The following is a 57,018-nucleotide window of genomic DNA, read 5'->3' on the forward strand; positions in this document are numbered from 1 at the left end:
TGCTCGGAAAGGCGCAGCGCTTCTTCGGTGTGCTTGGCTTCACTGATGTCGATCATCAATCCGCGCATCAACGGCTCGTGGCCATGCTCGATCAGGCTGACGATGTCCCGTACCCACAAGCAGCGACCGTCCGCGGTGATCACCCGGTAATCGATGCAATGGTCGCGACCGGCGAGCACTTCGTGATCGCAATAAGTCTGGGCGCGGATAAGATCGGCCGGGTGAATGATGTTGCGCCAGAAGCCCGGAATGAGCCAATGGGCGAGGGGATAGCCAAGCAGTTCTTCGGCATGGGGCGACACATAGCTGTAGGTAAAGTCGCTGACCCTGGCTTCCCAGGCAATAGCCGAAAGGCTCTCGACCAATCCGCGATAATGGTATTCGCTGCTGCGCAGCTCTTGTTCGAGATCGACGCGTCGGGCTATTTCCGAGCTAAGGCGGCGATTGATGCGAATCACCACGGCCAGAATACCGACCAGGAGCAGTAGTCCTGGCAGGCCGTAGACCAGCAGGTCCGACCAGAACCGCCGATAATCGCGGACGTTGCCGATCCATTTTTCCTGGATCTCAGCGATTTCGACCGGCGTCATATCCGCCATGACCTTGTCCAGGATGCCCGCCAGTATCTTGTTTTCCTGCGGGACGGCCATCGCCAGCTGATAACGATAAGGCGTTTCCCCGCTAACGTAGAGCCCGTCGAGCTTGAGCTGGCGCAGGCTCCAGACACTGGATGCCAAGTCGCCCACCACGGCATCCACTTCGTCGGTCGCCAACGCCTGCAAGGCCGAGCTGACGTTGGGCAGCGCGACGAGGTTCAGGTCGGGATGATGGTTACGCAACAGTTCGTGGGGCGCATAGTTTTCCACCACGGCGATTTTCAACCCGTAAAGATCTTCCAGTCTGCGCGGTTGGGCGCCGCCGTGATGGGCAAGGATGACAATCGGAAAATCAAGGTAAGGGCGCGTGAAGGCCAGGTAGTTCTGGCGTTCGGGGGTGGACATGATGCCCGGCAGAAGGTCGATCTTGCCCTGGGCGACCTGTTCCAGCACCACGGTCCAACTGACAGGTTCGATGGGCGTGAGGGTAACTGCCAGCCGCTCGCGAATGATGTCGACGTAATCGGCAGCCAAGCCTTGGTAGCGGCCCTGGTCATCACGAAACTCGAACGGCGGCCACGAAGCATCAACGCCCAGGCGTAGGTCGGGGTGGTCCCTGAGCCAGCGGCGCTCTTCATCGGTGAGCGTCAACGCGCCGGCCGTTGCGGTCCAGGTCATCAGTGACAGCAAAAGCACGGCCGTCAGTCTGGGCATCTACGGTCTCGTCATGGCTTGGGGAGGATGTTTCGAGTGTAGACGGGCAATAGGGAGGGGGTGGCAGCGAAGGACGTTTTATCTGCACATAACAAAACCCCCGGCAGGGCCGGGGGTTTGATGGTCACTCGTCGAGGAACGAACGCAAGTGTTCACTTCGCGTCGGGTGGCGCAGTTTGCGCAACGCCTTGGCTTCGATCTGACGAATCCGCTCACGCGTCACGTCGAACTGCTTACCGACTTCCTCAAGGGTGTGGTCGGTATTCATGTCGATGCCGAAGCGCATGCGCAGTACCTTGGCTTCACGTGCTGTGAGGCCGGAGAGTACCTCGCGAGTCGCTTCCTTGAGGCTCTCAACGGTGGCGACATCGATCGGCGATTGCATGGTGGAGTCTTCGATGAAGTCACCCAGATGGGAGTCTTCGTCATCACCAATCGGGGTTTCCATGGAGATCGGCTCTTTGGCGATCTTCAATACCTTGCGGATCTTGTCCTCAGGCATTTCCATGCGTTCGCCCAGCTCTTCCGGGGTCGGTTCGCGACCCATTTCCTGCAACATCTGCCGGGAAATGCGGTTGAGCTTGTTGATCGTCTCGATCATGTGCACCGGGATACGGATGGTGCGGGCCTGGTCGGCGATCGAGCGAGTGATCGCCTGACGGATCCACCAGGTGGCATAGGTCGAGAACTTGTAGCCGCGACGGTATTCGAACTTGTCCACCGCTTTCATCAGGCCGATGTTGCCTTCCTGGATCAGGTCGAGGAATTGCAGGCCGCGGTTGGTGTACTTCTTGGCGATGGAGATCACCAGACGCAAGTTCGCTTCGACCATCTCTTTCTTCGCGCGGCGGGCCTTGGCCTCGCCGATCGACATGCGACGGTTGATGTCCTTGATCTCGGCGATGCTCAGGCCGGTCTCGGCCTCCAGCGCGCTCAACTTCTGCTGGCAACGGATGATGTCCGGCTGCAGGCGAGCAATGGCTTCGGCGTATTTGCTCTTGCCTTTGGCCAGTGCGTCGGTCCAGCTTTCGTCGACTTCATGGCCTGGGAACTGGCGCAGGAAGTCGGCACGCGGCATACGGGCATCACGAACGCAAAGCTGCATGATCGCGCGCTCTTGCTGACGCAAGCGATCCAAGGCACTGCGAACGCGCTCGACCAGGCCTTCGAACTGCTTGGGCACCAGCTTGATCGGCATGAACAGCTCGGCCAACGCCAACAGCTCGGCGATCGCCTGCTTGTTGGAGCGGCCATGCTTTTTCAGCGCCTTGCGGGTGATTTCCATCTGGTCGGACACAGCGCCGAAACGCTGCGCAGCGATGACCGGATCCGGACCGCTTTCGGCTTCTTCTTCGTCGTCGCTGGCTTCGGCGTCGTCGTCATCGGTCTCGTCGTCGGCCTTGACGGCTTTCGGGTCGACCGGTGGCGGAACCTCGGCGGCAGGCGGCGCGATGCCGTCGTCCGGGTCGATATAGCCGCTCAGAACGTCGGACAGGCGCCCACCTTCGGTGGTGACGCGGGTGTACTCGGAGAGAATATGGTCGACCGTGCCAGGGAAGTGCGCGATTGCGCCCATCACTTCACGGATGCCTTCTTCAATACGCTTGGCGATTTCGATTTCGCCTTCACGCGTGAGGAGCTCTACCGTACCCATTTCGCGCATGTACATGCGCACGGGGTCCGTGGTGCGACCAATGTCGGTCTCGACCGCTGCCAACGCTGCGGCCGCTTCTTCAGCGGCCGCCTCGTCGGTATCGGCGTCGGCCAGCATAAGGGCATCCTTATCTGGAGCAACCTCGAATACGTTGATCCCCATGTCATTGATCATGCGGATGATGTCTTCCACCTGTTCCGGATCTGAAATATCTTCCGGCAGGTGGTCGTTGACCTCCGCGTAAGTCAGGTAGCCCTGCTCACGACCCAATAGGATCAACTCTTTGATACGAGACTGCTGTTGCGCTTTTCCGGACATAACACCCTATCCACTGAAGGTCTTGGCGGGCAAAAAACAAGCCGAGGATTATACCTGAGCTGTGACCTCACGCGCCAGTTGAGGTCGGGTTTGATGCGCAAACATTGCGGCTGAGTAAATCACGCAATTGATTTTTCTCTTCGCTGGTCAGCTCGCTTTGCCGAGCCTTGCGCAGAAGTTGTTCCAGGTTTCGCTCGCGTTGGCGGGCGGACAAGCTAGTAATGGTGTCGAAAAACTGTTGTTCAAGGTTCTCTCCGTCTATCAGCCATTCCTTCTCGGCCAGCGCCTTCAACAGGCGCCCCTGCTCGGTGCCATGCCACCGTGCGATCAACTGGAATGAGTTTAGCTTGGGGTTCTTCTGCACAGCTTCAAGGAGTGCGATCAGCAATTGTGTGTTGCTGTGGTCCTCGGCGGCGAAGTGCCCGGCGTCCTCGACTTTTTCAGCCAGTTGCGGGTGGTGGAGCAAAGTGCGCAGGGCGGCCAGTGTTGGTGGTTCGACGGCGGCCGGCACGCGCGGGGCACGTGGCTGGTCGCGATCGCCCCGCTTGCCGTTCTTGTCCCAGGGTTTCTTGTCCCATTTCTTGCCGCCGCTGCCGGGTTTCTTGGGTGTCCATTCCTGTGCAGGTGCGTAGTCCTGCTGAGGTTGATGATAGTCGGCGAAGTCTGGCATCGCGTCGTAATCGACGCCCGGATCGTAGGCAGGCGGCGCCTCTTGGGGGGCGTTGTGGACCAGCTGGTTCATCGCTTCGCTGTTGAGACCGGTGATTTCGGTCAGCCGCTGACGCATCAGCGTTCGAAGATTGGCGCCGGGGACTTTGTCGATCAGCGGCGCCGCCAGGGTGGCCATGTGGGCCTTGCCTTCTAGCGAGCGTGGGTCGGCTTCCTCGGTCAACTGCTGGAAAAAGTAATCGGCCAGCGGTTGCGCATGTTGGTTGATTCGCGCCCGGAACGCATCGGTGCCTTCGGAACGCACCAGGGTGTCCGGGTCTTCGCCCTCGGGCAGGAACAAGAAGCGCGCGCGTCGTCCGTCCTGCAGGCAAGGTAACGTCGCTTCCAGTGCGCGCCAGGCGGCATTGCGGCCGGCCTGGTCGCCGTCGAAGCAGAACAGCACGCTGGGCACGACCCGAAACAGGCGCTTCATGTGCTCTTCGCTGGTAGCCGTGCCGAGGGTCGCCACAGCGTTGCGCAAGCCTTGCTGCGCCAGGGCGATGACGTCCATGTAACCCTCGACGACGATGATCTCGTCGAGGTTGCGGTTGTTCTTGCGAGCCTCATAGAGGCCGTAGAGTTCTTGGCCTTTATGAAAAACCGGGGTTTCCGGGGAGTTCAGGTACTTGGGCTTGTCGTCGCCCAGCACCCGGCCACCAAAGGCGATGATTCGTCCACGTGAATCGCGGATCGGGAACATCACTCGGTCACGGAAGCGGTCGTAGCGCTTGCCGGTCTCGGCGTTTTCAATCAGCAGGCCGGCGTCGATCATGGCGCGCTGTTGCAAGGTGTCGCTGCTTAAATGCTTGTAGAGATTGTCCCAGCCGGGCGGGGCGAAGCCGAGGCCGAAGTCCCGGGCGATCTCGCCGGTCAGGCCGCGACCCTTGAGGTAATCCACTGCTGCCTTGCGGGCCGGATGGCTCTTGAGTGCCTGACGGTAAAAATCGGCTGCCGCCGTCAGCAGCGGGTAGAGCGGTGAATCGGTGGGCTGGCGCGGCTTGTGCTGTCGACCGCTTTCCTCGCGGGGAATCTCCATGCCGGCGGCTTTGGCCAGTTCTTCGACGGCCTGGGGAAAGTCCAGGTTGTCGTGGTCCATGATGAAGCCGAGGGCGTTGCCGCCAGCGCCGCAGCCAAAGCAGTAATAGAACTGTTTGTCCGGGCTGACGCTGAAGGACGGGGTTTTTTCTTTGTGAAACGGGCAGCAGGCTGTGTAGTTCTTGCCTGCTTTCTTCATTTGCACGCGAGAACTGACCACATCGACGATGTCGGTGCGGTTCAGGAGGTCGTCAATAAAGCTCTGGGGAATTAGCCCGGCCATGGCGTTCTCATCATCACTGCGCGAAATAGGGTCCGAAATCAGCAGGGCGTCATCGGTTCCTGGGTCTGAGGCACGGTAAAGTGTTGGCTCGACCGGGTCGTCTGCATCATTGCTGTCGGGAAGTGTATCTGCCGATTATCCACTGACGTTAATGGCTATCAGTATTCGACCATGTGAATGTGTTGCGCTGAGTCCGGTAACGGCCGGTCTGGCCTCGGATAGCTCATCAAGCGGGCACGCAAGCAGGTGCCTTGGGCTGATCGTCGTTAGAGGAATCAGGGTGTGCTCGTCAGTAGCCTTGGAAGGCTCGTCAGAAAAGACGTGCACCGCTGGCAAAAGAGCCAGGTCTGACGCGGTGAAGCGGGTTGTCTAGGTCGCGTCTGCGGCTTTGACGAGTAAAGCATCAAGCGGTTTGCGCAAATGCCATAAGCCCGGCTTGAGGGCCGGGCTAGGCAGAAGCTTGCTACGGACGTCTGTGTATTAGTACAGACGTACGGCGCGGCGCTGCTCGCGCTGAACTTTCTTGGCGTGACGCTTAACAGCGGCTGCTGCTTTGCGCTTACGCTCAGAAGTCGGCTTCTCGTAGAATTCGCGGCTACGAACTTCAGCCAGAACACCGGCTTTTTCGCAGGAGCGCTTGAAACGACGCAGAGCTACGTCGAAGGGTTCGTTCTCTTTTACTTTGACGGCTGGCATCCAGAGCTACCTTCATTCATTACCGGGGTCAACATCCTCGCGGCAAAAGAGCACTTGAAGACGTCGGTTTTTAAGGGTTGCGGATGTTAACCCCTCATCGCTCGGAATGCAAAGCCTCTGATCGAAAACCGCTGGTCGGGGCACAACGCGGCGACTATTATGCGCGCCTTCGAATTCAGCCTCTACAAGGCGCAAACCCATGCTAGTACTGGGATTAGAAACTTCCTGCGACGAAACCGGCGTCGCACTGTACGACAGTGAGCGCGGCCTGCTGGCCGATGCGCTGTTCAGCCAGATCGACTTGCATCGAGCCTACGGTGGCGTGGTGCCTGAGCTTGCCTCCCGCGACCACGTCAAGCGCATGCTGCCCTTGATCCGCCAGGTCTTGGCCGAGGCGGACTGCGTGCCGACGGAGATCGACGCCATCGCCTATACCGCCGGCCCCGGCCTGGTCGGTGCGCTGCTGGTTGGCGCGTCCTGCGCCCAGGCGCTGGCGTTTGCCTGGGGCATTCCGGCGCTGGGTGTACATCACATGGAAGGTCATTTGCTGGCGCCGATGCTGGAGCCTCAACCGCCGGAGTTTCCGTTCGTCGCTTTGTTGGTATCAGGCGGTCATACGCAGCTGGTCCGCGTGGATGGAATTGGCCAATACGCGCTCATGGGCGAATCGCTCGACGATGCCGCCGGTGAAGCTTTCGACAAGACTGCGAAGATGATGGGCCTCAATTATCCTGGTGGACCGGAGATCGCACGGCTGGCAACCCAAGGGCTAGAAGGACGTTTCGTATTTCCCCGTCCGATGTGTGATCGACCTGGCCTGGACCTCAGCTTCAGCGGCCTGAAAACCTTTGCGCTCAATACATGGCAGCAGTGCGTCAACGCCGGGGACGACAGTCAACAAGCCCGTTGCGACATCTCCCTGGCGTTCCAGCAGGCCGTGGTAGAGACTTTGACCATCAAGTGCAAGCGCGCCTTGAAACAGGCCGGGCTGAAGCGCCTGGTGATTGCCGGCGGCGTCAGTGCGAACAAGGCTTTGCGGATATCCCTGGAAAAAATGCTCGGTGACATGAAGGGCGACGTTTACTACGCCCGGCCGGAGTTCTGCACGGATAACGGCGCGATGATCGCCTTTGCCGGTTGCCAGCGGCTGCAGGCGGGCCAACATGAAAGCTTGGCGATCAGTGTGCAGGCACGTTGGCCCATGGAGCAGTTGTCACCGCTGTGAGGCACCGTTTAGAAATGCCGTTCGCGCCCGGCGAACAGGTCGCGTAGATTGCTCCGGTGACGCCAGACGATCAGCGCAACCAGCGCCGTCATCGGCAGCAAGGCCGCCGGTTCCTGCCAAGCCAGCAGCGGCAGGGTCAACGGCGTTGCGATCAGCGCGGCCAGGGAGCTGGTACGGGTCAGATAGAAGGTCAGCAGCCAGGTGAGAACGGCAAGCAGTGCGGCGGGGGGATACAGGCCCAGCAGCATGCCGGCAGCGGTGGCGACACCCTTGCCGCCGCGAAAGCGAAAGTACAGTGGAAACAGATGGCCAATGACCGCGCAGACGCCGACCCAAGCCTGCTGCTGCAACGAGAGTCCTGCAAGACTGGCGACCAGTACCGGGAACAAGCCTTTGCAGAGATCGCCCAGCAGGGTCAGGACGGCGAGTTTACGTCCGGCCAGGCGCAGCATGTTGGTGGCGCCGGCATTGCCTGAACCACTCATTCGCGGATCCGGACGACCGGTCAGGCGGCTGAGCAAAATGGCGAAGGACAGTGAGCCGAGCAGGTAGGCGAGGATCGCCAGTAACCAAAACATGCTAACCATTCCGGGCGAGGACGCCCTGATTCTAACGGGGCAATACGCCCTTGTCGTGCTGCGGAGAAAAGTGCTTGGACAGAGTGTTTATCGAAGGCCTGGAAGTCGACACCGTTATCGGTGCCTACGACTGGGAGCGAGGCATCCGACAGTGTTTGCGGCTTGACCTGAGCTTCGCCTGGGACAACCGCCCGGCTGCCGCAGGCGACGACCTGACCCTGGCGCTCGACTATGCCAGCGTGTCCTCGCGCATCCAGGCGTTTGCCGAGCAAGCGCAGTTCCAATTGGTCGAGACTTTTGCCGAACGACTGGCCCAGGCGCTCATGGAAGAGTTCAAGATCACCTGGCTGCGCCTGAAAGTGACCAAGCCAGGCGCCGTACCGGCCGCCAGCGGCGTTGGCGTGGAGATCGAGCGCGGATGTCGCTGACACAGGTTTTTCTCGGGCTCGGCAGCAACATCGAGCGCGAAACCCATTTGTGCGCGGGACTTGAAGCGCTGGCCGGTTTTCTGGTGGATATGCGCTGTTCGGCTGTATTCGAGAGCCAGCCCGTGGGTATCAAGAGCGGGCCGTTCTTTAATTTTGTCGTCTCGGCCTTCACGGATCTGCCGCTGATGGAGCTGGACCGTCGTCTCAAGTTCATCGAGGCCGACAATGGTCGCTACGCGCCGGACCGCAAGGGCCTGCCGCTGGATATCGACGTGTTGCTGTACGGTGAACAGGTTGGCAACTTCGATGGGCTGATTCTGCCTCGCGCCGAAATTCTCAAGAACGCTTTTGTCCTATGGCCTTTGTCGTTGATCGCACCGGATCGGATTCATCCTGGCGTAGGGAAAAGCTTTGCCACCCTGTGGGATGAATCGCAGATTGACCAAGTGCTTGCACCGGTGGCTTTCGAATGGCGAGGCCAACAGCTTACGCCAGGGCATCTGCTGTGAGGCGCCGGCTGTCATCGCGAGCGAGCTGACCCGAAAACCCCGTCAGCTCGCTGCTTCCTTGTAGACCTTCAACGCCCTCAGGCGCTCCCGCTTGATCGCCTCGCCCAACTGCGGCCCCTTGAAGCCTTTCTCCAGCAGTGGCTGCACTGCCACGCCTCGAGCCGCCGATGCTGCACCTCGCAAATAATCCGCTTGTGGGTAACTTCGATCCTCCAAGCCTTTGCGCCCACGAGCATCCATCTCGCAAGCCGCAATGAACTCCTCGAAGCGCTGAGGCCGGCGGTACACATCAAAACTTTGCAGCAGCTCAAGCAGCGTAGACGCCTTCAGCTCTAGCGCGCGATGGCCATGGGTGTGATATTGGCCCACCAGCAATGCCAGTTCCTGACAGTCGCGAGGCGCCTTGAAGCGCTCGTTGACGGCTTTGATCAACTTCAGGCCCTTGTGCTCATGAGCAATGTGGCGTGGCCATTCATGCTCCGGAGTCAAGCCTTTGCCCAGGTCGTGCAGCAGGCAAGCCCAGCGCACCGTCAGCGGCTGTTGATGCAAGGCTGATTGTTCCAGCACGCTCAGCGTGTGAGCGCCGGTATCGATTTCCGGATGGTGAGCTTCAGGTTGTGGCACGCCGAACAGTGCGTCGACCTCGGGCATCAAGATGCTGAGAGCGTTGCAGTCGCGCAAGACCTTAATGAACACTTGTGGTTGATTTTCCATCAGCGCGCGGGAAATTTCTTTCCAGCTACGTTCTGCCGTCAACGCCTCCAGTTCGCCGGAATCACAGAGCTGACGCATCAGTTCAAGTGTCTCGTCCGCCACCTTGAAACCCAGCGGGGCATAACGCGCAGCGAAGCGGGCAACGCGCAACACTCGGAGGGGATCCTCTGCGAACGCGGGGGAAACGTGGCGCAGTAGGCGTGCTTCGAGGTCGCGTTGGCCGTGGTAGGGATCGGTGAGATTGCCCTGATCGTCTTCGGCCATCGCGTTGATCGTCAGGTCCCTGCGGATCAGGTCTTCTTCAAGCGTCACTTCGGGGCTGGCATGGAACACGAAGCCACCGTAACCCCTGCCGCTCTTGCGCTCCGTGCGGGCGAGGGCATATTCGTCGCCAGTCTTCGGGTCGAGGAATACCGGGAAATCAGCCCCTACAGGGCGAAACCCCCTGGCAAGCATTTCCTCGGCGGTGGCGCCCACCACGACCCGGTCGATATCGGTGACGGGAATGCCCAGCAGGCGATCGCGAACAGCGCCGCCGACTTTGTAGATTTGCATAAAAAACCTCCATTGAGCCGACAGGATAAACCTTTACGTCGGCCGTTCGGAGGCGAAAGCGCAGTTCAAAGATGAATAACGGCCAAGTCCAGGCGCCCATAGTCTCCTTCGGCTTGTTCGTTTCGTGGGGGGACATGGTGGGTTTTCATCACTTGATCGCCCTGCAAGGTTTCCAGATGAATGTCGAATCCCCAAAGACGATGCAGGTGCTTGAGTACCTCGTCAGTCGATTCACCCAAGGGTTTACGGTCGTGCTGCTGATGACGCAGCGTGAGGGACCGATCCCCGCGACGGTCGATGCTATAGATCTGCACGTTGGGCTCGCGGTTGCCCAGGTTGTATTGCGCCGCCAAGGTCTCTCGGATGGTGCGATAACCGCCCTCATCATGGATGGCGGGCACCAGCAGGTCGTCCTTCTGGTCATCGTCCAGGATGCTGAACAGCTTGAGATCCCGGATTACCTTGGGTGAAAGATACTGCAGGATGAAACTCTCGTCCTTGAAGCTGCTCATGGCGAACTTGATGGTAGACAGCCAATCCGAGCCGGCGATTTCCGGGAACCAGTGGCGATCCTCGTCGGTTGGGTTTTCGCACATGCGTCGGATATCGCGGTACATGGCAAAGCCCAGCGCGTAAGGATTGATACCGCTGTAATACGGACTGTCAAAGCCTGGCTGGAACACTACGCTGGTATGGGACGTGAGGAACTCCATCATGAAACCATCAGTGACCAGGCCCTCGTCGTAGAGGTCGTTCATCAATGTGTAGTGCCAGAACGTCGCCCATCCCTCGTTCATGACCTGGGTTTGGCGTTGCGGATAGAAATACTGGGCGATCTTGCGCACGATTCGCACGATTTCCCGCTGCCAGGGCTCCAGCAGCGGCGCGTGTTTTTCAATGAAATACAGGATGTTTTCCTGGGGCTCGGCCGGGAAGCGTGCGTTGTCTTTCTCGCTGTACTTGTCGGCGCCTTTGGGAATGGTCCGCCACAGATCATTGATCTGCTTTTGCAGATGCTCCTCGCGGTCCTTCTGGCGGCGGCGTTCTTCCTCGGCGGAAATCGGATATGGCCGCTTGTAGCGATCCACCCCGTAATTCATCAGGGCATGGCAGGAATCCAGCAGGTCTTCCACCGCATCGATCCCGTGGCGCTCTTCGCATTGCATGATGTACTGCTTGGCGAACACCAGGTAGTCGATGATCGAGCTGGCATCGGTCCAGGTGCGGAACAGGTAGTTGCCCTTGAAGAAGCTGTTGTGGCCATAGCACGCGTGAGCCACTACCAGCGCCTGCATGCAGATGGTGTTTTCCTCCATCAGGTACGCGATGCAAGGGTCGGAATTGATCACGATTTCGTAGGCCAGCCCCATCTGGCCGCGACTGTAGGATTTCTCTGTGCTGAGAAAATGCTTGCCGTAGGACCAGTGGTGGTAACCCAGCGGCATCCCGACGGATGCATAGGCGTCCATCATTTGCTCGGCGGTGATCACTTCGATCTGGTTTGGGTAGGTGTCCAATGCATAGCGGTCCGCGATACGGCTGATTTCGCGGTCGTAGGCCTGGATCAGCTCGAATGTCCACTCGGAGCCAGTGGAAATAGGCTGGCGCTTCTGCTCTTTTTTGGCGGTCATGTCACTAACCTGCGCTGGAAGAGTTCACGGAAGACCGGGTAGATATCCCCGGCCGAGACCAGTTGCTGCTGGGCAAACGTATCGGAAAAAGCTTCGGCGATGCGTTCGTATTCGTACCACAGGGCCTGATGTTCGCGTGGGGTAATTTCCACGTAGGTGTAGTACTGGACGAACGGCATGATCTGGTTGATGAGAATGTCCCGGCAGATGGGCGAGTCATCGTTCCAGTTGTCACCGTCGGACGCCTGGGCCGCGTAGATGTTCCACTCGTTGGCCGGGTAGCGTTCAGCCATGATTTCCTGCATCAGCTTCAAGGCGCTGGAAACGATGGTGCCGCCGGTTTCCCTGGAATAGAAGAATTCTTCTTCGTCGACTTCCCGGGCGCTGGTGTGATGGCGGATGAACACCACGTCGATCTTGTCGTAGTTCCGTTTCAGGAACAGGTACAACAAGATGAAGAACCGCTTGGCGATGTCCTTGGTGGCCTGGGTCATGGAACCGGACACGTCCATCAGGCAGAACATTACCGCCTTGGAGCTGGGATTCGGTTGCTTTACCAGCAGGTTGTATTTGAGGTCGAAGGTATCGAGGAACGGTACGCGATGGATGCGGGCGCTGAGTTTCTCGATTTCCGCTTCCAAGTCCTGAATGTCGCCGAAGTTGTCAGGTTCTTCTCTTTTAAGGCGAGCCAATTCTTCCTTGGCCTCGCGCAGTTTTGCCCGGCTGCTGCCCGACAGCGCGATGCGTCGGGCATGGGCCGAGCGAAGGGTGCGGATTATATTGATACGCGATGGATTGCCTTCGTTGCTGATACCGGCACGCACCGTCTTGAAGGTGTCGGTGCCGGTCAGGTTGCGCTTGACCAGGTTCGGCAGTTCCAGGTCCTCGAACATGAACTCTAGGAATTCCTCCTGGGTGATCTGGAACACGAACTCGTCCATGCCTTCGCCAGAGTTGCCGGCCTTGCCGGGCCCCTTGCCACCGCCTCCACCGGGTGGCCGAGGGATGTGCTCGCCACTGGTGAATTCCTTGTTTCCAGGATGCACGACAGTCTGCTTGCCACCGCGACCATGGTGAAGCACCGGCTCGTCGATGTCGCGACCGGGAATGCTGATTTGTTCGCCGTGTTCCATGTCCGTGATGGAGCGCCGGCTGACCGCCTCTTCGACGGCTTTCTTGATGTGGTCACGGTAGCGCCGCAGAAACCGCTGGCGGTTTACCGTGCTCTTGTTCTTGCCATTCAGGCGTCGGTCGATCACATAGCTCATAGGCCCCTCCGGGGGAGCTTCAAGTCGTAAGCTCCAAGCTGCAAGCGAAGCACCGTCGAGCCCACGGCTCAGGCGCTGTTCCTTGCAGCTTGTGGCGAGAAGCTTGCCGCTGCTTATTGCGATTTGCGGACCCGCAGGTACCACTCGGAGAGCAGCCGTACCTGTTTGTCGGTGTAGCCACGTTCGACCATGCGTGTAACGAAGTCGTTGTGTTTTTGCTGGTCCTCCTTGCTGGCCTTGGCATTGAAACTGATTACAGGCAGCAGGTCTTCGGTGTTGGAGAACATTTTCTTCTCGATGACCACCCGCAATTTCTCGTAGCTGAGCCACGTCGGGTTCTTGCCGTTGTTGTTGGCCCGGGCACGCAGCACGAAGTTGACGATCTCGTTGCGGAAATCTTTCGGATTGCTGATGCCGGCCGGTTTCTCGATTTTTTCCAGCTCCTCGTTGAGGGCCACGCGGTTGAGGATCTCGCCGGTTTCCGGATCGCGGTATTCCTGGTCCTGGATCCAGAAGTCCGCGTACAGCACATAACGGTCGAAAATGTTCTGACCGTATTCGCTGTAGGACTCCAGGTAGGCAGTCTGGATTTCCTTGCCGATGAACTCGATGTAGCGGGGCGCCAGGTACTCCTTGAGGAAACGCAGGTAGCGCTCGCGGGTTTCCGCCTGGAACTGTTCCTGCTCGATCTGCTGTTCGAGCACGTACAACAGGTGGACCGGGTTGGCGGCGATTTCATGGGGATCGAAGTTGAAGACCTTGGACAGGATCTTGAACGCAAAACGCGTCGACAGGCCATTCATCCCTTCGTCCACCCCGGCGTTGTCGCGGTACTCCTGGATCGACTTGGCCTTTGGATCGGTGTCCTTGAGGTTCTCGCCGTCGTACACCCGCATTTTCGAATAGATGTTGGAGTTTTCCGGCTCCTTGAGGCGCGACAATACGGTGAACTGGGCAAGCATTTTCAGCGTGTCGGGCGCGCAATGGGCCTTGGACAGCGAGCTGTTGAACAGCAGCTTGTCGTAGATCTTCACCTCATCGGAAACCCGCAGGCAGTACGGCACCTTGACGATGTAGATCCGATCGATGAAGGCCTCGTTGTTCTTGTTGTTGCGGAAGGTGTGCCATTCCGACTCGTTGGAGTGAGCCAGCAGGATGCCGGTGAACGGGATAGCCCCCAGGCCCTCGGTACTGTTGTAGTTGCCTTCCTGTGTGGCGGTGAGCAGTGGGTGCAGCACCTTGATAGGCGCCTTGAACATTTCGACGAATTCCATCAGGCCCTGGTTGGCCCTGCACAGCGCGCCGGAATAGCTATAGGCGTCGGCGTCGTTCTGCGGGAATTCCTCGAGCTTGCGAATATCGACTTTACCCACCAGGGCCGAAATGTCCTGGTTGTTTTCATCCCCGGGTTCGGTCTTGGCCACCGCGATCTGATTGAGGATCGACGGATAGAGCTTGACCACGCGGAACTGGCTGATGTCACCGCCGAATTCGGCCAGGCGCTTGGTGGCCCATGGCGACATGATGGTATTGAGGTAACGGCGAGGAATGCCGAAGTCTTCTTCGAGAATCTCGCCGTCCTCGGTGGCGTTGAACAGCCCCAGTGGGGATTCAAAGACTGGCGAGCCCTTGATGGCGTAAAAGGGCACCTTCTCGATCAGTTGCTTGAGTTTTTCGGCCAGGGACGATTTGCCGCCGCCCACGGGGCCGAGCAGGTAGAGGATTTGTTTCTTCTCCTCCAGGCCTTGGGCGGCATGGCGGAAATAGGACACGATCTGTTCGATGCATTCTTCCATCCCGTGGAAGTCAGCAAAGGCCGGGTAGCGGCGGATCACTTTGTTGGAAAAGATCCGCGAGAGCCTCGAGTTGGCCGAGGTATCCAGCAGTTCCGGTTCTCCGATGGCCAGCAACAAACGCTCCGCGGCCGATGCGTAGGCACTGCGGTCCTGCTTGCAGAGTTCGAGGTATTCCTGCAGCGAGCACTCCTCCTGCCGCGTGGACTCGAAACGTTGCTGGAAGTGGCTAAAAATACTCATGACGTCACCTCGCTCGATACGTGGAGCCGGTGTCGGATCAATCAGTCGATGCTGGACAGCCGCTGGGAACCCAGCTGCCGTTTACCCCCCAGAATGCTTTCAAGAATGTACGCTCCTGAAAGCTGACTCCCGATGACCCGCGCGCCGGTGTACCGGCTCTCCCCTGTTTTGGATGGCCTGAGGCTAAGGATAGTTCGGAATCGGAGAGGTAAAGGTTGAATACGTAATTAGTTGTGGCAGACCGTTCGTCTGCCATCGCCCAAGCCCACGGTTCATGCGGGCTTGGCCGGCATAAAAAATTATTCGTCGGTGCCTTGCGCTGTTTCGCCAGGATAAGTCGCGCGCCACAGCTCAAAACCGCCGTCCAGGCTGTAGACATCGCTGAAGCCCTGGCTGACCAGGTAACCCGCTGCGCTCTGGCTGGAGTTGCCGTGGTAGCAGACTACAACGGTAGGCGCATCCAGGTCGGCGGCACGGATGAAATCGGCGATGGAATGGTTGTCCAGGTGTTTCGACCCCGGGATATGGTTTGCGGCATAGGTCTGTGGGTCGCGTACGTCGACGACGATTGCGCCTTGCTCACGCAGGGCTTGGGCCTGCTCGGGAGGAATACGTTTGAATTCGGTCATGAAAAAACTCCTGTGGCCTGAAGCGCGGCGCCGATCAAACGGCGGTGCCGGCCGGCAATGATGCAATGGTCGGTTGTTGAGGTTTGGCGTGGCCGTCTTCGGCGCAATCGCAGCGCAGCAACTCGCCGCTGTCGACATTCATCAGCGTCATCGCGCTGCCCCAGACGCAGCCGGTATCGAGGGCGAAGACGCCAGGCTCGTCGCTTTGACCCTCAAGCGCAGCCCAATGTCCAAAGATAATCTTCAGGTTCCGGGTCTTGCGTTCCTTGTGCTTGAACCACGGCGCGTAGCCGGGCGGCGCGGTTTCGATGCCTTCCTTGCCCTTGAGATCAAGCTTTCCGTCGCGGGTGCAGAAGCGCATGCGGGTGAAGTAATTGGTGATGACACGAAGGCGCGCCGCGCCGGTAAGATCATTGTCCCACTTGACTGGCTCATTGCCGTACATGCCGTCCAGATATGGGCCGAACAGGTTGTCGTCACGCAACGCCTGCTCGACCTCGCTGGCGCATTTCAATGCCTTGCGCAGTGACCACTGGGGCGGGATGCCGGCATGGACCAGCGCCAGATTGCGCGCCTCGTCATAGTGCATGAGCTTTTGCTGGCGCAACCATTCGAGCAACTCGATGCAGTCCGGGGCATCGAGGATTTCGCTCAATGTGTCGGACTTTTTCAAGCGCTCGATATTCCGCCAGACGGCCAGCAGGTGCAGGTCATGATTGCCCAGCACGCACACCAGCGACTGACGGATGCCATAGAGGAAACGAAGGGTTTCGAGCGACTGCGGGCCCCGATTGACCAAGTCGCCCACCAGCCAGAGCGTGTCTTTTTGGGGATCGAACGCGACCCGTTCGAGCAAGCACTTGAGCGGGTCGAGGCAGCCTTGCAGGTCACCGACCGCATACGTCGCCATCAGTGCAAGGCTCCGGGCACCGCCAGGCGAAAGGGCTTGATGATGGCGTCGAAGCGTTTACCGTCTTCGGCCAACATCTGGTAGGTGCCCTGCATCGTACCGACCTGGGTGGTCATCACGGTGCCGCTGCTGTAGCTGTGGCTCTGGCCCGCGTCGATCAGCGGCTGCTGGCCAACCACGCCGTCGCCACGGACCTCCTCGACATGGCCGTCGCCGTCGGTAATAACCCAATGGCGCGAGAGCAATCTGGCCGGTAGCGAGCCGTTGTTGCACACGGTGATGGTGTAGGCGAAGGCGAAACGGTTGTGCTCGGGTTGCGACTGTTCTGCCAGAAAGCGGGTGGCGACGCTGACGTCGACCTTATAACGAGGATCGGACATGCAAAAAGGCCTTAGAAGCGGGACGCGGGCGTAACTGAAGAGGTCAGTCTAGGCCAAGTATCGGGTAGTAGACCAGACCGGCGTACTGCCCGATAGCGTCTTGGCTCGTCAGCTGGCGTCGGCCTTGGGCGCCACCTGTTCACTGAGCGTGTCGGCCAGGCGTACGAACGCCGCCAGGTCCAGTTGCTCGGGGCGCAAGCTGCCGTCGACGCCGGAGGCTTCGATCTCGGCGCTGCTGAGCAACAGCTTCAAGGTGTTACGCAAGGTTTTGCGACGCTGATTGAAGGCTTCGCGCACAACGCGCTCCAGCAGGCGATGGTCCTTGGCTGGGTGCGGCAGGACTGCATGGGGCACCAGGCGGACGATGGCGGAGTCGACTTTCGGCGGTGGGTTGAACGCGCCGGGGCCTACGTTGAACAGATGATCGACCCGGCAATGGTACTGGACCATGATCGACAAACGACCCCAATCGCCCCCGCCAGGACCGGCGGCGAGTCGCTCGACCACTTCTTTTTGCAGCATGAAGTGCATGTCGCGAATCAGGCCGGCATTGTTCAGCAGGTGGAAAATCAGCGGTGTAGAGATGTTGTACGGCAGGTTGCCGACGACTCGAAGGCTGCCCGGCGCTGCATTCAGGCTGTTGAAGTCAAACTTCAGCGCGTCGCCCTGATGCAGGTTGAAATTGCTCTTGCCGGCGAATTGCTGGTTGAGGATCGGGACCAGGTCCTTGTCCAGTTCAACCACGTCCAGTTGCGCGCCGCTGTCGAGCAAGCCTTCGGTCAGTGCGCCCTGGCCCGGCCCGATCTCGAGCAAACGATCATCGGGCTTGGCGTTGATGGAGCGCAGGATCCGGTCGATCACACCCGCGTCATGCAGGAAGTTCTGGCCGAAGCGCTTGCGTGCGCGGTGTTGGTATTGCTCGGTCATAAATGGGTCTCGGCCATCTGGTAGGCGGTTTCCAGCGCGACTTGCAGGCTGCCGGTGTCGATCTTGCCGCTGCCGGCCAAGTCCAGGGCTGTGCCGTGATCTACGGATGTGCGGATGATCGGCAGGCCCAGGGTCACGTTGACCGCTGCGCCGAAGCCTTTGTACTTCAGCACGGGCAGGCCCTGGTCGTGGTACATCGCCAGCACTGCGTCGCAGTGCTCCAGGTATTTGGGAGTAAACAGAGTGTCGGCAGGCAGCGGGCCACGCAGGTCCATGCCCTCGCTGCGCAAGCGCTCCAATGTAGGTTCGATGATGTCGATTTCTTCACGGCCCAGGTGTCCGCCTTCGCCGGCATGGGGGTTCAGTCCGCACACCAGGATGCGAGGCCGGGCGATGCCGAATTTTTCCTTGAGGTCGGCGTGCAATATCCGCGTGACCCTTTCCAGGCGTTGCGGCGTGATTGCATCGGCGATGTCCCGAAGGGGCAGGTGAGTGGTGACCAGGGCCACGCGAAGGCCTCGGGTGGCAAGCATCATCACGACTTGCGAGGTGTGGGTCAGGTCGGCCAGGAACTCCGTGTGCCCGGAGAAGTGGATGCCCGACTCATTGATTACCCCTTTGTGCACCGGCGCGGTGATCATGCCGGCGAATGCCCCATCCAGGCAGCCTTGGCCGGCGCGGGTCAGGGTTTCGAGGACGAACGCCGCGTTGGCAATGTCCAGTTGTCCGGCGGTGACCGGGGCGCCCAAGGGCGTATCCCAGACATATAAGCTGCCGGCAGGCGCCGGGGCATCCGGCCAGGCGTCTGGCGCCACCGATAAAAGGTTTATGGCCACGCCCAGCTGCGCGGCCCGCTCAAGGAGCAGGTCGCGGCTGGTGATGGCGATCAGGGGGTGCGGCTGGGCTTGCGAGGCGAGCAGCAGGCACAGGTCGGGACCGATGCCGGCGGGCTCGCCGGGGGTCAGCGCGAAACGCTTGGGTTTCACTGCGCTGCCTGGTCTGCACCAGGGAGTTTGATCTCAACGTAGGCTTCGTCGCGAATCTGACGCAGCCAGGTTTGCAGCTCTTCGTCGTACTTGCGGTTACGCAATACCGTCATCGCCTGCTGCTCACGTGCCTGGGTGGTGCTGTCGGTGGCGCGGCGGCCAAGGACTTCCAGTACGTGCCAGCCATAAGGGCTCTTGAACGGCTTGGACAGCTGGCCCTGCGGTGTCTCGGCCATGACCTGGCGGAACTCGGGAACCAGCGCGTTCGGGTCGACCCAGTTCAGGTCGCCGCCGTTCAGGGCTGATCCGGGATCTTCCGAGAAACTCTTCGCCAGTTCCGCGAAGTCTTCGCCCGAGGTGATGCGCTCGTACAGCTTTTCAGCCAGACGTTGGGTCTCGGCTTCGCTGCGGATTTCGCTGGGTTTGATCAGGATATGGCGAACATGCACTTCGTCACGCACCTGGGTACCGCCACCGCGTTTTTCCAACAGTTTCAGAATGATGAAACCGCCAGGGGTGCGGGCCGGCTGGGTAATGTCGCCCACGGCCATGGTGCTGAGCTCACGGTCAAACGGAGGTGGCAACTGGGCGGCCTTGCGCCAGCCCATGTCGCCGCCTTCCAAGGCGTTCTCACTGGCCGAGCGGGCTACCGCCATCTGGCCAAAGTCAGCGCCTTGCTTGAGCTGCTGGTAAACGTCCATCGCCTGGCGGTAAGCACTCTGAATTGCTTCGGAGTTGGCGCTTTCCGGCGTAGGAATCAGGATATTTGCCAGGTGTAGTTCCTCGGACAGCTGCATCTTGCCGAGGTCGGAAGCCAGGAAGTTCTTCACTTCCTGCTCGGACACCTGGATGCGTTCTGCCACGCGGCGCTGACGTACCCGGCTGATGATCATCTCGCGACGGATCTGGTCGCGGGCATCGTCAAAAGACAGGCCGTCGCGGGCCAGGGCGGCGCGGAACTGGTCGATGGTCATATTGTTGCGCTGGGCAATGGTGCCAACGGCCTGGTTCAGTTCTTCATCGGTGATGCGGATGCCGGAGCGTTCGCCAATCTGCAGTTGCAGGTTTTCGACGATCAGACGCTCGAGCACCTGCTGGTCCAGCACGCCGGGTGGTGGCAAGCCGCCGCCACGTTTGGCGATGGTTTGCTGCACTTCATGGACCCGCTGGTCCAGCTGGCTCTGCATGACCACGTCGTTGTCGACGATGGCCACTACCTTGTCGATGGACTGTACCGCGGCGTTTGCCGCGGTACCCAGGAACAACGCGCCCAGCATCAGCGGGCGCAGACAATCAGAAAGCTTGATCTTCACGTTCACGATAACCTTGGATGCCTTTGTCGAGGAAGCTCTCTACCTTGGCGCCGGTCAGGCCGCCGAGTCCCTTCAGAACAATTTGTAGGAAGATGCCGTGGTCGCCTTTTTCGTTTTCCGGGGCGGCTTGACTGAACTCTTCATAGTCGACCCAGTAACGGTTGATCAGGCGCAGTTTCCAGCAGCAGTTGTCGTATTCGAAACCACCGAAGGCTTCCAGGGTACGGTTGCGGTTGTAGTCATACTGCCAGCGGCTGATTGCGTTCCACTGCGGCACGATCGGCCAGATGACCGAGAAATCGTGCTGCTTGATCTTGTAGTAGTCCTTCACGTAGCCAGGCGTGCCCGGCGTACCGTAGTCGCCGCCGCCCACTTGCCATTGACCCGTGGCCTCGTCGTAGCGGACCTGGTCGTTGCGATAGCGGTAACCGGCGTTGATGACCTTGTTCGGGTTGTCCTCAGGCTGGTAGTGGAACATCGCGCTGCCCGAGCGAGGGCTGTGGGTGTCCGGGTCCCAGTTGTAGGAAGCCGTGGTGCGCCAATCGCGGTTCCAGCGGAATTCGTATTCCAACGCGTACGGGGAAACGTCCGACTTGGCGTCTTCACGTGTCTTGAAGTCGATACCCGGCAGTTGGACTTCGCGGTCCTTGAAATAAAGGGCCTGGCCGACGCTGATGCGCTGGCGCTCGAAGCCGTTTTCTTCGATCCAGCGGCTGGTCACGCCCAGGGACAGCTTGTTCTCGTCGCCGACACGGTCGGAGCCGGTGAAGCGGTTGTCCCGGAACAGCGAGGAATAGCTGAAGGTCGATTCGCTGGTATCGAACACCGGAATATCGCTCTGGTCCTTCTCTGGTACGTAGAGGTAGAACAGGCGAGGTTCCAGGGTCTGGCGGTAGTTGCTGCCGAACCATTGGGTATCGCGGTCGAAATACAGGCCGCTGTCGATGCTGGCGATCGGAACACCACGGCTCTGGCTACTGCTGTAGGTGCCGCGCAGGCGGTCAGCTTCGGCGCTCTGCGAAGCAACCTGTGCTTGGCCTCTGCTATCCAAGTCCAGGTCATATTGGGTGTACTGGTACTTGAGCGACGGTTTGATATAGCCATAGCTTGCCGTCATCGGCAGGCTGACTACAGGTGCCAGGTTCAGGCGGTCGCCATTAGCCCTGGCCAAACCGCGGATGTTGTTGTCAAGGAACGGATCAGTATTACCGTCTTCGTCGGTGTAGTCACCGGTCCGCAAATCACGATCAAACCGCACCAGTTCAGTCTTGTAAGCGAAGTCCAGGCCATACGGGTGGTCGGGCAGCGAGCCGTTGAAGGTAATCTGAGGCAGGCGGTTATATGGCGTGATCTTCGAAATCGTCGCCATCTGGTAAGCCTGGGCATTCAGCCGCGCGGTGTAGTTGTCGCCGCGATAGCTGACCACACCCTGCTGATTCACATAGTCCTTGGACTCGACGCCAATCTGATCGGTCTGCAGATCCTGGAAGTAATACGGATCGCTGATCTTGGTGTAGTCGACTTCCGTCAGCACGCGCGAATCCAAGCCGCCCTTGTGCTGCCAGTTGTACATATAGCGGGTCTTGCTGTAGTCGGACTGCTTGGCGCGTTCGTCTTCTTCGTCGTTGAGGTACGCGGCGCCGAACTGACCTTCGCTGGTCGGAGTCAGGTAACGGAATTCGCCTTCCATCAACAGGCCGCGCTTGCTCATGTAGCGCGGGTACAACGTGGCGTCGTAGTTCGGTGCCAGGTTGAAGTAGTACGGAGTGACCAGCAGGAAGCCGGTATCGCTGCCGCTGCCGATGGTCGGCGGCAGGAAGCCGGACTGACGGCGGTCGTCGATCGGGAAGTAGATGTAAGGCGTATACAGGACCGGAATGTCCTTGACTCGCAGCGTCACGTTGGTCGCGGTGCCGAAACCGGTGGCCGGGTTCAAGGTGATGTTGTTGCCCTTGAGCGACCACGCGTTGCTGCCCGGTTCGCACGTGGTGTACGTACCGTCCTTGAGACGGATGATCGCGTTTTCGGCGCGGCGCGCATAAAGGGCGTTACCACGGATACGCGACTTGTGCATCACGTACTCGGCGTTGTCGACCTTGGCTTCGCCAGTGTCCAACTGCACATCGGCGTGATCGCCGACAATCAGCGCACCGTTGTCACGCACGCGCACGTTGCCGTTCAGCTCGCCGCGGTTCTCGGCCTGGTACAGGCTGGCCTCGTCGGCCTCGACCTGCATGCTGCCCTGGCGCATGACGACGTCACCGGCGAGGGTTGCCACCTGCTGTTCCTGCTCATAGCGCGAAGCCTTGGCGCCCAGGAACGTCGGGGCGTCGCTTTTGGCCGTCTTGTCGTTCATGCCGGGGCGCGTCGGTTCGATATACGCGCCGGCGCAGTAAGGGCCGGTTTCAGCCAGTTGCGCAGGCGTGAGGTTTTCGCGCGGAACCCAGTCCAGGTGACTGTAGTCTGCACTGCGCGACTTCAGGCCTCGGCCCTTGGCTTCGGTGACGAGCATCGGTTTTTCGCCGGCTTCTTCACTTGAACCGCTCTCGGCCGGGGCGCTGCCGCTGTCGGCGACCGCGCTGCCTTCATGCACGGGACGCGGCGGCAATGCGGCGGCCGGAGTCTTGGGTGAACAGTCCCAGGCACCCGAAGCGGAGACGGAGCAGTCATACTGCTGCGCCGCGACGACGAATGAAGAGGCCAGGGGTTGCAGGGCCAGCAGACTGCCGGTGACCAGCAACGGAAATTTTTTACGAAACGCGGGGGATTTCAATGCCATCTTATTAGTCCGGGCTTCCTGCGTGCCATCTGCCCGCGGTGTGGGCCGCACGCCTCTCGATGGTCTGAAAAAGATGCTGGATAATAAAGCATGACCCGCTTGACGGCTAGCGCCGTCGGAGACCCTTGTAATGCCCGACCAAGATGTACGCTTGCAACACCTGAAAGTTTGGCTCGATGAACAGCTGCCGATCCTTTTCAATCAACAGGGCTGGGGCGCCGTACCCCCGGCCACGTTGACCGCCGCCAGTAGTGACGCGAGTTTCCGGCGGTATTTCCGCTGGGAAGGCGAGGGGCGCAGTTTGATCGTCATGGATGCGCCACCGCCCCAGGAAAACTGCAAACCCTTCGTGGATATCGCTTTTTTGCTGGCAAAATCCGGCATCAACGTGCCAAAAATTTATGCCGAGGACTTTGAGCGCGGTTTTCTTTTGCTCAATGACTTGGGCAACCAGACCTATCTGGATGTAATCAGCGACGAAAATGCCGACGATTTATTCCGTGATGCCCTGCAAGCCTTGCTGGCTTTTCAGCAACTGCCGAAGGTGGCCCCGTTGCCCAGCTATGACGTTGCGTTGCTGCGTCGCGAGCTGGAACTGTTCCCTGAGTGGTACGTCAAGCGCGAGCTGGGCATCGAGTTCGATGGAGCCCAGCAACAGCTTTGGCAACAGGCCAGTGATCTGCTGATCGACAGCGCCCTGGCCCAGCCCAAAGTGCTGGTGCACCGCGACTACATGCCGCGCAACCTGATGCTCAGTGAACCGAATCCTGGCGTGCTGGATTTCCAGGATGCGGTCTATGGTCCGGTGACCTACGACGTGACCTGCCTGTTCAAGGACGCCTTCCTCAGTTGGCCCGAAGAGCGCGTGCGCGGCTGGCTGGAGGATTACTGGCAGCAGGCCGGCGCCCTCGGCATTCCCGTCCAGCCGGATCTCGAGGATTTCTTGCGAGCCAGCGATTTGATGGGTGTGCAGCGCCATCTGAAGGTTATCGGGATCTTCGCACGCATCTGTCATCGTGATGGCAAGCCGCGTTACCTGGGCGATGTGCCGCGCTTCTTTGCTTATATAGAAGCGGTCATCGTTCGTCGCCCGGAACTGGCGCCGCTCGATGAGTTGCTTTGCAGTCTGCGGCAATCGAATGGAGCGACCGCATGAAGGCGATGATCCTGGCGGCGGGCAAGGGCGAGCGCATGCGCCCCTTGACGCTGACCACGCCCAAGCCGCTGATCCGCGTCGCCGGCATCCCCTTGATTGAATATCACCTGCGGGCGCTGGCCGCCGCCGGGTTCAGCGAGATCGTGATCAATCACGCCTGGCTCGGCCAACAAATCCAAGACCATCTTGGGGATGGTTCGCGGTTTGGCCTGCGCATAACGTATTCCCCGGAAGGCGAGCCGTTGGAGACCGGTGGCGGAATTTTCCGTGCGCTTGGGTTGCTGGGCGATGAAGCGTTCCTGGTGGTCAATGGCGACATATGGACCGATTTCGATTTCAGCGCCTTGCGCCGGCCGCTCGACGGCTTGGCTCACCTGGTGTTGGTGGCCAATCCTGCGCATCACCCCGGTGGCGATTTCGTTCTGGCCGATGGAACGGTTCATGAAGGGGCGTCGGCTGCCGACAAACTGACCTATAGCGGCATCGCTGTGTTGCATCCACGGTTGTTCGACGGTTGCGTGGACGGCGCGTTCAAGCTGGCGCCGTTGCTGCGCAACGCCATCGCGCAAGGGCAGGTCAGTGGCGAGCGCCTGGAAGGGCATTGGATAGATGTCGGAACCCACGAACGTTTGACGCAGGTTGAAACATTGATAGAAGCGAGCCGTTGATATGTGGTGGCCAGGGACTCTGATCGGAGCGGGAGCGGGCTTTGCCATAGCCAGCATCCCGGGGGCCATGCTCGGCGCGTTGTTGGGCCAGGCGCTGGATCGGCGCTTGGACCTGCACAGCTGGGCGCAACTGCGTGAACGCCTGGGCGGGCGCCCGGCGTTGCGTAACGATGAATTGTTGTTTGTATTGTTGGGTCGTCTGGCGAAGAGCGACGGACGGGTTGTCGATGGGCACATCCAGCAGGCTCGCCAGGAAATGCGCGCGCTTGACCTGAGCGAGTCGGCGCAACGTCGCGCCATTGCGGCGTTCAACCGAGGCAAGTCGGAGAATGATCGTTTGCGCGGTTATCTGCGTCGCCTCGCCACTCAGCCCCACGCGGCAGAGGGCGTGCTAAGGGCTTGCTGGCGGATGGTCTGGGCCGATGGCCGAGCAGGCGCCGATGAGCGCGAGTTGCTTGCCCGGTGGGGCAAGTGGCTGGGCTGGACGCCGCAGCAGGTCCAGGCGCTGGCCATGGATTACGAACCGCAGAGATTGTCTCAGCCCAGCAGCGGCGTGACCTATCAGCAAGCGCTGCGGTTGCTCGGGGTTAGCGCCACCAGCGAACCCTCGCAAATCAAGCGGGCTTACCGTCGCCTGCTCAGTCGCCATCACCCGGACAAGATCGCCGGCAGCGGGGCGACTCCGTTGCAGGTGCGTGAAGCGACCGACAGGACCAGGGAATTGCACAATGCCTATCGGTTGATTCGCGAACGGCGGGATTTCCGTTAGCCTCTGCGGCGCGAGAATCAGCCCTTATTCCCCTGGACTTTGGGGATTCAACCAACCCCGAACCCGGCGAAACAGCTGCTCCTGCTCCGCCGATGGGTTCGGCAAGGCCTTGAGGGCGACCTGGCTGAAGTTTGCCCCCTTCAACCGCTTGCTCGCCTGCAAGCGTTCCAGCGCCGCGTTGCGGTCCAGCGGCTTGTCCATATAGAAGATATCGGCGGTCGCCAACTTCAGGGTTGGCGTCAGTTCAGCCAGGCCGGGTTTGGTGGCGACGGGTGTCTGGGCCGCAACCATCACGAAGCGTTCGATTTGCGCCGGCTGCTTTTCGCTAAGGTAGCGGGCTGCCCAATAGGCCCCGGTGCCGTGGCCCAGCAGCACAATACGGCGCGAGCTCTGTTGTTCGGCGTAGGCCAATGCCGCATCGATGCGCGCGAAAATACGCTCGGCGTCGGCGCCTGCATGTTCTTCACCGGTTTCGGCGACGGCCGGGTCTGCCGCGTCGGCTTCGCCTCCTGCAACTTGCTCGATTGGCGCTGCGGTGGTGGCGTCCGGCGCGGCGGCAACCACGTCGGCCGGCTTGGTCTGCGGCGAAGCTTCTACCGTGCGGGGGGCGATGACGTCGCTTTGCAGGTCCGGCAGCGTGATAGTCAGACTGCTCCACTCGGCGTCGGGCAGTTTTTTGCGCAACGGGCCGATTGCCTGAGGCCAGTCCGCGGTTTCGCCGGCGCCTGGGATGATGATGACGGCGCCCTTGGGGTCGCTGGTGTTGGCGGGTTTCCACAGGGCGAGAAAAGCATCGCTGCCGGTTTGTAGCTGCTGTTGTTCCTGCGGCGGGACTGTTCGTGCAAGCGCCAGCGCTTCTTCCTGGCTACGCTCGAGCAAGGGTTGGCGTTCGACCGGTTTCGCCTCGGTGGATTGTTCCGCCGCGGCGGGCGCTGGTTCGCCAGCCTGTACAGAAAATGCACTCGGCAGGATCAACGACAGGCACAATGCTGGCAATGCCAGGCGATAAACAGAGGGCATCGGATATTCCATGACCAGAAGTATTTCCGGCAGCCTAATGGGTTGGTCAGTATTTGTCAGTGCGTGAGACTTCGATGATGCGTTTTTGCTGCCTGTGGGTTATCGGCTGTTTATGGCTTCCCTTGATGGCGTGGGCTGCCCCCGCGCCGCAGACCCACGGCGTGCAATTGAGCGCTGAGCAGCGCCAATGGTTGACGCAGCATCCACAGCTGCGGGTCGGCCTGGTGTTGCAGGCGCCCTACGCGCAATACGACCGGCGCCTGCAGCGTCTATCCGGTACCAATGTCGAATTGATGCAGTGGTTGGGCAAGGCCCTGGATGTCGAACTGACCTGGCGCAATTTTCAAGACGTGACGCAACTGGAAGCCGCGGTGCGCGACGGCGAAGTGGATATCGCCCCAGGCCTGACCCAGACCCCGGTCGGGCTCAGGCTTTGGCAGTTCTCCGACCCTTATATGCGCGTGCCGCAATTGATCGTCGGTGCGCAGAAAGGCGCCGAGGGCGTGGAGCTGGAAAAGCTTGATCCTCAGGCCCGCGTTGCCGTGCGCATGCCCAGTGCCACGGCAGACTATCTGCGCAGCAACTTCCCGATGCTCAACCTCCAGGGCGTGCCGATGGAGCGGGAGGCCTTGCAATTGCTGCTGACCCAGCAGACTCGATACGCAGTGATCGATGAGGCGCAGCTGGGGCGGCTGATGGTCGAGCCCGAATTCGCCGAACTGGTGGTGGTGGGCGACATCGGCGTGCCGCAGTTGCTCCGTGTGGCCACGCGTCGAGACTGGCCGGAGCTGGCCGGGATTGTCGACGCTACCCTGCAGGCCATTCCGGCCAAGGATCTGGAGCAATTGCACAGCCGCTGGCTAAAACCGAAATACCCGCGCCTGACCGAGACCCCGGGCTTCTGGCAGAACCTGACCCTGTTGCTGCTGGCCCTGCTACTGAGCAGCGTGGCCATTGGGTTCTGGCAGCGCCGCCAGCAACGAGGCTTGGAACGCCGCCTGCGTGCCGCGCGGGAGGATATCGTCCAGCGCACCGCCAGCGAAGAGGCCTTGCGCCTGACGCAATTTTCCATCGATCAAAGCACCGTCGGCATTCTGTGGGTCAACTGGGACAGCCACGTGCGCTACGCCAACCGCGCAGCCGAAACCATGCTGGGCTATGCGCCGGGTGCGATCATCGACCGGCCGTTGATCGACTTCGAGCCGGGCCTGCACATGGACCGTTGGCTGAACCTGTGGAAGCGCGCTCGGGCCAGCGAAGACGGGCCGCCGAGTTTCGAGACCGAGTGCGTGCGCGCCGATGGCAGCATCCTGCCGGCCGACGTTTCCTTGAGTTTCCTGCGTTTTCGCGACGCCGAGTACTTGGTGGTCTACCTCAATGATGTGACCGAGCGCCGTCGCGCACTGGCGGCGCTGCGCGAAAGCGAGGCGCGGTTGCAGGGCATTGCCGCCAACGTCCCAGGCCTGGTCTTTCGCCTGGAGCGGGCGCCGGTTACCGGCCAGATCGACTTTGCCTACATCAGCGAAGGTAGCGAAAGCCTGGTGGGTTATTCCCCCGCCACCCTGGCCCGCAGCGACACCGGGTTGCGCAGCCTGGTGCACCCGCAGGACAAGGCCAATTATCACCGCACCCAGGACCTGGCGCTGGACAGTGACAGTGACTGGTCGTGGCAAGGTCGTATCCTGACCCGTGAAGGCCAGGAGCGTTGGGCCGAGATCAAGGCAATCACGCGTCGCCTGGAAGATGGCGCCTACGTCTGGGACGGCATCGTCTGGGACATCACTGAAAGCAAGCGCATCGAACTGGAGCTGGCCAGTTCCCGGGAACAATTGCGCGAGCTATCGGCACACCTGGAAAGCGTTCGGGAAGAGGAAAAGGCCCGCATAGCTCGCGAAGTCCATGACGAGCTGGGACAAATGCTGACGGTGCTGAAACTGGAAACCTCCATGTGCGAGCTGGCCTACGCCCAACTGGATCCTGGCCTGCAGGAACGGCTCAACAGCATGAAGCGCCTGATCGCCCAGTTGTTCCAATTGGTACGGGACGTGGCGACTGCGTTGCGCCCGCCGATTCTGGACGCCGGTATCGCCTCGGCCATCGAATGGCAGGCTCGGCGTTTCGAGGCGCGCACGCAGATTCCGTGCCTGGTGCAGGTGCCGGACAACCTGCCGCCCCTGAGCGACGCCAAGGCCATCGGCCTGTTCCGGATCCTCCAGGAGGCACTGACCAATGTCATGCGCCATGCCCAGGCGCATACCGTGGAGGTGACGCTGGAGCAGCAAGGCGACCAGTTGTGCCTGACGGTAAGCGATGACGGTGTAGGATTTATTGCTTGCGCAGACCGGCCGACGTCCTTTGGCCTGGTCGGCATGCGCGAGCGCGTATTGATCATGGGCGGACAGTTGTCGTTGGAAAGCGAGCCGGGGGAGGGGACGACCCTCGCGGTGCGGGTGCCATTGCATGGGGCCTGATGGGCTTGCCGAGCGTAAAGTAGCCATTGCGAACCCGTTCGCGACGAAATCCTGAATCTGGAGAACACTGTGATCCGTGTACTGGTAGCCGAAGACCACACCATCGTCCGTGAGGGCATCAAGCAGCTGATCGGCCTGGCCAAGGATCTGGTTGTCGTCGGGGAGGCCAGCAATGGCGAGCAATTACTTGAGACCCTGCGACACGTGCCCTGCGAAGTGGTGCTGCTGGATATTTCGATGCCCGGCGTCAACGGCCTGGAGGCGATCCCGCGGATTCGTGCGTTGAATAATCCGCCCGCGATTTTGGTGTTGTCGATGCATGACGAGGCGCAGATGGCCGCTCGCGCGCTTAAGGTCGGCGCCGCTGGCTACGCCACCAAGGACAGCGATCCGGCTTTGTTGTTGATGGCGATTCGCAAGGTCGCGGCCGGCGGTCGATATATCGATCCGGACCTGGCCGACCGTATGGTCTTCGAGGTGGGCCTGACTGACGCGCGGCCGTTGCACTCGCTGTTGTCGGAGCGCGAATTCTCGGTCTTCGAACGCTTGGCCCAAGGCGCCAACGTCAACGAAATTGCCCAGCAACTGGCCCTGAGCAGCAAGACCATCAGTACCCATAAGGCGCGGCTGATGCAAAAGCTCAACATCACTTCACTGGCCGAGTTGGTGAAATACGCGATGGAGCACAAGTTGCTTTAACGCTGGCGTTGATCCCAGAGGAAGATGTGCCGGCATATCCATTTACGACACGCCCCAACCGCGCGTTCGCCCCTGCTTGCAGCTTGGCGCTTGAAACTCGCCACTGCATTTATCCAATCCCGCCATCCGTGTAGGGCAATCCCTACCCCGACGCTTCCATCCGGCTGAGGCGATTCTCTCCTGCGGCCCGATTTGCGTAGGGGCTCGGCTCCACTAGGCTTGACTCACAAGCAGTCATCAATACAAAAGGTGCGGGTATGAGCCAGGTTGATTCAAGCGCGGGGGCCAGTGATGTGCTGGTCAGCTTTCGTGGTGTGCAGAAGAGCTACGATGGCGAGAACCTGATCGTCAAGGACCTCAACCTGGATATTCGCAAAGGTGAATTCCTGACCTTGCTCGGGCCATCCGGCTCCGGCAAGACCACCAGCCTGATGATGCTCGCCGGGTTCGAGACCCCGACTGCCGGGGAAATCCTGTTGGCCGGGCGCTCCATCAACAACGTGCCGCCGCACAAGCGCGACATCGGCATGGTGTTCCAGAACTACGCTTTGTTCCCGCACATGACGGTCTCCGAAAACCTGGCGTTCCCGCTGACCGTGCGCGGCCTGAACAAGAGCGACGTTGGTGATCGCGTAAAGCGCGTCCTGAGCATGGTCCAACTGGACACCTTCGCCCAGCGTTATCCCGCGCAGTTGTCCGGCGGCCAGCAACAGCGGGTGGCCCTGGCCCGGGCGCTGGTGTTCGAACCGCAGCTGGTGCTGATGGACGAACCCCTCGGCGCGTTGGATAAACAGTTGCGCGAACACATGCAAATGGAGATCAAGCACCTGCACCAGCGCCTTGGCGTGACCGTGGTCTACGTGACCCACGACCAGGGCGAAGCCCTCACCATGTCTGATCGCGTGGCCGTGTTCCACCAAGGAGAGATCCAGCAGATCGCCCCGCCACGCACGCTCTATGAAGAGCCGAAGAACACTTTCGTGGCCAACTTCATCGGTGAGAACAACCGCCTCAATGGGCGCCTGCACAGTCAAACCGGCGATCGTTGTCTGGTGGAGCTGGGACGCGGCGAGAAGGTTGAGGCCTTGGCGGTCAATGTCGGCAAGCCCGGCGAGCCGGTCACCCTGTCGATCCGTCCGGAACGGATAAGCCTCAACAGCGCAAGCGAACAATGCGTCAACCGCTTCTCAGGGAGGGTGGCGGAATTCATCTATCTGGGCGACCACGTCCGGGTTCGCCTGGAGGTCTGCGGCAAGCAGGACTTCTTCGTGAAACAACCGATCGCCGAGCTCGATCCCGGGCTCGCCGTCGGCGACGTGGTTCCGCTTGGCTGGCAGGTCGAGCACGTCCGCGCGCTCGATCCCCTTCTAGAGGCGAATTGATCGCCCCCTGCTGTACCAACACCAACCCTGCACGTGGAGAGAACAATAAATGTTGAGATCCCTGAAGTTCACAGCCCTGACACTGGGCATGATGGGTGCGGCAAGCGCGATGGCGGCGGGCCCGGACCTGACCGTGGTGTCTTTCGGCGGGGCGAACAAGGCGGCTCAGGTCAAAGCCTTCTACGCACCGTGGGAAGCGGCCGGCAATGGCAAGATCGTGGCGGGCGAGTACAACGGCGAAATGGCCAAGGTCAAGGCCATGGTCGATACCAAGAGCGTCTCCTGGGACCTGGTTGAAGTCGAATCGCCGGAATTGTCCCGTGGTTGCGACGAAGACATGTTCGAGCAACTCGATCCAGCCTTGTTCGGCAAGGCCGAAGACTACGTCAAAGGCGCGATCCAGCCTTGCGGCGTCGGTTTCTTCGTGTGGTCGACGGTATTGGCCTATAACGCCGACAAACTGAAAACCGCGCCAACCAGTTGGGCGGATTTCTGGGACACCAAGCAATTCCCAGGCAAGCGCGGCCTGCGCAAGGGCGCCAAATACACCCTCGAATTCGCCCTGATGGCCGACGGCGTGGCGCCGAAAGATGTCTACAAAGTGCTGGCCGGCAAGGATGGCCAGGATCGCGCCTTCAAGAAACTCGACGAACTCAAACCGAGCATTCAGTGGTGGGAAGCCGGCGCCCAGCCGCCGCAATATCTCGCTTCCGGTGACGTGGTCATGAGCTCGGCCTACAACGGCCGTATCGCTGCGGTACAAAAAGAAAGCAATCTGAAAGTGGTGTGGAACGGCGGCATCTACGACTTCGATGCCTGGGCCATCCCGCGTGGCCTGGACAAGACCCGCGCCGAAGCGGCGAAGAAATTCATCGCGTTCTCGGTGGCTCCGCAGCAGCAGAAGACCTACTCGGAAAACATCGCCTACGGCCCGGCCAACACCCAGGCAGTTCCGCTGCTGGCCAAGGATGTCTTGAAAGACATGCCGACCACCCCGGAAAACATCGCCAACCAGGTGCAGATCGACGTCAGCTTCTGGGCTGACAACGGCGAGCAACTGGAGCAGCGCTTCAATTCCTGGGCGGCGAAGTAACCGCTGGCAGAGATCGTTCCCACGCTCCGCGTGGTAATGCCGCCCAGGACGCTCCGCGTCCTTTGTGACGCAGAGCGTCATTGGATGCATTCCCACGCGGAGCGTGGGAACGATCGGCTCAAAGGCCAGCGTTTTAAAAGAACAGAGGCGGCTCGCCGCCGCTGTAACGATAAAAAAGATTTGCGGAGTTCGCCATGGCCATCGCCGTTCCACTGAACGAAGGCACCAGCCCCACCCTGAAACAGCGGCTCAAACGTGCCGAGCGGGTCAACCGCTGGAAGGCCCAGGCCTTGATCGCGCCGCTGGTTCTATTCCTGTTGCTGGTGTTCCTGGTGCCGATCGTCGCTCTGCTGTTCAAAAGCGTCAGCAACCCGGAAGTGGTCGGCGCCATGCCGCGCACCGTGGCTGCCGTTTCTGCATGGGACGGACGCGGATTGCCGGGCGAGCCGGTGTACAAGGCTGCCAGTGAAGACCTGGCCGAAGCCCGCAAGAATCAAACCTTGGGCGATTTGTCCAAGCGACTGAACATGGAACTGGCCGGCTATCGCAGCCTGCTGACCAAGACAGCCCGGGCGCTGCCATTCGCCACCGAGCCTGTCTCTTATAAAGAGGCGCTGGAAGGCCTCGACGAGCGCTGGGGCGATCCGGCGTATTGGCAAGTGATCCGCCGCAACACCAGCGAGGTGACCCCATATTACCTGCTGGCGGCTGTCGATCACCGTATCGACGACCTCGGCGAACTGGCCCCGGCCACTCCTGACCAGGCGATTTACCTGGATATTTTCACCCGCACCTTCTGGATGGGCCTGGTGATCACCGCGATCTGCCTGGTCCTGGCCTATCCATTGGCCTACCTGTTGGCGAATCTGCCGTCGCGCCAGAGCAACCTGCTGATGATCCTGGTGCTGTTGCCATTCTGGACCTCGATCCTGGTGCGCGTCGCAGCGTGGATCGTATTGCTGCAATCAGGCGGCTTGATCAACAGCGGCCTGATGGCCATGGGCATCATCGATAAACCCCTGGAGCTGGTATTCAATCGCGTCGGGGTCTACATCTCCATGGTCCACATTCTGTTGCCGTTCATGATCTTGCCGATCTACAGCGTGATGAAGGGCATCTCGCCCACCTATATGCGCGCGGCGATTTCCCTGGGCTGCCACCCGTTCGCGAGTTTCTGGCGGGTCTACTTCCCGCAGACGTATGCCGGCGTCGGCGCCGGGTGTCTGTTGGTCTTCATCCTTGCCATCGGCTACTACATCACGCCGGCATTGCTGGGTAGCCCGAACGATCAGATGGTCAGCTACTTCGTCGCGTTCTATACCAACACCAGCATCAACTGGGGCATGGCCACGGCGCTCGGCGGGCTGCTATTGCTCGCAACCATCGTGCTTTATCTGATTTACAGCTGGCTGGTGGGCGCCAGTCGCCTGCGCCTGAGCTAAGGGGAGATCGAAATGCTGAGTCCTTACATGTCCCCCGTCGAACGGGTGTGGTTCTACAGCTTGCGCATACTCTGCGGGCTGGTCCTGCTGTTCCTGATCCTGCCGGTGCTGGTGATCATTCCGTTGTCGTTCAACTCCGGCAGCTTTCTGGTCTACCCGCTCCAGGGCTTTTCGTTGCAGTGGTACCACGACTTCTTTGCCTCGGCCGAATGGATGCGCGCATTGAAGAACAGCATCATCGTTGCCCCGGCGGCGACCGTGCTGGCGATGATCTTCGGCACGCTGGCGGCCATCGGCCTGACCCGTGGCGATTTCCCAGGCAAGGCGCTGGTCATGGCCCTGGTGATTTCGCCCATGGTGGTACCGGTGGTCATCATCGGCGTGGCCAGCTATCTGTTTTTTGCACCGCTGGGGATGGGCAACAGCTTCTTCTCGCTGATCGTGGTGCATGCGGTGTTGGGCGTTCCCTTCGTCATCATCACCGTCTCGGCGACCTTGCAGGGGTTCAACCACAACCTGGTCCGGGCTGCTGCCAGCCTGGGGGCGTCGCCGTTGACCGCGTTCCGTCGGGTGACCTTGCCGTTGATCGCTCCGGGCGTGATCTCGGGAGCGCTGTTCGCCTTCGCCACGTCGTTCGATGAAGTGGTCGTGACCCTGTTCTTGGCCGGCCCCGAGCAGGCCACATTGCCACGGCAGATGTTCAGCGGCATCCGCGAGAACCTCAGCCCCACCATTGCCGCTGCGGCGACGCTGCTGATTGCATTTTCGGTGGTCCTGTTGCTCACGCTTGAGTGGTTGCGTGGGCGTAGCGAGAAGCTGCGCACGGCCCAGGTGTAACGTCACACGACTCCAGGAGTGAGCTCGCTCGCTCCTGGGCGTGAGTCAGCGCATTCACGAGCTGAATAGCAGACAACCCGCCAGACCGAGCTATCCTTGTGCCAGCCCATACTCGAACAAGAGGCCGCGCACATGAGTCTTTCCTCATTCAAGATCGCCCACAAACTGATCACCGGGGCCGCTGCCATCGAGCAACTGGCGGCGGAACTGACACGCCTGGATGTCGACAATCCGCTGATTGTCACGGACGCCGCCCTGGTCAAGTCCGGCACCGTGGAGTTGGCCCTGCAGCACTTGGGCGGGCGCGCCTATGAAATTTTCGACCGGGTCATGCCAGACCCGGAAATTGCCATCGTCGAAGACTGCATGCAGGCTTACCGCGACGGCGGCCATGATGGACTGATCGGCCTGGGGGGCGGCAGTGCCATCGACATCGCCAAGAGCGTGGCCGCCTACGCCGGTTATCACGGCGAGCTGCAAGACCTGTTCGGCGTCGATCAGGTGCCGCGCAAGGGCCCGCCATTGATTGCCATCCCTACCACGGCCGGCACCGGTTCGGAAGTCACCAACGTGGCGATCCTCTCCGACAAGGCCGCGCAGCTGAAAAAGGGCATCGTCAGCGATTTTCTGTTGCCGGACGTGGCGCTGGTCAGCCCGCAGATGACCCTCACTTGCCCGCGCAGCGTGACAGCCGCCAGTGGCGTCGACGCGCTGGTGCACGCCATCGAGTCCTATCTGTCGTTGAATGCCTCGCCGATCACCGATGCCCTGGCCATCGGCGCGATCAAACTGATCACCCGCGCGTTGCCCAAGGCCTACGCCAATCCTTCTCACCTGCAAGCCCGTGAAGACATGGCCACCGCCAGCCTGATGGCCGGCATGGCGTTCGGTAATGCCGGGGTCGGTGCCGTGCACGCGCTGGCCTATCCGCTGGGTGGGCGCTTTCATGTCTCCCACGGCGTCGCCAATGCGCTGCTGCTGCCTTATGTCATGGCGTGGAACAAAATGGCCTGCGTCGAACGCATGCGCGACATCGCCGAAGCCATGGGCATCAAGACTGCGCACCTGAGTGACCTCGAAGCCGCCGATGAAGCCGTGGAAGCCATGACGGCACTGTGCGCCGCTGTCGAGATACCTCGAGGCCTGAGCGGTTTCGGCGTGACCGAGGAGGTGATTCCCTCCATGGCGGCGGAAGCGGCGGGGATCGAGCGGTTGATGCGCAACAACCCACGCCAACTGAGCGTGGGCGATATCGAGAAGATCTACCGCGCGGCGTATTGATCGTGTGTCACGGTGGGCGCGCCAAATCTTGAGGTATACAATGCGCGCCATCGTGATTTCGCTCAAAACAGGTGCGTCATGCAGCCCTTCGCTATTGCTCCGTCGATTCTCTCCGCCGACTTCGCCCGCCTGGGTGAAGAAGTGGACAACGTTCTGGCCGCCGGCGCCGACATCGTGCATTTCGATGTCATGGACAATCACTACGTACCCAACCTGACCATCGGCCCGATGGTTTGCGCGGCGTTGCGCAAATACGGCGTCACCGCGCCGATCGACGCGCACCTGATGGTCAGCCCGGTGGATCGCATCGTCGGCGACTTCATCGAAGCGGGCGCCACCTACATCACCTTCCACCCGGAAGCCACCCTGCACGTCGACCGCTCCTTGCAGCTGATCCGCGAAGGCGGTTGCAAGGCGGGCCTGGTGTTCAACCCGGCAACGCCCTTGGACGTGCTCAAATACGTGATGGACAAGGTCGACATGGTCCTGCTGATGAGCGTCAACCCCGGCTTCGGCGGGCAGAAGTTCATCCCCGGCACGCTCGACAAGCTGCGCGAGGCGCGGGCGCTGATCGATGCCTCGGGCCGTGACATCCGCCTGGAAATCGATGGCGGCGTGAACGTGAGCAACATCCGCGAAATCGCTGCGGCCGGCGCCGATACCTTTGTCGCCGGTTCGGCCATCTTCAATGCACCGGATTACAAAGAGGTGATCGAGAAGATGCGCGCCGAACTGGCCCTGGCGCGCCCATGAGCGGCTTCGAGCAGCTGTTTCCCGGCAGCCTGCCACGCCTGGTGATGTTCGACCTCGACGGCACGCTGGTGGACTCGGTCCCGGACCTCGCGGCTGCCGTGGACGCCATGCTGCTCAAGCTCGGACGCCCGCCCGCCGGCATCGACGCGGTGCGCCAGTGGGTTGGCAATGGCGCGCCGATGCTGGTGCGCCGGGCCCTGGCCAATCACATTGATGCCCAGGGCGTCGATGATGCGCAGGCCGAGCGGGCGCTGGAGCTGTTCAACGAAGCCTATGAAGGCCATCACGAATTGACCGTGGTCTACCCCGGCGTGCGCTCCACGCTCAAGTGGCTGCACAAGCAAGGCGTGGAGATGGCGCTGATCACCAATAAGCCGGAGCGTTTCGTTGCGCCGCTGTTGGACCAGATGAAAATTGGGCGGTATTTCCGCTGGATCATCGGCGGAGACACCCTGCCGCAAAAAAAGCCCGATCCGGCCGCGCTGTTCTTCGTGATGAAAATGGCCAATATCCCGGCGTCCCAATCGTTGTTTGTCGGCGACTCGCGCAGTGACGTGCTGGCGGCGAAAGCGGCGGGGGTCAAGTGCGTGGCGCTGAGCTACGGCTATAACCATGGCCGGCCGATTGCCGAAGAGTTTCCGTCATTGGTGATCGATGATTTACGACTGTTAATTCCCGGTTGCCTGGACCCGGCGGCTGAGATAACGTTGCCCGACGCTGTTCAATCCTCTTCTGGAAACGCCATCGTGGTGGTCACTCGCAAACTCTGGATGAAAGTCATCAAGGCCCTGGCCCGCTGGCGTTGGCGCGCCTGACGTGATCCTGGCCGGTTATCCGGCGCGTTTGCATACCTGACTGTCAGCTCCTCTTGCCACGAGGCACCCCCATGATCCGCGAAGAATTCCTGCGTCTAGCCGCTGCCGGCTACAACCGCATCCCGCTCGCCTGCGAAACCCTGGCCGACTTCGACACGCCGCTGTCGATCTACCTCAAGCTGGCCGACCAGCCCAACTCCTACCTGCTCGAATCGGTACAGGGCGGCGAAAAGTGGGGCCGTTATTCCATCATCGGTTTGCCGTGCCGTACGGTACTGCGAGTCCATGACCATCGCATCAGCGTGACCTGCGACGGTGTCGAAATCGAAAGCCTCGAGGTCGACGACCCGCTGGCGTTCGTCGAATCCTTCAAGGCCCGCTACAACGTGCCGAGCATCGCCGGCCTGCCGCGCTTCAACGGTGGCCTGGTGGGGTATTTCGGCTACGACTGCGTGCGCTACGTGGAAAAACGCCTGGGCAGCTGTCCGAATCCCGATCCGCTGGGCGTGCCGGACATTCTGCTGATGGTCTCCGATGCGGTCGTGGTCTTCGATAACCTGGCTGGCAAGATGCACGCGATCGTCCTGGCCGATCCGTCCCAGGAAGATGCCTACGAGCAAGGTCAGAAAAGCCTGCAGGCACTCCTGGAAAAACTCCGTCAGCCGATCACGCCACGTCCCGGCCTGGACTTCAGCAAGCAGTCGGCGGCCGACCCGGTATTCCGTTCCAGTTTCACCCAGGACGATTACGAACGGGCCGTCGATACCATCAAGGAATACATCCTCGCCGGCGACTGCATGCAGGTTGTGCCGTCGCAACGGATGTCCATCGACTTCAAGGCCGCGCCGATCGATCTCTATCGCGCGCTGCGCTGTTTCAATCCAACGCCCTACATGTACTTCTTCAACTTCGGCGACTTCCATGTCGTGGGTAGTTCACCCGAGGTGCTGGTGCGGGTCGAAGACAACCTGATCACCGTGCGGCCGATTGCCGGCACGCGTCCTCGTGGCGCTACGGAAGAAGCCGATCGGGCATTGGAAGAAGACCTGCTCTCGGACGACAAGGAAATCGCCGAGCACCTGATGTTGATCGATCTGGGGCGCAACGACACCGGACGGGTTTCCGAAGTGGGATCGGTGAAGCTCACCGAGAAAATGGTCATCGAACGCTACTCCAACGTGATGCACATCGTCTCCAACGTCACCGGCCAGCTGAAGGCCGGGTTGACCGCGATGGACGCGCTGCGAGCGATCCTGCCGGCGGGCACCTTGTCCGGTGCGCCGAAAATCCGCGCGATGGAAATCATCGATGAACTGGAACCGGTCAAGCGTGGCGTGTACGGCGGTGCCGTGGGTTACTTTGCCTGGAATGGCAACATGGACACGGCCATTGCCATCCGTACCGCAGTGATCAAGAACGGTGAACTGCACGTTCAGGCCGGCGGTGGCATCGTTGCCGACTCGGTGCCGGCACTGGAGTGGGAAGAAACCCTGAACAAGCGTCGGGCTATGTTCCGCGCCGTGGCGTTGGCGGAGCAGACTTCAGGCGACTGAAGTCCTCCACAACAACCTGAGTGGCCAGGAGTCCTTTCGCTCCGAAGGCCGTATTTAAAGTCAGTGAATCCAAAGGTTGCTACGCCATGTTGCTGATGATCGATAACTACGACTCTTTTACCTACAACGTTGTGCAATACCTTGGCGAGCTCGGTGCCGAGGTCAAGGTGGTGCGCAACGACGAGCTGACCATCGCCGAAATCGAGGCCCTCAAGCCCGAGCGTATCGTGGTTTCGCCGGGCCCATGCACGCCGACAGAGGCGGGCATTTCCATCGAAGCGATCAAATATTTTGCCGGTAAGCTGCCGATTCTCGGCGTCTGCCTGGGCCATCAATCGATCGGCCAGGCCTTTGGTGGCGATGTCGTGCGCGCCCGGCAAGTGATGCATGGCAAGACCAGCCCGGTGTTCCATGAAGACAAGGGCGTGTTCGAAGGCCTGAATCACCCGCTTACCGTTACCCGCTACCACTCGCTGATCGTCAAGCGCGATACTCTGCCCGATTGTCTGGAGCCGACCGCCTGGACCCAGCTCGAAGATGGCTCGGTGGACGAGATCATGGGACTGCGACACAAGACGTTAAATATTGAAGGTGTGCAATTTCACCCTGAGTCTATCCTCACTGAACAGGGCCACGAGCTGTTCGCCAACTTCCTCAAACAAACCGGCGGCACGCGCTAAGGACTTTTCATGGATATCAAGGCAGCCCTTAACCGTATCGTCGGCCAGCTCGACCTGAGCACCGAAGAAATGCGCGACGTGATGCGTGAAATCATGACGGGCCAGTGCACGGATGCGCAGATAGGCGCGTTCATGATGGCCATGCGCATGAAGAGCGAGAGCATCGACGAAATCGTCGGTGCGGTCACGACCATGCGGGAGTTGGCGGACAAGGTCGAACTCAAGACCCTGGATGGCGTGGTGGATGTCGTGGGGACCGGCGGCGATGGCGCCAACATCTTCAACGTTTCCACAGCCTCGGCGTTTGTCGTCGCGGCGGCTGGCTGTACGGTCGCCAAGCATGGCAATCGTGCGGTTTCGGGCAAGAGCGGCAGTGCCGATCTGCTGGAGGCCGCCGGAGTCTACCTGAACCTGACACCGGTCCAGGTGGCGCGTTGTATCGACAATGTCGGCATCGGCTTCATGTTTGCCCAGACCCACCACAGCGCGATGAAACATGCCGCGGCACCCCGCCGTGACCTGGGCCTGCGCACGCTGTTCAACATGCTCGGTCCGCTTACGAATCCGGCCGGTGTGAAGCATCAAGTGGTCGGTGTGTTCAGCCAGGCATTGTGCCGGCCGTTGGCCGAGGTCCTGCAGCGCCTGGGCAGCAAGCATGTGCTGGTGGTTCATTCCAAGGACGGGTTGGATGAATTCAGCCTCGCGGCTCCCACCTTCGTGGCGGAGCTGAAAAATGATCAGATCACTGAATATTGGGTCGAACCCGAAGACCTGGGCATGAAGAGCCAGAGCCTGCATGGGCTCGCGGTTGACGGGCCGGCCCAGTCGCTGGAATTGATCCGCGATGCCCTGGGGCGTCGCAAAACCGAAAATGGCCAGAAGGCTGCGGAAATGATCGTGCTCAACGCGGGTGCCGCGTTATACGCCGCCGATCATGCCAGCAGTCTCAAGCAAGGTGTGGAGCTCGCTCATGACGCCCTGCACACCGGCCTGGCCAGAGAAAAACTGGAAGAATTAGGCGCGTTTACCGCCGTATTCAAAATGGAGAATGAAGGATGAGCGTGCCAACAGTTCTGGAAAAAATCCTGGCTCGAAAGGCCGAGGAAGTGGCCGAGCGCCGTGCGCGGCTCAGCCTGGCCGAGTTGGAAAATCTCGCGCGTTCAGCCGATGCGCCTCGTGGCTTTGCCCAGGCGTTGATTGACCAGGCGAAGAAAAAGCAGCCAGCAGTCATTGCCGAAATCAAGAAGGCCTCTCCCAGCAAAGGTGTGATTCGGGAGCACTTCGTCCCGGCCGACATCGCCAAGAGCTACGAGAAGGGCGGTGCGACCTGCCTTTCGGTGCTGACAGACGTCGATTTCTTCCAAGGCGCCGACGACTACCTCAAGCAGGCGCGGGCGGCGTGCAAACTGCCGGTGATCCGCAAGGATTTCATGGTCGATCCTTACCAGATCGTTGAAGCCCGAGCCCTGGGTGCCGACTGCGTGCTGTTGATCGTTTCCGCCCTGGACGATGTAAAAATGGCCGAGTTGGCGGCAGTCGCCAAGGACGTTGGCCTGGATGTGTTGGTGGAGGTCCACGACGGAGACGAATTGGAGCGGGCGCTGAAAGTCCTGGATACCAAGCTGGTCGGCGTGAACAACCGTAACCTGCACACGTTTGAAGTCAGCCTGGAAACTACCCTGGACTTGTTGCCACGGATTCCGCGGGATCGGTTGGTCATCACCGAGAGCGGCATTCTCAACCGGGCCGATGTCGAGCTGATGGAAGTCAGCGACGTATACGCCTTCCTGGTAGGTGAAGCGTTCATGCGGGCTGAAAGCCCGGGCATGGAGTTGCAGCGTTTGTTTTTCCCCGAGCGCGGCGTTCCGGTGAGCGGTTCGACGTTGGACTGATTCTTCATGCCTCCCGCCATATCCTTCACAGTCGAAAACGGCCTGCAAGCCGAGCAGGACTTGCTGGCCAGTGTGTGCGCTGGCGATGCTGAATCAGGCTTGCTGTTCTGGCAGCCCCGTGACCGTGCGTTGGTCATGCCGCGTCGCTTGAATCGCTTGCCGGGGTTCGAGCTTGCCTGCGAGGTATCCGCCGCCAATGGCTGGCCGGTGCTGTTGCGTGAGACCGGGGGCGAACCGGTGCCCCAGTCAGCCGCTACCGTCAACATCGCGCTCGTCTACGCACCGCCGCGAAGCGAGGGCGATCACGGTCGAATCGAAACCGCTTACCGCCGGCTGTGTGATCCCATCTGCCAGTTGCTCGATGAACTGGGCGGGGTGGCTTCGCTGGGTGAAGTGGAAGGCGCCTTCTGTGACGGGCGCTTCAACGTCAATCTCGACGGCCGGAAAATGGTCGGGACAGCGCAGCGCTGGCGGCAGAGCAAGGGCGGCCAGCGCCCGGTAGGGCTTGTGCACGGCGCACTGCTGCTGGACGACGAGCGCGAATCCATGGTCGCGGCGGTCAATCGTTTCAATGAGGCTTGTGGCCTGGAGCAGCGCGTGCGAGCCGAAAGCCACATCGCCCTCCATGAAAAATTCCCCGCCCCCCACGCCCTGGAGCGACTTGAGACCTTGTACCGGGAATTGCTGGATAGCCTCTAGCGGGTGCCGAATACCACCATCGTCTTGCCCTTGACGTTGACCAGATCGCGATCTTCCAAGTCCTTGAGCACACGGCCGACCATCTCCCGGGAGCAACCCACGATCCGGCCGATTTCCTGGCGGGTCACTTTGATCTGCATGCCGTCCGGGTGGGTCATGGCGTCTGGCTGCTTGCACAGATCCAGCAGGCAGCGGGCAACGCGACCTGTTACGTCAAAGAAGGCGAGGTCACCCACTTTGCGGGTGGTATTGCGCAGCCGCTGTGCGATTTGTCCGCTGAGGACGTAAAGAATGTCCGGATCCTGCTGGGACAGCTCTCGAAATTTGCTGTAACTGATCTCAGCGACATCACATTCGACTTTTGCCCGCACCCAGGCGCTGCGTTCCTGTTCCTTGCCCGCCTGTTCAAACAAACCCAGCTCACCAAAGAAGTCCCCCGAGTTCAGGTAGGCGATGATCATCTCCCGACCGTCATCGTCCTCGATCAGGATAGTGACCGAGCCCTTGATGATGAAAAACAGCGTGTCGGAACGATCGCCGGCACAAATAATGTTGTGCTTGGCGGGGTAGCGGCGACGCTGGCAATGCATCAAGAGTTTGTCGAGGTTCTTGATCTTGGACGTGGGAGTAATGGCAACCATGGTTGTATCCCGAAAACTGCGCGGTGTGGTGGTTTGGTTTTTATGGGGGGCGAATGGCTATCGCTAAAAGCTGGCCATACGCCAGCGGCTGGGTGCCAGCTTAACAGAGGCGTTACTAATTAATTCGAGAATTTACGTACGCGCAACGGCTCCAGGCGTCCTTACTCAGGGGCCGCCATCGCGGGGCGCTGTGCTAAGCTGGCGCCCCCTTTTTTAACAGTGGAGTCTTGGCGATGAAGGCACGCATCCAATGGGCTGGCGAAGCCATGTTCCTCGGTGAGTCAGGCAGCGGTCATGTGGTCGTCATGGATGGCCCGCCTGAGTCCGGAGGTCGGAACCTGGGCGTCCGGCCGATGGAAATGTTGCTGCTGGGCGTAGGTGGTTGCAGCAATTTCGATGTGGTCAGCATTCTGAAGAAGTCGCGCCAAGCCGTTGAGAGTTGCGAAGCCTTCCTGGCAGCCGAGCGCGCCACCGAGGATCCGAAGGTGTTTACCAAGATCCACATGCATTTCGTGGTGAAGGGCCGAGGCCTGAAGGAAGCCCAGGTCAAGCGCGCAATCGAGTTGTCGGCGGAGAAATACTGCTCGGCCTCGATCATGCTCGGTGCCGCCGGTGTTGAAATCACCCACGATTATGAAATCATCGAATTGGGTTGAATCGACATCCAACCATCACAAAAGCGGTGCAAGCTCTGGCGATCAGAAGCCGACGTCTGCATAATGCGCCACTTTTTTCAGGGCAGTGATCGGCTTGCGTCCGATCACTCGCCTGGACAGACAACCAAAATCGCCATCGCGAAGAGGTGTTAACCGTCCTACGCAGGTGCGTCTTCGCATCTGACGGGCATGCTTGATCACGCGGCCGGGCCGCAATACACAGAGAGTTTTTAAACGGTGAAAAGCAAACTCAAGCTCCATGGGTTCAATAACCTGACAAAGACCTTGAGCTTCAACATCTATGACATCTGCTATGCGGAAACCCCGCAAGACCAGCAGGCCTACGTCGAGTACATCAATAAAGAGTACAACGCCAAGCGCCTCACGCAGATCCTCACGGAAGTTGTCGATATCATTGGTGCCAACATCCTGAACATCGCCAGTCAGGACTATGAACCCCAGGGCGCCAGCGTGACCATTCTGATCTCGGAAGAGCCGGTGACACCGACCGACAGCCAGATCGAAGAGTCCCCAGGTCCGTTGCCTGAAATTATCCTGGCCCACCTCGACAAGAGCCACATCACGGTACACACCTATCCGGAAATCCATCCGGTGGACGGTATCGCGACGTTCCGTGTGGACATCGATGTGTCGACCTGTGGCGTCATTTCACCGCTCAAGGCGCTCAACTTCCTGATTCACCAGTTCGACTCCGACATCGTGACTGTGGATTACCGCGTGCGCGGTTTCACCCGGGACGTGGAAGGCCACAAGCACTTCATTGATCACGAGATCAATTCGATCCAGAACTATCTCTCCGAAGACACTCGCGACGCTTATCAGATGACCGACGTGAACGTGTACCAGGAAAACCTGTTCCACACCAAAATGCTCCTCAAAGACTTCGAACTGGATAACTACCTGTTCGGCGATGCCACCAGCAATCTGTCTATTGAACAGCGTGGCCAAGTTGAAGAGCGTGTGAAGCACGAAATGCTGGAAATCTTCTACGCGCGCAACATGCCGCGCTAAGGTTTCGGCGACAAAAAAAGGCGACTGCCCAGGGGGTAGTCGCCTTTTGTTTTGGAAGCCGCTGGCCCTATATGGGCCTGATGCCGATTTTGCTGTCAGATCCGGTAAGTACTCTTCGTCATGACTTTAGCCAGCAGGCTCATGCCGAATTTGACCGGGGCCGGAAACCGAAAACCACCTGCTTCAAGTGCGCTTTCGGCGTGGTGCTCTTCGTCCTTACGCATTTGTTCGAGAATTGCTCTGGATTTTTCATCCTCGGCCGGCAACTGCTGCAGATGCTCATTCAAATGCTTGCACACTTGATGTTCGGTCGCGGCGACAAAACCCAGGCTGACCTTATCACTGATCAGTCCGGCAACTGCACCGATGCCGAATGACATACCGTAGAACAGCGGGTTCAGCACGCTGGTGTGGCTGCCCAACTGGTGGATGCGCTGCTCGCACCAGACCAGATGGTCGATCTCTTCCTCGGCGGCGTGTTCCATTGCCTCGCGAACCTGAGGCAGTTTTGCTGTCAATGCCTGGCCTTGATAGAGCGCCTGGGCGCAGACTTCACCGGTATGGTTGATGCGCATCAATCCTGCGACATGGCGAGTCTCTTCATCGCTCATCTTGACGTCTGGTTGCACGATCGCCGGTGACGGGCGATACGGCTGGCCGCTGAAAGGCAGCAGTGTTCGCATTGCGGTATCGGCTTGCAGGAGCAGGCGGTCAATGGGCGAGTAGTGACGTTGGGTAGTCATGCTTACCTCCGGGGAAAATCACGGTGGCCAGTTTAACCCAATCGGCCGTTGAAGATTTGCGTTGGGTCAGCGGTATCGATCCGGTGGCCAATTCATCTGGCACTGTCCCAGCACATGCATATGAATGTGATAGACGGTCCGGCCACCAAGTTCACTGCAGTTCACGGCGCACTGGGCGGGCGTGGCTTTTCAAACAGAAAGATGTTCAACGCGGGCAGTAGGCCTTGTTGATCATGCCAGTGATGGTTCGCACCAACCATCGCGACCCAAGTCGCGGCAGCGCGGCCAGCCAGCGATTGCGACGCCCGGGAATGATGATCGCGCGGTTCCGGTCCAGTGCGCGTACGGCATACAGCGCCACTTCTTCCGGGCTCATCAACAGTCCTGTCGCGTTGAGTTTGTTTTCATCCATTTGCGCCTTGGCGTAAAAGCCGGTCCGGGTCGGGCCTGGGCAGAGCACTGATACCTTGATCGCGCATTTCTTCAGTTCGACCCGCAGAGCTTCGGAGAAGTGCAGCACATAGGCCTTGCTTGCGTGATAGGTGCTCATCCAAGGACCTGGCTGGAACGCGGCAATCGACGCGACGTTTAGAATCTGACCGCCCCCATGCAACGCCATGCTGTTGCCTACCGCGTGACACAGGCGTGTCAGGGCGAGGATGTTGATTTCGATCAGGTCCTGTTCGGTCATCCAGTCCTGGCCAAGAAAGGGGCCGCAGGTACCGATGCCGGCGCAGTTGACCAGCAGGTCGATCTGGCGCTCGCCTTCTTCCAGCTCCAGCAGAAAACCGGAAAGCCTCAGTGGCTCGCCCAGATCACAAGCCCGGAACAGCACTTCCACGCCAAATCGCTGCGTCAGTTCCATGGCAATACTTTCCAACCGGTCACGCTGCCGAGCCACCAATATCAAGTTGCGACCGCGCCGGGCCAGTGCTTCAGCCATGGCCAGGCCGATGCCACTGGAGGCGCCAGTTATGAGGGCGTAACGGGTCATGCAGTTCTCCATCGCAACAGCCCGCCGCTGGTGGACAGGGCTGTCACCGGCACGAAGCGCGCTTATTGTTCCTCTTCTTCATAGTCTACAGAAGGCGGAGCGGGCTCGGCTGCCTCGGCGGCGGGTTCTTCAGTGGTTTCGCCGCTGGATTCGCTGCTTTCATAGCTGCTTGAGGCACCGCTGCCATAGTCCTCTTGCAGAGCACCAAAGATGCCAGCAAACGTCGCCAGGAAAATCAGCACGATCATCACCAGCCAAAGCGACGCCAACAGCTTCACCGCCGTGGTGTTGCGCGGCGGTGGCGGCCCGTACTGGTTCGCACCGGTATTGCCCGGAGCGATGATGAGGATGAACGGGAAGATGCTGCCTACGAATGGGACGAGGTTGATCAGCCACAACCACCCCGACCAGCCGAGGTCATGCAGGCGCTGGACGTTGAACTGGATGCTGACGAAGGCAAAGGCAATCAGGACGACTGCACCGAGCAGGCCGCCGACGACCAGTCCAGTCACCGAGTCGGACGCCAATAGCCAGGTCGTGGCGAACCAGAAGCCCAGGCCGACCAGCGGCAGCACCGCGAGCATCAGCACCATGGTCCAGGCCAGGTAACGCAGGCGCCCGATGCGACCATCGAAGCTGAAGGGTTTGAGTGTGCTGTATTCGGCAAGTGTTTCGCCGACTGGCGCGCGGGGAGGAGCATAGGGAGAAACTGGATCGACGATCGAATCCGAATGGCGCGCCCCGGGTTGATGTGTCGACTCCTGCACCTCGTCGAGGCTCAGTTGGAGGGACGGTTCGGCTTCGATTCGTGCATCGATCCCGCTCTTGTGAAGCGCTTCCAGATACTGCTGTGCTTCACCTTGGGACAGGTTGTTTTTAAGAGACACCTTGCGACCACTGAACAATCGCTCAATGGCGCTGACGTCGCTTTTGAACAACTCGGCGAGGTTGAGCTTGGCGGTAGTAGTATCGACGCCTGGCAGCAAGGCCCCGTCGAATACGATGTTGAAACGCTTTTCACTCATGCCGGGCATCCCTGTCTTTCCAAGTTGAATTCGTATTATTGGGTTCAGCGGGGCCATTGGCCGCCAAGTTGTGCCGCCAGGGCTTGTGCCTGGCGGTATTCCTTATCCAAGCGCGCGATCAATTGATCGACGCTTGGCAAATCATCAATGTCGCCTACACCCTGGCCTGCGGACCATACGGTCTTCCAGGCCTTGGCTTCATCGTGCAGCGGTTTGAGTTTCGAGCCGGAATCGGCCATGCCCTTGCCTTGAAGGGTAATCAGGTCGAAGCCGGCGTTTTCCAGGCTTTGGCGCATAAAACTCGCCGGTACTCCGGAGACGGCGGAAGTATGCACGATGTCCGCGGCTCTGGATGTGAGCAACATCTCTTTATAAGCGTCGGACGCATGACTTTCGCACGTGCCGATAAAGCGCGTTCCAAAGTAGGCCAGGTCGGCACCGAGTAACTGTGCCGCGAGGATCTGATGGCCGTGGTTCAGGGACCCTGCAAGTAGCAGGGTTTTATCGAAGAACTGGCGGATCTCGGCAATCAGTGCAAACGGGCTCCAGGTCCCGGCATGTCCACCCGCACCGGCTGCGACAGCGATCAAGCCATCGACACCGGCCTCGGCGGCTTTTTCAGCATGGCGGCGGGTGGTCACGTCATGGAACACCAGGCCGCCATAGCCGTGAACCGCGTCAACCAGTTCCTTTACTGCCCCCAGGCTGGTAATGACGATTGGCACCTTGTGCTCGATGCAGATCGCCAGGTCAGCTTGAAGCCGCGGATTGCTGTTGTGAACAATCAGGTTGACCGCGTAGGGCGCCGGTTTTTCCATCGTCGCCAGGCCCGCTTCTATTTCTTCCACCCAAGCCTTGAAGCCACTGGTTTCGCGTTGATTCAGCGCCGGAAAGCTTCCTACGACGCCGTTGCGGCAGCAGGCCAGTACCAACTGTGGATTGGAAATGAGGAACATCGGTGCCGCCACGACGGGCAGCCGAAGGCGTTGTTCAAGCAGAGCGGGCAGCGACATTGGAAGTACCCCGGGTGAATGATGGGATAGGAATCAGAACGGCCGGACCACGACCAGGATTACGATAGCCAGCAAAATCAGCACCGGCACTTCGTTGAACCAGCGATAAAAGACATGGCTGCGGGTGTTTTCACCACGGGCGAAGCGCTTCACCTGAGCGCCGCACATATGGTGGTAGCCGATCAACAGCACCACGAGGGTCAGCTTGGCGTGCATCCAGCCCCCTTGAGTAAAGTAAGCGCTGGCATTGAGACTGAGCAACGCGATACCGAACACCAGGGTAGCGATCATTGCCGGGCCCATGATGCCGCGATACAGCTTGCGCTCCATGACGCAGAAGCGTTCCTTGCTGACGCTGTCCTCACTTTGGGCGTGATAGACGAACAGGCGAGGCAGGTAGAACAGGCCAGCGAACCAGCAGACCATGCTGACGATATGAAGTGCTTTGAGCCATAGATAAAGCATTTTGATTATTCCCAGGTTCACGGTAGCCCCGATAGTAGAGGTTACAGCGGCCATACGTCACCTTGCCGGTTGTCGCCGCAGCGCGTGCCCCCTATCATCGACGGCTTTCCAGTGGTTCGTTGAGGGCAGGTTTATGGTCAAGGTCGGTATCGTCGGCGGCACGGGTTACACCGGTGTCGAACTGCTGCGTCTGCTGGCACAGCACCCGCAGGCTGAGGTGGTTGTCATTACCTCTCGATCCGAGGCCGGCCTGGCCGTTGCCGATATGTACCCGAACCTGCGAGGGCATTACGACGGCCTGGCGTTCAGCGTTCCGGACATCAAGACCCTGGGCGCCTGCGATGTGGTGTTTTTCGCTACGCCTCACGGCGTTGCGCACGCTCTGGCGGGTGAACTGTTGGCCGCCGGGACGAAGGTCATCGATCTGTCGGCGGACTTCCGCCTGCAGGACGCGGACGAGTGGGCCAAGTGGTACGGCCAGCCTCACGGTGCGCCGGAACTGCTCGATGAAGCGGTCTACGGCTTGCCGGAAGTCAATCGCGAAAAAATCAGGCAAGCACGATTGATTGCTGTACCAGGTTGCTATCCGACCGCTACACAGCTGGGGTTCTTGCCGTTGCTTGAGGCCGGCCTCGCCGATACATCGCGGTTGATTGCCGACTGCAAATCCGGTGTCAGTGGCGCCGGCCGTGGCGCCAGTGTCGGTTCTCTGTATTCGGAGACGTCGGAAAGCATGAAGGCCTACGCCGTCAAAGGTCACCGTCACTTGCCGGAAATTCGCCAAGGGTTGCGTCGTGCGGCGGGCGAGGACGTCGGCCTGACTTTCGTACCGCATCTCACACCAATGATCCGCGGTATCCATTCCACTCTCTACGCGACCGTCGTTGATCGTTCCGTCGACCTTCAGGCGCTGTTTGAAAAGCGTTACGCCAACGAACCGTTTGTCGACGTTATGCCGGCCGGCAGCCATCCGGAAACCCGCAGCGTACGCGGTGCCAACGTGTGCCGGATAGCTGTGCATCGCCCGCAGGACGGCGATCTGGTGGTGGTACTTTCGGTCATTGATAATCTGGTCAAAGGCGCATCCGGCCAAGCGGTACAGAATCTCAATATCCTGTTCGGCTTGGATGAGCGTCTGGGCCTGTCCCATGCGGGAATGTTGCCGTAACAGCGACAGCAAGCGTGAAGTCTGGGAGCTACAAGTCTGGTGCTTGTAGCGTGCCGCTGCTTTGGTAAATAGTTGACCGATTTTGTAGGAGAAGCGGATAATGCCCGCCATCACGCATTATGGCGGCGTAAACGCCGGGAGATATTCAGCATGAGCGTCGAAACCTTCACCCCCACGGCTTTGCAATTCACCCACGGTGCTGCGCACAAGGTGAAGAGCCTGGTCGATGAAGAGGGTAATGATCGTTTGAAGCTGCGCGTGTTTGTCACGGGCGGCGGTTGTTCCGGTTTCCAGTACGGTTTCACTTTTGATGAAGAAGTGGCCGAAGACGACACCATCGTCGAGCGCGAAGGCGTCAGCCTGGTGGTCGATCCGATGAGCTTCCAGTACCTGGCAGGTGCCGAGGTGGATTATCAGGAAGGTCTGGAAGGGTCGCGTTTCGTGATCAAGAACCCTAACGCCACCACGACTTGTGGGTGCGGTTCTTCGTTCTCGATCTGAGGCTTCAATAAAAACGCCGCAGTGCCTTACGGCCCTGCGGCGTTTTTTTGTCTGGCGTTATTGATTTCAGGCCGGATAGATAGCGCCGAGTACACGCAAGCCGCGGGCGCCAGTGACACTTGGACGATTGCCCGGGATGCCTTCAAGGCAGCAATGGGCGAGCCAGGCAAAAGCCATGGCTTCAACCCAGTCCGGGTCCACACCGTACACCGCCGTACTGCTGACCTTGGTATCCGCCAGCAGCTCAGCCAGGCGCTTCATCAGCGTCCGATTGTGCGCTCCGCCGCCGCAGACCAGCAGTTCCTGAGTATTGGACTGGGCATGTTGCAGCGATTCGACGATGGTCAAAGCGGTCAGTTCGAGCAGCGTCGCTTGTACATCCTCCGGGGCGAAAGCTTGCAATTGCGATAAATGCTGGCTCAGCCACGGCAGGTTGAATACTTCACGGCCGGTACTTTTCGGGCCCTTGGTGACGAAGAAAGGATCGCTGAGTAGAGCCTTGAGCAGAACTGGCTCGACTTTCCCGCTGGCAGCCCAGTGGCCGTCGCGATCAAAATGTTCGCCTCTTTGTTGATGTATCCAGGCATCGAGCAACACGTTGCCCGGGCCGCAGTCGAAACCGGCCACGGGTTTTGCGGGCTCTATCAGGCTGAGGTTGCTGAAGCCGCCGACATTGAGTACGGCGCGATTACCGGCTCGTTCTTCGAACAGTGCTTCGTGAAACGCAGGGACCAGTGGTGCGCCTTGTCCCCCAGCGGCGACATCGCGGCTGCGGAAATCGCTGACCACGGCGATGCCGGTCAATTCGCTCAACAGTGCCGGATTGCCGATTTGCACGGTAAATCCGCGGGCCGGCTCGTGGCGAATGGTCTGGCCGTGGCTGCCAATTGCCGAGATGTCTTCAGGCTTGAGTTTCTGTTCGTTGAGCAGGGTATGGATGCCCTGGGCGGCCAGCTTTACCCAGCTTTGCTGGGCAATGGCGGAACGGGCTATCTCATCGGGCCCGCTGCTGCACAATCCGAGCAATTCGGCGCGCAGTACCGTGGGCATGGGGATGTAGTGCGTGGCGATCAATTTTATCGCCGGGGCCAGTTCGATCAGTGCGATATCCAGGCCATCCAGGCTGGTCCCGGACATCACGCCGATATAGAGCGCCATGGCTTAGCGCTTGCTCGAAGCCAGCATGGTCGCTTTCTCTTGATCCATACGAGCCATCAAGGGTTGGCTTTGAGCCAGGAAGCGTGCGCGCTCGCCCTTGGCAATCGGATCGGCCATCGGCAACTTCTGGCCCAGCGGATCGACGTGCACGCCGTTGACCTGGAACTCATAGTGCAAGTGCGGGCCGGTGGACAGTCCGGTGGTGCCTATGTAACCGATCACCTGGCCCTGCTTGACGCTACCGCCGGTCTTCACGCCTTTTGCGAAGCCTTGCATGTGGCCGTACAGCGTGCGGTAGGTATTGCCATGCTGGATGATCACGGTGTTGCCATAACCACCGCGACGTCCTGCCAGCAATACCTTGCCGTCGCCGGCTGCCTTGATTGGGGTACCACGCGGGGCGGCGTAGTCGACACCTTTGTGGGCGCGAATCTTGTTCAGGATCGGATGCTTGCGACCGGCGGAAAACTTCGAGCTGATGCGGGCGAAATCAACCGGTGTACGGATGAATGCCTTGCGCATGCTGTTGCCATCGGCGGTGTAGTAGCTGCTGTTGCCTTGCTTGTTGGTATAGCGCACCGCTGTGTACGTCTTGCCGCGGTTGGTGAAGCGCGCGGAGAGAATAGGGCCATTGCCGACGCTCTTGCCATTGACCACTTTCTGCTCGTAGATGACGTCGAATTCGTCGCCCTGGCGAATGTCCTGGGCGAAGTCGATGTCGTAGCCGAAGACGCTGGCCATATCCATGGTAAGGCTATGGGAAAGGCCTGCGCGCGCAGCCGACTGGGACAACGAACTGTTGATGACGCCATGGACGTAGGCTGAGCGAACGGTGGGCTTGGCGGTGACGCGATTGAATACATAGCCCTTGTCGTTTTTGGTCAGGGTGATGCTTTCCAGGTCGCTCAGCTTGGTGTGCAGGTTGGTCAGCTGTCCGTCTGGATTGAGTTCGAATTCGAGTTTCTGGCCGCGCTGCAGTTGAGTGAATTGCTTGGCTTGTTTGTCGCTGGCCAGGACTTCATGGACCGACGTCGGGGGCAGGCCAACTTTTTCGAAGAGGGTGGAAAGTGTATCGCCCTTGGCAACAATCACTTCGCGATGGTCGGGGCCCTTCTTTTCTTCCGCAGCAGGGGCTTCTACCTGGGCGGCGGTCGCTGCAGCGTCCTCCGGGCTGTTTTCAATCTGTGCAAAAGGAGAAGCGGCCGGTTCGTTTGTGGCTTGAACGGTTTCGGCGGCGTCTTGTTCTTGTGTCAGTTGTTCAGCAGGGCTTTCCAGTTCAAGACTCAGAGTCGTCTTTTTGGCTTCAACATCGCTGGAGGGAAACACCAGGAGCGCCAGGCTAAGGAGGGCTGCGATGCCACTTGCGGCAAGCAGGTGGGTCTTTGGGTAAAGCGGCGGCGCTTTAGACGGTTCTGTGGTCATAAGTAATTTTGGCTTTTGAAAAGATGAATTGGAAAAGATGAATGACATGATGAAGATGAAATAACTGTATAAAATATAACCAAAACCCCTGCGAAGCAAGCCCGCGGACGCTCTGTTCTGTGGATTGGCTTCCGCGCGCCGGGCAAACCTTGTATTTGGTGCGCGATCTTGTATGGTTGGTGCCCTTTGAATCTGAGCCTTACGGGTCTGTTATGAAGTCGGTTGAAGAGCAGCTAGCGCTGATCAAACGTGGTGCGGAAGAACTGTTGGTCGAGTCCGAGCTGATCGAAAAGCTCAAGCGCGGGCAGCCGCTGCGCATCAAGGCTGGTTTCGATCCGACGGCACCCGATCTGCACCTGGGTCATACCGTGCTTATTAATAAGCTGCGCCAGTTCCAGGAGCTGGGGCACCAAGTCATCTTCCTTATAGGTGACTTTACCGGGATGATCGGTGATCCAAGCGGGAAGAGTGCTACGCGCCCACCGCTGACCCGTGAGCAGGTGCTCGATAACGCCGAGACCTACAAGACCCAGGTTTTCAAGATTCTTGATCCGGCCAAGACCGAAGTGGCTTTCAACTCCACCTGGATGGATCAGATGGGGCCGGCGGATTTCATTCGCCTGACGTCCCAGTACACCGTGGCTCGTATGCTCGAGCGCGACGATTTCGACAAGCGCTATAAATCCAATCAGCCAATTGCCATTCATGAGTTCCTCTACCCGCTTGTACAGGGCTATGACTCGGTTGCATTGCGCGCGGATGTGGAGCTTGGCGGTACCGATCAGAAATTCAACCTGTTGATGGGGCGTGAATTGCAGCGCGGTTATGGCCAGGAAGCACAGTGCATCCTGACCATGCCATTGCTGGAAGGCCTGGATGGCGTGAAGAAGATGTCCAAATCCTTGGGTAATTACGTAGGTATCCAGGAAGCGCCGGGCGTCATGTACAGCAAGCTGGTTTCCATTCCCGACGCGCTGATGTGGCGTTACTTCGAGCTGTTGAGCTTCCGGTCCATGGAAGAGATTGATGCGTTCCAGGCTGATGTAGAGGCGGGGGCTAATCCGCGGGACATCAAGATCAAACTGGCCGAAGAGATCGTTGCGCGTTTCCATGGTGAGGAGGCTGCGGCCAATGCTCATCGCGCGGCGGGTAACCGTATGAAGGATGGCGAGCTGCCGGATGATCTGCCGGAGATTGAACTGACTGCTGCCGAAGCTATGCCGATTGCGGCGGTCCTTAACAAAGCGGGCTTGGTCAAGAATGCGGCGGTGGCGCGAGATCTCCTGGGTTCGGGCGGTGTGCGTATAGATGGTGAGGTTGTGGATCGCACCTATATATATGAGCTGGGCGCTGCTCATGTATGCCAAGCCGGCAAGAAGGCTTTCGCGCGCATTACGCTTAAATCCGAATAAAGCTGAAAATAACGGTTGACGGCAAATCCTGGGTGTCTATAATTCGCCCCACTTCCGGCGCAGTCGAAACGGAAAACTCCTTGAGTTTCAAAGAGTTAAGTAGGTTTCGATGTAGGCGGGCTTCAGTTCATCGAAGCACGGAAGGAGTGGATAGGCGGTGTTGTCTGGCCCTGTCGACGGTTCGATCTTCTCGGTCGAAAGCGGTGTAAAAGAGGTGTTGACAGCAGCGACTAACGCTGTAGAATTCGCCTCCCGCTAACGAGAGATCGGAAGCGCAAGTGGTTGAAGTTGTTAAGGATTTCCAAGCGAAACTTTGAAAACTTCTAAAAATAACCGCTTGACAGATACACGGGGCGCTGTAGAATGCGCGCCTCGGTTGAGACGAAAGACTCAGCCAGCCGCTCTTTAACAACTGAATCAAGCAATTCGTGTGGGTGCTTGTGGAGTCAGACTGCTAGTCAACAGATTATCAGCATCACAAGTTACTCCGCGAGAAATCAAAGATGTAACCAACGATTGCTGAGCCAAGTTTAGGGTTTTCTCAAAACCCAAAGATGTTTGAACTGAAGAGTTTGATCATGGCTCAGATTGAACGCTGGCGGCAGGCCTAACACATGCAAGTCGAGCGGTAGAGAGGTGCTTGCATCTCTTGAGAGCGGCGGACGGGTGAGTAATGCCTAGGAATCTGCCTGGTAGTGGGGGATAACGCTCGGAAACGGACGCTAATACCGCATACGTCCTACGGGAGAAAGCAGGGGACCTTCGGGCCTTGCGCTATCAGATGAGCCTAGGTCGGATTAGCTAGTTGGTGGGGTAATGGCTCACCAAGGCGACGATCCGTAACTGGTCTGAGAGGATGATCAGTCACACTGGAACTGAGACACGGTCCAGACTCCTACGGGAGGCAGCAGTGGGGAATATTGGACAATGGGCGAAAGCCTGATCCAGCCATGCCGCGTGTGTGAAGAAGGTCTTCGGATTGTAAAGCACTTTAAGTTGGGAGGAAGGGCATTAACCTAATACGTTGGTGTCTTGACGTTACCGACAGAATAAGCACCGGCTAACTCTGTGCCAGCAGCCGCGGTAATACAGAGGGTGCAAGCGTTAATCGGAATTACTGGGCGTAAAGCGCGCGTAGGTGGTTCGTTAAGTTGGATGTGAAATCCCCGGGCTCAACCTGGGAACTGCATTCAAAACTGTCGAGCTAGAGTATGGTAGAGGGTGGTGGAATTTCCTGTGTAGCGGTGAAATGCGTAGATATAGGAAGGAACACCAGTGGCGAAGGCGACCACCTGGACTGATACTGACACTGAGGTGCGAAAGCGTGGGGAGCAAACAGGATTAGATACCCTGGTAGTCCACGCCGTAAACGATGTCAACTAGCCGTTGGGAGCCTTGAGCTCTTAGTGGCGCAGCTAACGCATTAAGTTGACCGCCTGGGGAGTACGGCCGCAAGGTTAAAACTCAAATGAATTGACGGGGGCCCGCACAAGCGGTGGAGCATGTGGTTTAATTCGAAGCAACGCGAAGAACCTTACCAGGCCTTGACATCCAATGAACTTTCCAGAGATGGATTGGTGCCTTCGGGAACATTGAGACAGGTGCTGCATGGCTGTCGTCAGCTCGTGTCGTGAGATGTTGGGTTAAGTCCCGTAACGAGCGCAACCCTTGTCCTTAGTTACCAGCACGTTATGGTGGGCACTCTAAGGAGACTGCCGGTGACAAACCGGAGGAAGGTGGGGATGACGTCAAGTCATCATGGCCCTTACGGCCTGGGCTACACACGTGCTACAATGGTCGGTACAGAGGGTTGCCAAGCCGCGAGGTGGAGCTAATCCCACAAAACCGATCGTAGTCCGGATCGCAGTCTGCAACTCGACTGCGTGAAGTCGGAATCGCTAGTAATCGCGAATCAGAATGTCGCGGTGAATACGTTCCCGGGCCTTGTACACACCGCCCGTCACACCATGGGAGTGGGTTGCACCAGAAGTAGCTAGTCTAACCTTCGGGAGGACGGTTACCACGGTGTGATTCATGACTGGGGTGAAGTCGTAACAAGGTAGCCGTAGGGGAACCTGCGGCTGGATCACCTCCTTAATCGACGACCGCAGCTGCTTCATGAGCTCCCACACGAATTGCTTGATTCATTGAAGAAGACGATAGAAGCAGCTTTAAGCTCCAAGCTGATAGCTCACAGCTAACAGTTACAAGCTCGAAATTGGGTCTGTAGCTCAGTTGGTTAGAGCGCACCCCTGATAAGGGTGAGGTCGGCAGTTCGAATCTGCCCAGACCCACCAATTTTGTAATGGGGCCATAGCTCAGCTGGGAGAGCGCCTGCCTTGCACGCAGGAGGTCAGCGGTTCGATCCCGCTTGGCTCCACCACTACTGCTTCGATTGTATAAAGCTTAGAAATGAGCATTCCATCGGTTCGATGGTGAATGTTGATTTCTAGTCTTTGACTAGTTCGTTCTTTAAAAATTTGGGTATGTGATAGAAAGATAGACTGGACGTTACTTTCACTGGTAACGGATCAGGCTAAGGTAAAATTTGTGAGTTCTCTTAGTTGAGAAATTCGAATTTTCGGCGAATGTCGTCTTCACAGTATAACCAGATTGCTTGGGGTTATATGGTCAAGTGAAGAAGCGCATACGGTGGATGCCTTGGCAGTCAGAGGCGATGAAAGACGTGGTAGCCTGCGAAAAGCT

At 59.5% G+C, this 57,018-nt stretch carries 50 protein-coding genes, 2 tRNA genes, 2 rRNA genes and 1 pseudogene (2 of these 55 only partly in view); 29 read left to right on the forward strand and 26 right to left on the reverse strand.

The genetic code is table 11. From position 1 onward, the window contains the following. The 4 genes from HU742_RS01855 to rpsU form a co-directional block, all read right to left on the reverse strand. On the reverse strand, positions 1-1,310 hold the beginning of the coding sequence (locus tag HU742_RS01855; RefSeq protein WP_186643519.1) for an EAL domain-containing protein. Its footprint begins 2,434 nt before the window's first position; only the first 1,310 of its 3,744 coding nucleotides appear in the window; it begins with the start codon at positions 1,308-1,310; the stop codon falls past the left edge of the window. A 124-nt stretch (positions 1,311-1,434) separates the two neighbouring features. Next, positions 1,435-3,282, reverse strand: a complete 1,848-nt coding sequence (rpoD, locus tag HU742_RS01860; RefSeq protein WP_186641151.1) for an RNA polymerase sigma factor RpoD — start codon at positions 3,280-3,282, stop codon at positions 1,435-1,437. A gap of 67 nt (positions 3,283-3,349) precedes the next feature. Next, positions 3,350-5,308, reverse strand: coding sequence for a DNA primase (dnaG, locus tag HU742_RS01865; RefSeq protein ID WP_186643520.1), 1,959 nt, complete (start codon positions 5,306-5,308; stop codon positions 3,350-3,352). A gap of 480 nt (positions 5,309-5,788) precedes the next feature. Then, positions 5,789-6,004 (reverse strand): 30S ribosomal protein S21, encoded by a 216-nt coding sequence (gene rpsU / locus HU742_RS01870; protein ID WP_002551877.1) that lies wholly within the window; start codon positions 6,002-6,004, stop codon positions 5,789-5,791. A gap of 199 nt (positions 6,005-6,203) precedes the next feature. Here rpsU and tsaD point away from each other — a divergent pair, with 199 nt between their 5' ends. Beyond that, positions 6,204-7,229, forward strand: coding sequence for a tRNA (adenosine(37)-N6)-threonylcarbamoyltransferase complex transferase subunit TsaD (tsaD, locus tag HU742_RS01875; protein ID WP_186641155.1), 1,026 nt, complete (start codon positions 6,204-6,206; stop codon positions 7,227-7,229). Positions 7,230-7,237: 8 nt separating this feature from the next. Here tsaD and plsY read toward each other — a convergent pair whose 3' ends face one another. Beyond that, the gene (plsY, locus tag HU742_RS01880; RefSeq protein WP_186614293.1) at positions 7,238-7,807 is read right to left on the reverse strand and encodes a glycerol-3-phosphate 1-O-acyltransferase PlsY; all 570 of its coding nucleotides are present in this window, start codon (positions 7,805-7,807) and stop codon (positions 7,238-7,240) included. 74 nt (positions 7,808-7,881) lie between these two features. On the opposite strand from plsY, the gene folB reads away from it, so the two are divergent. Beyond that, positions 7,882-8,235: a dihydroneopterin aldolase gene (gene folB, locus HU742_RS01885; RefSeq protein WP_186614295.1), complete on the forward strand. Its 354-nt coding sequence runs from the start codon at positions 7,882-7,884 to the stop codon at positions 8,233-8,235. Beyond that, a complete protein-coding gene (gene folK / locus HU742_RS01890; protein ID WP_186641157.1) occupies positions 8,226-8,744 on the forward strand; it encodes a 2-amino-4-hydroxy-6-hydroxymethyldihydropteridine diphosphokinase in 519 nt (172 codons plus the stop codon). The genes folB and folK overlap by 10 nt, the downstream gene beginning before the upstream one ends. Positions 8,745-8,786: 42 nt before the next feature. On the opposite strand, the gene HU742_RS01895 is transcribed toward folK, so the two are convergent. The 11 genes from HU742_RS01895 to HU742_RS01945 form a co-directional block, all read right to left on the reverse strand. Continuing rightward, positions 8,787-10,013 (reverse strand): multifunctional CCA addition/repair protein, encoded by a 1,227-nt coding sequence (locus HU742_RS01895; RefSeq protein WP_186643521.1) that lies wholly within the window; start codon positions 10,011-10,013, stop codon positions 8,787-8,789. Between the two features lie 65 nt (positions 10,014-10,078). Then, positions 10,079-11,644 (reverse strand): SpoVR family protein, encoded by a 1,566-nt coding sequence (locus HU742_RS01900; RefSeq protein ID WP_186641160.1) that lies wholly within the window; start codon positions 11,642-11,644, stop codon positions 10,079-10,081. Further along, a complete protein-coding gene (locus tag HU742_RS01905) occupies positions 11,641-12,912 on the reverse strand; it encodes a YeaH/YhbH family protein (RefSeq protein ID WP_186643522.1) in 1,272 nt (423 codons plus the stop codon). Before HU742_RS01905 ends, HU742_RS01900 begins: the two co-directional genes overlap by 4 nt. Before the next feature lie 113 nt (positions 12,913-13,025). Next, positions 13,026-14,948: a PrkA family serine protein kinase gene (locus HU742_RS01910; protein WP_186641162.1), complete on the reverse strand. Its 1,923-nt coding sequence runs from the start codon at positions 14,946-14,948 to the stop codon at positions 13,026-13,028. A gap of 299 nt (positions 14,949-15,247) precedes the next feature. Then, the gene (gene glpE / locus HU742_RS01915) at positions 15,248-15,577 is read right to left on the reverse strand and encodes a thiosulfate sulfurtransferase GlpE (RefSeq protein ID WP_186641164.1); all 330 of its coding nucleotides are present in this window, start codon (positions 15,575-15,577) and stop codon (positions 15,248-15,250) included. A gap of 34 nt (positions 15,578-15,611) precedes the next feature. Next, positions 15,612-16,487, reverse strand: coding sequence for a symmetrical bis(5'-nucleosyl)-tetraphosphatase (locus HU742_RS01920; protein WP_186641166.1), 876 nt, complete (start codon positions 16,485-16,487; stop codon positions 15,612-15,614). Beyond that, positions 16,487-16,867 carry a Co2+/Mg2+ efflux facilitator ApaG/CorD gene (gene apaG / locus HU742_RS01925; RefSeq protein ID WP_186641168.1) on the reverse strand — a complete coding sequence of 127 codons (381 nt, stop codon included), beginning with the start codon at positions 16,865-16,867 and terminating at the stop codon, positions 16,487-16,489. The genes HU742_RS01920 and apaG overlap by 1 nt, the downstream gene beginning before the upstream one ends. Positions 16,868-16,975: 108 nt before the next feature. Further along, entirely contained in the window at positions 16,976-17,794 is an 819-nt protein-coding gene (gene rsmA / locus HU742_RS01930; RefSeq protein ID WP_186641169.1) for a 16S rRNA (adenine(1518)-N(6)/adenine(1519)-N(6))-dimethyltransferase RsmA, read from the reverse strand. After that, a complete protein-coding gene (pdxA, locus tag HU742_RS01935; RefSeq protein WP_186643523.1) occupies positions 17,791-18,780 on the reverse strand; it encodes a 4-hydroxythreonine-4-phosphate dehydrogenase PdxA in 990 nt (329 codons plus the stop codon). The genes rsmA and pdxA overlap by 4 nt, the downstream gene beginning before the upstream one ends. Next, a complete protein-coding gene (gene surA, locus HU742_RS01940; RefSeq protein ID WP_186614319.1) occupies positions 18,777-20,093 on the reverse strand; it encodes a peptidylprolyl isomerase SurA in 1,317 nt (438 codons plus the stop codon). Before surA ends, pdxA begins: the two co-directional genes overlap by 4 nt. Further along, complete coding sequence (locus HU742_RS01945; RefSeq protein ID WP_186643524.1) at positions 20,074-22,872, reverse strand: LPS-assembly protein LptD; 2,799 nt, start codon at positions 22,870-22,872, stop codon at positions 20,074-20,076. Before HU742_RS01945 ends, surA begins: the two co-directional genes overlap by 20 nt. Before the next feature lie 130 nt (positions 22,873-23,002). Here HU742_RS01945 and HU742_RS01950 point away from each other — a divergent pair, with 130 nt between their 5' ends. From HU742_RS01950 to HU742_RS01960, 3 genes are read left to right on the forward strand one after another with little or no spacing between them, the layout of a single operon-like run. After that, positions 23,003-24,028, forward strand: coding sequence for an aminoglycoside phosphotransferase family protein (locus HU742_RS01950; RefSeq protein ID WP_186643525.1), 1,026 nt, complete (start codon positions 23,003-23,005; stop codon positions 24,026-24,028). Next, on the forward strand, positions 24,025-24,696 hold the full coding sequence (murU, locus tag HU742_RS01955; RefSeq protein ID WP_186643526.1) for an N-acetylmuramate alpha-1-phosphate uridylyltransferase MurU: 672 nt from the start codon (positions 24,025-24,027) through the stop codon (positions 24,694-24,696). The genes HU742_RS01950 and murU overlap by 4 nt, the downstream gene beginning before the upstream one ends. A gap of 1 nt (position 24,697) precedes the next feature. Then, positions 24,698-25,465, forward strand: a complete 768-nt coding sequence (locus tag HU742_RS01960) for a TerB family tellurite resistance protein (RefSeq protein ID WP_186643527.1) — start codon at positions 24,698-24,700, stop codon at positions 25,463-25,465. 24 nt (positions 25,466-25,489) lie between these two features. On the opposite strand, the gene HU742_RS01965 is transcribed toward HU742_RS01960, so the two are convergent. Further along, a complete protein-coding gene (locus HU742_RS01965; protein ID WP_186643528.1) occupies positions 25,490-26,485 on the reverse strand; it encodes an alpha/beta hydrolase family protein in 996 nt (331 codons plus the stop codon). A 74-nt stretch (positions 26,486-26,559) separates the two neighbouring features. On the opposite strand from HU742_RS01965, the gene HU742_RS01970 reads away from it, so the two are divergent. From HU742_RS01970 to HU742_RS02035, 14 genes are all read left to right on the forward strand, one after another. Further along, positions 26,560-28,956, forward strand: a complete 2,397-nt coding sequence (locus tag HU742_RS01970) for a PAS domain-containing sensor histidine kinase (protein WP_186643529.1) — start codon at positions 26,560-26,562, stop codon at positions 28,954-28,956. Between the two features lie 69 nt (positions 28,957-29,025). Further along, complete coding sequence (locus HU742_RS01975) at positions 29,026-29,655, forward strand: response regulator (RefSeq protein WP_186641180.1); 630 nt, start codon at positions 29,026-29,028, stop codon at positions 29,653-29,655. A 257-nt stretch (positions 29,656-29,912) separates the two neighbouring features. Then, positions 29,913-31,037 (forward strand): ABC transporter ATP-binding protein, encoded by a 1,125-nt coding sequence (locus HU742_RS01980; protein WP_186614335.1) that lies wholly within the window; start codon positions 29,913-29,915, stop codon positions 31,035-31,037. 49 nt (positions 31,038-31,086) lie between these two features. Further along, a complete protein-coding gene (locus tag HU742_RS01985; RefSeq protein WP_123343838.1) occupies positions 31,087-32,130 on the forward strand; it encodes an ABC transporter substrate-binding protein in 1,044 nt (347 codons plus the stop codon). Between the two features lie 194 nt (positions 32,131-32,324). Next, entirely contained in the window at positions 32,325-33,572 is a 1,248-nt protein-coding gene (locus HU742_RS01990; protein ID WP_186614339.1) for an ABC transporter permease, read from the forward strand. Positions 33,573-33,584: 12 nt separating this feature from the next. Further along, a complete protein-coding gene (locus tag HU742_RS01995) occupies positions 33,585-34,409 on the forward strand; it encodes an ABC transporter permease (protein ID WP_186641182.1) in 825 nt (274 codons plus the stop codon). 132 nt (positions 34,410-34,541) lie between these two features. Next, positions 34,542-35,690, forward strand: a complete 1,149-nt coding sequence (locus HU742_RS02000) for an iron-containing alcohol dehydrogenase (RefSeq protein ID WP_186643530.1) — start codon at positions 34,542-34,544, stop codon at positions 35,688-35,690. Between the two features lie 78 nt (positions 35,691-35,768). After that, positions 35,769-36,443 (forward strand): ribulose-phosphate 3-epimerase, encoded by a 675-nt coding sequence (rpe, locus tag HU742_RS02005; RefSeq protein ID WP_186641186.1) that lies wholly within the window; start codon positions 35,769-35,771, stop codon positions 36,441-36,443. Continuing rightward, positions 36,440-37,258 (forward strand): phosphoglycolate phosphatase, encoded by an 819-nt coding sequence (locus HU742_RS02010; protein ID WP_186641189.1) that lies wholly within the window; start codon positions 36,440-36,442, stop codon positions 37,256-37,258. Before rpe ends, HU742_RS02010 begins: the two co-directional genes overlap by 4 nt. Positions 37,259-37,329: 71 nt before the next feature. Then, positions 37,330-38,811 (forward strand): anthranilate synthase component I, encoded by a 1,482-nt coding sequence (trpE, locus tag HU742_RS02015; protein WP_186641191.1) that lies wholly within the window; start codon positions 37,330-37,332, stop codon positions 38,809-38,811. An 86-nt stretch (positions 38,812-38,897) separates the two neighbouring features. Further along, entirely contained in the window at positions 38,898-39,491 is a 594-nt protein-coding gene (locus HU742_RS02020; RefSeq protein ID WP_186614350.1) for an aminodeoxychorismate/anthranilate synthase component II, read from the forward strand. 9 nt (positions 39,492-39,500) lie between these two features. After that, positions 39,501-40,550, forward strand: coding sequence for an anthranilate phosphoribosyltransferase (trpD, locus tag HU742_RS02025; RefSeq protein ID WP_186641192.1), 1,050 nt, complete (start codon positions 39,501-39,503; stop codon positions 40,548-40,550). Further along, positions 40,547-41,383: an indole-3-glycerol phosphate synthase TrpC gene (gene trpC / locus HU742_RS02030; RefSeq protein WP_186641195.1), complete on the forward strand. Its 837-nt coding sequence runs from the start codon at positions 40,547-40,549 to the stop codon at positions 41,381-41,383. Before trpD ends, trpC begins: the two co-directional genes overlap by 4 nt. A gap of 6 nt (positions 41,384-41,389) precedes the next feature. Beyond that, complete coding sequence (locus HU742_RS02035) at positions 41,390-42,082, forward strand: lipoate--protein ligase family protein (RefSeq protein ID WP_186643531.1); 693 nt, start codon at positions 41,390-41,392, stop codon at positions 42,080-42,082. On the opposite strand, the gene crp is transcribed toward HU742_RS02035, so the two are convergent. After that, positions 42,079-42,723, reverse strand: coding sequence for a cAMP-activated global transcriptional regulator CRP (crp, locus tag HU742_RS02040; protein ID WP_186641199.1), 645 nt, complete (start codon positions 42,721-42,723; stop codon positions 42,079-42,081). The two genes, HU742_RS02035 and crp, sit on opposite strands and share 4 nt — an antisense overlap. Positions 42,724-42,956: 233 nt before the next feature. Here crp and HU742_RS02045 point away from each other — a divergent pair, with 233 nt between their 5' ends. Together HU742_RS02045 and speD are read left to right on the forward strand one after the other, a co-directional pair. Next, the gene (locus HU742_RS02045) at positions 42,957-43,379 is read left to right on the forward strand and encodes an OsmC family protein (protein WP_186641201.1); all 423 of its coding nucleotides are present in this window, start codon (positions 42,957-42,959) and stop codon (positions 43,377-43,379) included. Between the two features lie 237 nt (positions 43,380-43,616). Further along, positions 43,617-44,411, forward strand: coding sequence for an adenosylmethionine decarboxylase (gene speD, locus HU742_RS02050; protein ID WP_039590886.1), 795 nt, complete (start codon positions 43,617-43,619; stop codon positions 44,409-44,411). A 95-nt stretch (positions 44,412-44,506) separates the two neighbouring features. Here speD and coq7 read toward each other — a convergent pair whose 3' ends face one another. The 6 genes and pseudogenes from coq7 to hemJ form a co-directional block, all read right to left on the reverse strand. Beyond that, on the reverse strand, positions 44,507-45,154 hold the full coding sequence (gene coq7 / locus HU742_RS02055) for a 2-polyprenyl-3-methyl-6-methoxy-1,4-benzoquinone monooxygenase (protein WP_186614362.1): 648 nt from the start codon (positions 45,152-45,154) through the stop codon (positions 44,507-44,509). Between the two features lie 66 nt (positions 45,155-45,220). Continuing rightward, positions 45,221-45,319: pseudogene (locus tag HU742_RS02060) on the reverse strand (histidine triad nucleotide-binding protein); the annotation flags it as partial. Between the two features lie 40 nt (positions 45,320-45,359). Beyond that, entirely contained in the window at positions 45,360-46,148 is a 789-nt protein-coding gene (locus tag HU742_RS02065; protein WP_186641203.1) for an SDR family NAD(P)-dependent oxidoreductase, read from the reverse strand. A gap of 62 nt (positions 46,149-46,210) precedes the next feature. Beyond that, positions 46,211-47,173, reverse strand: coding sequence for a DUF805 domain-containing protein (locus HU742_RS02070; RefSeq protein ID WP_186643532.1), 963 nt, complete (start codon positions 47,171-47,173; stop codon positions 46,211-46,213). A gap of 44 nt (positions 47,174-47,217) precedes the next feature. After that, positions 47,218-48,186 (reverse strand): NAD(P)H-dependent flavin oxidoreductase, encoded by a 969-nt coding sequence (locus HU742_RS02075; RefSeq protein WP_186643533.1) that lies wholly within the window; start codon positions 48,184-48,186, stop codon positions 47,218-47,220. 33 nt (positions 48,187-48,219) lie between these two features. Beyond that, on the reverse strand, positions 48,220-48,651 hold the full coding sequence (gene hemJ, locus HU742_RS02080) for a protoporphyrinogen oxidase HemJ (protein ID WP_186614369.1): 432 nt from the start codon (positions 48,649-48,651) through the stop codon (positions 48,220-48,222). Between the two features lie 133 nt (positions 48,652-48,784). On the opposite strand from hemJ, the gene argC reads away from it, so the two are divergent. Continuing rightward, the gene (gene argC / locus HU742_RS02085) at positions 48,785-49,819 is read left to right on the forward strand and encodes an N-acetyl-gamma-glutamyl-phosphate reductase (protein ID WP_186614371.1); all 1,035 of its coding nucleotides are present in this window, start codon (positions 48,785-48,787) and stop codon (positions 49,817-49,819) included. 150 nt (positions 49,820-49,969) lie between these two features. After that, the gene (gene erpA / locus HU742_RS02090) at positions 49,970-50,320 is read left to right on the forward strand and encodes an iron-sulfur cluster insertion protein ErpA (protein WP_003177727.1); all 351 of its coding nucleotides are present in this window, start codon (positions 49,970-49,972) and stop codon (positions 50,318-50,320) included. 66 nt (positions 50,321-50,386) lie between these two features. Here erpA and HU742_RS02095 read toward each other — a convergent pair whose 3' ends face one another. Beyond that, positions 50,387-51,478, reverse strand: a complete 1,092-nt coding sequence (locus tag HU742_RS02095) for an anhydro-N-acetylmuramic acid kinase (protein WP_186643534.1) — start codon at positions 51,476-51,478, stop codon at positions 50,387-50,389. Positions 51,479-51,481: 3 nt separating this feature from the next. Then, a complete protein-coding gene (locus HU742_RS02100) occupies positions 51,482-52,900 on the reverse strand; it encodes a peptidoglycan DD-metalloendopeptidase family protein (RefSeq protein WP_186641211.1) in 1,419 nt (472 codons plus the stop codon). A gap of 212 nt (positions 52,901-53,112) precedes the next feature. On the opposite strand from HU742_RS02100, the gene tyrS reads away from it, so the two are divergent. From tyrS to HU742_RS02125, 5 genes are all read left to right on the forward strand, one after another. Continuing rightward, on the forward strand, positions 53,113-54,312 hold the full coding sequence (gene tyrS / locus HU742_RS02105) for a tyrosine--tRNA ligase (RefSeq protein ID WP_186643545.1): 1,200 nt from the start codon (positions 53,113-53,115) through the stop codon (positions 54,310-54,312). 560 nt (positions 54,313-54,872) lie between these two features. Then, positions 54,873-56,409, forward strand: a 16S ribosomal RNA gene (locus HU742_RS02110). A gap of 123 nt (positions 56,410-56,532) precedes the next feature. Beyond that, positions 56,533-56,609, forward strand: a tRNA-Ile gene (locus tag HU742_RS02115). Between the two features lie 10 nt (positions 56,610-56,619). Next, a tRNA-Ala gene (locus HU742_RS02120) sits at positions 56,620-56,695 on the forward strand. A gap of 246 nt (positions 56,696-56,941) precedes the next feature. Continuing rightward, positions 56,942-57,018: ribosomal RNA gene (locus HU742_RS02125) — 23S ribosomal RNA — on the forward strand (it continues 2,815 nt past the right edge of the window). Together the 16S and 23S rRNA genes with 2 tRNA genes alongside form the textbook arrangement of a ribosomal RNA operon.

Source organism: Pseudomonas marvdashtae, assembly GCF_014268655.2.
Classification (GTDB): Bacteria; Pseudomonadota; Gammaproteobacteria; order Pseudomonadales; family Pseudomonadaceae; genus Aquipseudomonas; species Aquipseudomonas marvdashtae.

Excerpts from the sequence above, each read along its gene's own strand:
- rpoD (WP_186641151.1), bottom strand. The coding sequence starts at position 3,282 with ATGTCCGGAAAAGCGCAACAGCAGTCTCGTATCAAAGAGTTGATCCTA.
- dnaG (WP_186643520.1), bottom strand. The coding sequence starts at position 5,308 with ATGGCCGGGCTAATTCCCCAGAGCTTTATTGACGACCTCCTGAACCGC.
- rpsU (WP_002551877.1), bottom strand. The coding sequence starts at position 6,004 with ATGCCAGCCGTCAAAGTAAAAGAGAACGAACCCTTCGACGTAGCTCTG.
- tsaD (WP_186641155.1), top strand. The coding sequence starts at position 6,204 with ATGCTAGTACTGGGATTAGAAACTTCCTGCGACGAAACCGGCGTCGCA.
- plsY (WP_186614293.1), bottom strand. The coding sequence starts at position 7,807 with ATGTTTTGGTTACTGGCGATCCTCGCCTACCTGCTCGGCTCACTGTCC.
- folK (WP_186641157.1), top strand. The coding sequence starts at position 8,226 with ATGTCGCTGACACAGGTTTTTCTCGGGCTCGGCAGCAACATCGAGCGC.
- HU742_RS01895 (WP_186643521.1), bottom strand. The coding sequence starts at position 10,013 with ATGCAAATCTACAAAGTCGGCGGCGCTGTTCGCGATCGCCTGCTGGGC.
- HU742_RS01900 (WP_186641160.1), bottom strand. The coding sequence starts at position 11,644 with ATGACCGCCAAAAAAGAGCAGAAGCGCCAGCCTATTTCCACTGGCTCC.
- HU742_RS01905 (WP_186643522.1), bottom strand. The coding sequence starts at position 12,912 with ATGAGCTATGTGATCGACCGACGCCTGAATGGCAAGAACAAGAGCACG.
- HU742_RS01910 (WP_186641162.1), bottom strand. The coding sequence starts at position 14,948 with ATGAGTATTTTTAGCCACTTCCAGCAACGTTTCGAGTCCACGCGGCAG.
- glpE (WP_186641164.1), bottom strand. The coding sequence starts at position 15,577 with ATGACCGAATTCAAACGTATTCCTCCCGAGCAGGCCCAAGCCCTGCGT.
- HU742_RS01920 (WP_186641166.1), bottom strand. The coding sequence starts at position 16,487 with ATGGCGACGTATGCGGTCGGTGACCTGCAAGGCTGCCTCGACCCGCTC.
- apaG (WP_186641168.1), bottom strand. The coding sequence starts at position 16,867 with ATGTCCGATCCTCGTTATAAGGTCGACGTCAGCGTCGCCACCCGCTTT.
- rsmA (WP_186641169.1), bottom strand. The coding sequence starts at position 17,794 with ATGACCGAGCAATACCAACACCGCGCACGCAAGCGCTTCGGCCAGAAC.
- HU742_RS01945 (WP_186643524.1), bottom strand. The coding sequence starts at position 22,872 with ATGGCATTGAAATCCCCCGCGTTTCGTAAAAAATTTCCGTTGCTGGTC.
- HU742_RS01950 (WP_186643525.1), top strand. The coding sequence starts at position 23,003 with ATGCCCGACCAAGATGTACGCTTGCAACACCTGAAAGTTTGGCTCGAT.
- murU (WP_186643526.1), top strand. The coding sequence starts at position 24,025 with ATGAAGGCGATGATCCTGGCGGCGGGCAAGGGCGAGCGCATGCGCCCC.
- HU742_RS01960 (WP_186643527.1), top strand. The coding sequence starts at position 24,698 with ATGTGGTGGCCAGGGACTCTGATCGGAGCGGGAGCGGGCTTTGCCATA.
- HU742_RS01965 (WP_186643528.1), bottom strand. The coding sequence starts at position 26,485 with ATGCCCTCTGTTTATCGCCTGGCATTGCCAGCATTGTGCCTGTCGTTG.
- HU742_RS01970 (WP_186643529.1), top strand. The coding sequence starts at position 26,560 with ATGATGCGTTTTTGCTGCCTGTGGGTTATCGGCTGTTTATGGCTTCCC.
- HU742_RS01980 (WP_186614335.1), top strand. The coding sequence starts at position 29,913 with ATGAGCCAGGTTGATTCAAGCGCGGGGGCCAGTGATGTGCTGGTCAGC.
- HU742_RS01985 (WP_123343838.1), top strand. The coding sequence starts at position 31,087 with ATGTTGAGATCCCTGAAGTTCACAGCCCTGACACTGGGCATGATGGGT.
- HU742_RS01990 (WP_186614339.1), top strand. The coding sequence starts at position 32,325 with ATGGCCATCGCCGTTCCACTGAACGAAGGCACCAGCCCCACCCTGAAA.
- HU742_RS01995 (WP_186641182.1), top strand. The coding sequence starts at position 33,585 with ATGCTGAGTCCTTACATGTCCCCCGTCGAACGGGTGTGGTTCTACAGC.
- HU742_RS02000 (WP_186643530.1), top strand. The coding sequence starts at position 34,542 with ATGAGTCTTTCCTCATTCAAGATCGCCCACAAACTGATCACCGGGGCC.
- rpe (WP_186641186.1), top strand. The coding sequence starts at position 35,769 with ATGCAGCCCTTCGCTATTGCTCCGTCGATTCTCTCCGCCGACTTCGCC.
- HU742_RS02010 (WP_186641189.1), top strand. The coding sequence starts at position 36,440 with ATGAGCGGCTTCGAGCAGCTGTTTCCCGGCAGCCTGCCACGCCTGGTG.
- trpE (WP_186641191.1), top strand. The coding sequence starts at position 37,330 with ATGATCCGCGAAGAATTCCTGCGTCTAGCCGCTGCCGGCTACAACCGC.
- HU742_RS02020 (WP_186614350.1), top strand. The coding sequence starts at position 38,898 with ATGTTGCTGATGATCGATAACTACGACTCTTTTACCTACAACGTTGTG.
- trpD (WP_186641192.1), top strand. The coding sequence starts at position 39,501 with ATGGATATCAAGGCAGCCCTTAACCGTATCGTCGGCCAGCTCGACCTG.
- trpC (WP_186641195.1), top strand. The coding sequence starts at position 40,547 with ATGAGCGTGCCAACAGTTCTGGAAAAAATCCTGGCTCGAAAGGCCGAG.
- HU742_RS02035 (WP_186643531.1), top strand. The coding sequence starts at position 41,390 with ATGCCTCCCGCCATATCCTTCACAGTCGAAAACGGCCTGCAAGCCGAG.
- crp (WP_186641199.1), bottom strand. The coding sequence starts at position 42,723 with ATGGTTGCCATTACTCCCACGTCCAAGATCAAGAACCTCGACAAACTC.
- HU742_RS02045 (WP_186641201.1), top strand. The coding sequence starts at position 42,957 with ATGAAGGCACGCATCCAATGGGCTGGCGAAGCCATGTTCCTCGGTGAG.
- coq7 (WP_186614362.1), bottom strand. The coding sequence starts at position 45,154 with ATGACTACCCAACGTCACTACTCGCCCATTGACCGCCTGCTCCTGCAA.
- HU742_RS02065 (WP_186641203.1), bottom strand. The coding sequence starts at position 46,148 with ATGACCCGTTACGCCCTCATAACTGGCGCCTCCAGTGGCATCGGCCTG.
- HU742_RS02070 (WP_186643532.1), bottom strand. The coding sequence starts at position 47,173 with ATGAGTGAAAAGCGTTTCAACATCGTATTCGACGGGGCCTTGCTGCCA.
- HU742_RS02075 (WP_186643533.1), bottom strand. The coding sequence starts at position 48,186 with ATGTCGCTGCCCGCTCTGCTTGAACAACGCCTTCGGCTGCCCGTCGTG.
- hemJ (WP_186614369.1), bottom strand. The coding sequence starts at position 48,651 with ATGCTTTATCTATGGCTCAAAGCACTTCATATCGTCAGCATGGTCTGC.
- argC (WP_186614371.1), top strand. The coding sequence starts at position 48,785 with ATGGTCAAGGTCGGTATCGTCGGCGGCACGGGTTACACCGGTGTCGAA.
- erpA (WP_003177727.1), top strand. The coding sequence starts at position 49,970 with ATGAGCGTCGAAACCTTCACCCCCACGGCTTTGCAATTCACCCACGGT.
- HU742_RS02095 (WP_186643534.1), bottom strand. The coding sequence starts at position 51,478 with ATGGCGCTCTATATCGGCGTGATGTCCGGGACCAGCCTGGATGGCCTG.
- HU742_RS02100 (WP_186641211.1), bottom strand. The coding sequence starts at position 52,900 with ATGACCACAGAACCGTCTAAAGCGCCGCCGCTTTACCCAAAGACCCAC.
- tyrS (WP_186643545.1), top strand. The coding sequence starts at position 53,113 with ATGAAGTCGGTTGAAGAGCAGCTAGCGCTGATCAAACGTGGTGCGGAA.